The following is a 57,671-nucleotide window of genomic DNA, read 5'->3' as shown; positions in this document are numbered from 1 at the left end:
CCGTTAACGAGAATATCCGCGCCGCGCTCTCCCTTCACGCCGCAGAAATTCCACAAGGCCGACCAGAAGCTCTCCCGATCGGCGATCGACCAGGCATGCAGATCCTCAAAGCCTTTCAAGGCGAGACCGAAGTCTCCATTGCAGCGCTGCATAAAGGCATGGATCGGGCTATTTTCGATCCCATCTTCCGTGGGCTTCCAAAGCGGCTGATTTTCCTGCATTCAATCCTCCTCCCCAATGCGGAACTTATAGCATGCTGCATTGCATTATAAAGTGTGCAGCGACGCGATCCGCCGCGCGTGGGATTTGCATATGCCCGGTATTTCATATATCCGGCAAAATCAGAAAATAACGGGTAACCGGCTGAAGTTCCGGCGGAGCTCATGGGTACGTCAAGACAAGGCAGATGGCGAAAAAGGATCGGCCCCGTCTCACGCTGGCTGCCGGCATTTGCCCGTGTCTCCACCATCATATTGTTAATCGGGCTTGCCTTCTTCCTCGCGCTCAGGATCGCCGCTCCCTATCTTATTTCCACCGGCTTCGTGCGCTCCGGCATCGAGGATGCTCTGTCGAAATGGACGGGCTATCACGCCGAGATCAAGGGCAATCCGGTCCTCGAATTCTGGCCGACGCCACGCATTACGCTCAACAACGTCACCATCCGCCAGCCGCGTGAAAGCGGCGACAAACTGCTCGGCCGCATCGAGAGCCTTTCAGCCGATTTCAACCTGATCGATGCGCTGCGCGGCCGCACTCGCTTCCACGAATTTCATCTGCTGAGGCCCAGCCTCGCGCTGACGCGCGATGAGAACGGCCTGATCGACTGGAGCTATACCGGCCTTCTGGCGCGCGCCATCGGTGGCGTGCGGGATGACGGCGGCACCGAGGTTCTCGATCCGAAGCTCGACGCCGACATCGGTGCCGTGACGGTCGAGGACGGCACGCTGACCCTGACCGATACGCAGACAGGCAATGTCTACCACTTCGACAGCGTCGCAGCCGATATCGCCTGGCCGAAGCTGTCGAGAGCCATTTCGGCCGTCCTCATTGCCCGGTTCAACGGCGAGGACCTAAAGGTCGATTTTGCCTCTGCCGCGCCGCTGCTCGTCTTCGCCGGCAAGAATGCCGAGATGAAAGCCTCGATCGCTTCCAATCTGATGACCGCGCGTTTCCAGGGTGTCGGCAGCATGGTGAGCCTCTCGTCGGTCTCAGGCAACATCAACGCCAGCTTTCCTGATGTGCAGGCCCTCTTGAAATGGTCCGGCAGATCTATCCCGGGGATCGAGTCGCTGAAGAGCGCGTCGATGACCTCGGATGTGACGTCGGTATCCAACGGTTTCCGCTTCAACAATGTCAGTATGGCGCTGAACGATGCGAGCGCCACCGGTGTGATGGATTTCACCGTCGCGCCCGGCAAGCGGCCGAAAATCGGCGGGACACTTGCCTTCGATCAGATGAACCTCAAACCATTCCTCGATGCCTTCGCGCTCAGACTTGCCGCCGGCGGCCTTGGCGACTTGCTGCTACCGAGCCCTCTCGGACCGCTGCAACTTCTCGATCTCGATGTGCGGCTTTCCGCGCGACAGGCGCAGATGGGTATCTTCTCGCTTGCGGATGTCGGCGCCAGCGTGATCGTCGCCGGCGATGAAGCGAAGTTCGATATCGGTGACAGCCAGTTCGAGGGCGGCGAAATGACTGCCCATCTGGAGGCGACCCGCCGCGATTTCGATGGTGGCGGCAAGCTGCAGCTTTCAATCCGCGATGCGGATTTCAATGCACTTGCCGAAAAACTGCAGCTCAAGGGGCCGCTGCCGCATGCGACCGGCTCCCTCGATCTTTCGCTAGAGACGCCGAAGGCGATCTGGACGACGGGACTTGCCGATGTGACCGGCAAGCTCAGATTCTGGACGGCGGCGGGCTTCATCCCCGGCGTCGATGTCTATGCACTTCGCACGCAGGCAGCGCAAAAGCCGTTCTTCGCGCTGAGCTCCACTGGAAACGGATCCTTCGCCTTCAGCAAACTCGATCTTCGGGCCGACTTTGCCAATGGTACCGCGGAAATTCACGATGCGCGATTTGCCGGCTCCGATCAGATGCTGACGCTATCAGGCGTCATTACTTATGAGTCGAACGGGCTTGCGCTCTCCGGCGCGCTGGAAGCGATCGATCCGGCAAAAGCGGTCGATCTGCCGCGCCTGCCCTTCTTCATCGGCGGCTCCTGGCCGAACCCGGTCATTTCGCCGGTGCCGCTGTTCAACGTACCGACGAAAACTCAGCCTTAGAGCCTTTCCTGGTCAGTTCTAAAGCATTTCCGGACGCAAAACCGCTACAGGCTTTCGCCGGAATTGCTCTTAAGCTGTCGCCGCCGCAGCCCTCTCATCGCGCTCCCGCTGTACTTCGCGGCGCTTGGTGACGACAGATGCGCAGATGACGCCAACCGCCACGATGGCAATCAGAATGGTGCAGACCGCGTTGATCTCCGGCGTCACGCCGAGACGCACCTGGCTGTAGATCTTCATCGGCAGCGTGGTTGCGCCCGGTCCTGACGTGAAGCTCGCAATCACGAGGTCGTCTAGCGACAGGGTGAAAGCCAGAACCCAGCCGGAAAAGACGGCTGGCGAGATGATCGGCAGCGTCACCTCGAAGAAGGTCCTGACCGGCGGGGCGCCGAGATCCTGGGCGGCCTCCTCGATCGACTGGTCGAAGCTTAGAAGCCGTGACTGCACGACGACGGCGACGAAGCACATGGTCAGCGTCGTATGCGCCAGTGTGATGGTCCAGAAGCCGCGGTCAAGGCCGATTGCCACGAAGAGGAGCAACAGCGACAGGCCGGTGATGACTTCGGGCATGACAAGCGGCGCATAGACCAATCCTGAAAAGAGGATGCGGCCGCGGAAGCGCGTGAAGCGCACCAGGGTGATCGCCGCCATGGTGCCGAGGATCGTCGCGAATGTCGCCGACAGCAGGCCGACGCGGATCGTCACCCAGGCCGCATCGAGCAGGGCCTGATTGGAGAGCAGCGAGACATACCATTTGGTCGAAAAACCGCCCCAGACGGTGACGAGCTTCGATTCATTGAAGGAGAAGATCACCAGAAGCACGATCGGCAGATAGAGAAAGGCGAAGCCGAGCACGACGGAGGTGATGTTAAAGCGGGTCCATCTAAACATGGCTTATTTCCCTGCCTCATCGGCTTTCGCCTGAACATTCTGGAAGAAGACGATCGGGATCACGAGAATGAGAAGCAGGATCGTCGCCACCGCCGAAGAAACGGGCCAGTCGCGATTGGAATTGAATTCGTTCCAGATCGTCTTGCCGATCATCAGCGTCTGCGAGCCGCCAAGCAGGTCGGGGATAACGAATTCGCCGACGGCCGGGATGAAGACCAGCATGCAGCCGGCGATGACGCCCGGGATCGACAGCGGGAAGGTGACGCGCCAGAAAGCCTGGATCGGCGTGCAGCCGAGATCCTGTGCCGCCTCGATCAGCGTGCCGTCCATCTTTTCCAGCGCCGAGTAGAGCGGCAGCACCATGAAGGGCAGATAGGAATAGACGATGCCGATATAGACGGCTGTATTGGTATTGAGGATGATCAGCGGATTGTCTATGAGGTGCAGCGACGTCAGGAACTGGTTCAGCAGCCCTTCCGGCTTCAGGATGGCAATCCAGGCATAGACGCGGATCAGAAAGCTTGTCCAGAAGGGCAGGATCACCAGCATCAGGAGCGTCGGGCGAATGCTGCGGGGCGCCTGCGCCATGCCATAAGCAACCGGATAGGCGATCAAAAGCGTCAGGAAAGTGGAGATCCCGGCGATCACCACACTCGATATATAGGCATTGAAATAGAGCGGATCGTCGGTCAGGTAGCCGTAATTGTCGAGGGAGAAGCTCGAGACCTTGTCCCAGAAACCGCCCCAGCCATCAGCGAGAGCGAAGACCGGCTCATAAGGCGGCATGGCGATCGCCGTTGCCGACAGCGAGATGCGGAAGACGATGAAGAACGGCGCCAGGAAGAAGAGCAGCAGCCAAGCGTAGGGAATGATGATGACGAGGCGATTGTAGAAGCGTGAAGTCAAGGTTCCCATGATCTCAATCCTTCAGCAGCACGCCGCCGTCCTCATCAAAGGAGACCCAGACTTCCTGATCGTAGGTGAAGGGGTCATCGACGGCGCGCTGTGCGTTGAGGGAAGAAGCCTTGACGACATTGCCGTTCGGCAGTCTAACGTGGAAGACCGTCATGTCGCCGAGATAGCCGATGTCCCAGAGCTCGCCCTTGGCGGCATTGGTCGAGGCATTCCCAGGTGCCGCGCGGGTGACGCGGAGCTTTTCCGGGCGGATTGCGAAACCGAGCGTGCTACCAACGGTCGGGGCGTCGGTCGAGGCCGTGCGGACCGTGAAGCCGCTGTCGACGGCGATTTCGACCGCGCCATTTGAGGCCGTTGTCACCTTGCCGTCGAAAATGTTCACGTCGCCGATGAAATCAGCAACGAAGCGGCAATTCGGCGCTTCGTAGATTTCGGCCGGTGTTGCCACCTGCACCACCTTGCCGTGGCTCATGACTGCAATGCGGTCGGCCATTGTCATCGCCTCTTCCTGGTCGTGGGTGACGACGACGAAAGTGAGGCCGAGGCTCTGCTGCAGGTCCATCAGTTCGAACTGGGTTTCCTCGCGCAGCTTCTTGTCGAGCGCGCCGAGCGGCTCGTCGAGCAGCAGCACTTTCGGGCGCTTGGCGAGAGAACGGGCTAGCGCCACGCGCTGGCGCTGGCCGCCGGAAAGCTGGTTGGGCTTGCGGGAAGCGAACTGCTCGAGCTTCACGAGCTTCAGCATCTGCGAGACACGCTCGGCGATCTCGTCCTTCGGCATGCCATCCTGTTTGAGGCCGAAGGCAATGTTCTTCTCGACCGTCATGTGCGGGAAAAGAGCGTAGGACTGGAACATCATATTGACCGGCCGCTTGTAGGGCGGCGTGCCCGAAAGATCGGTGCCATCGAGAATAATTTCGCCCGATGTCGGCTGTTCGAAGCCGGCCAGCATGCGCAGCAGCGTGGACTTGCCGCAACCGGATGCGCCGAGCAGCGCGAAGAACTCGCGGTGATAGATATTCAGCGACAGATCGTTAACGGCGGTAAAATCGCCGAAGCGCTTGGTGACATTCTTGAAGGCAATGAACGGTTTTGCGGACGGATCGGTCCAAGGTGCGAATGCGCGGCGGATATTGCCAAGAGATTTCATACTATTCCCCGAAAATACAAGGTTTCAGCCGGCCTCCACCCGGGCCGGAAATGGAAAGGCCCGGACGTTTCCGTCCGGGCCGAAATCTCGGTTATTGGCCGGTGACGACCTTGGTCCAGATTCGCGTCACGACGCGCTGCGTCTTCGGATCAAGCGGCGGCACGGTGAAGAGCTTGGCCATGATCTCCGGCGTCGGATAGATCGCCGTGTCTTCGATCACGTCCTTGTCGAGAAACTGCTGCGAGGCCTTATTGCCGTTAGCGTAGAAGACAAAGTTCGATGCTTTGGCGACGACTTCAGGCTTCATCATGTAGTTGATGAATTCATGCGCCTCTTCGACATGCGGCGCATCCTTCGGAATGCCGAAGACATCGAAGAAGATCTGCGCACCCTGGCTCGGAACAGAATAGTCGACATTTACGCCGGCCTTTGCCTCGGCCGCGCGATCGCGCGCCTGGAAGACGTCGCCCGAAAAGCCGAGCGCGATGCAAATATCGCCGTTGGCGAGCGCGCTGATATATTCAGAGGAGTGGAACTTGCGAACGAAGGGACGAACGGCAAGCAGGACCTCCTGCGCCTTGTTCAGGTCTTCCGGCTTCTTGCTGTTCGGATCGAGGCCGAGATAGGCAAGAACGGACGGAATGACGTCTGTCGGCGAATCCAGCATATAGATGCCGCAATCCTTGAGCTTCGCAGCCTTGGCCGGATCGAAAAGTGCATCCCAGTTCGGCTTTTCATCCGTGCCGAGCGCAGCCTTCACCTTATCGACGTTATAGCCGATGCCGGTCGTGCCCCACATGTAGTCGACGGAGTATTCGTTGCCCGGATCGAAGGTGGCAACGCCCTTCGTCACGATGTCCCACATGTTCGACAGGTTCGGCAGCTTGGACTTGTCGAGCTTCTGATAGACGCCGGCCGCGATCTGGCGCTGCATGAAAGACACGGTCGGAACGACGACATCGTAACCCGTGCCGCCGGCAAGCAGCTTGGTTTCCAAAGTCTCGTTGGAATCGAAGGTGTCGTAGACGACCTTGATACCGGTTTCCTTGGTGAAGTCCTCGAGGATCGAGCTGTCGATATAATCGGACCAGTTGTAGACGTTGACCACACGCTCCTGGCCGAAGGCAGGCGCGGCGGCAAGGAGAGCGACAACGGCAACTGCCGTCAGGCTGGCGATTCTTGACCTCATGATATCTCCTGTTTTTTTAAAGGTATCGCGCCCCCGGACACCTCTTATTTCCCTCTGGTTTTGCTGCAGACTAGAAAGGATTTCCGGAGCCTACAAGCGCAAAATCCTGCGGTGTCAATGATTTCACAATCACTGAAAATCGAAGGTTCCAAGGCCAGCAGAGGTCTCGTCCAGAGCAAGTGGACGCGTCAGCGGCGGCTCGGCCCGGGAAAGGCATCCGCGCCTTTCACAAAGGCGGCAGGCGGGGCCGACCGCAACCGGCAAGGCGTCGCTTCTGCCGTAGACCAGACTGTCGTGCAGGGCGGCATCGCAGCCGATCAACAGAGCCGTGCGCCGCACCCGCTCGCCGAACTCCACCACCGGCCCTTCGAGCGTGCGTGCGATCGTCAAGAAAGCCGCACCATCGGGCATGATGACCGTCTCGGCCAACACCCTGCCCGGCTCAAGAAAGGCAGCGTGGACGTTGAGCTTCGGACAGTGGCCGCCAAAGCGCGCCTGCGGAAAGCCCTGGGCACCTGTCCGGCGAATGACATGGCCTGCAGCATCACTCTCCATCAGGAAGAAGGGAATGCCGGCAGCGCCAGGACGCTGCAGCATGACGAGGCGCGACGCAGCCTGGCCGAAGGAGACAGCGAAACGGGCGCGGATGAGATCGATGTCGTATCGGGTATTCTGTGCGGCAAGAAGAAAGGCCCCATAAGGCATCAGCAAGGCGAGCGCCGCACTGCGAGCCAGCTCGAAGCGGGCGATGCGCCGCGCCTCGTCGGATGACAGCGGCAGTTCCTCAAGCGCGGCCTCGATCTCGGACCGCAAGGCGAGCCTTGCCACTTCGATGGCTATTTCCTGTGCTTGATCGGCCCCCGAAAGGCGCTCGGACAGGAAAAGGCGCATCGAGTGACGGTCGAAGCGGCGACGCAGATCCGGCATGACATGAACGGGCAGGATGCGGGTGGCGATACCGCGCTCGTTCTTCAGCCAGTCCTTCAGGTTGCCGCCGGCAGCAAGTCCGTTGGCGAAACTTTCCGCCGCCGCCTCGATGTCAGCGAAATAGGCGGGGCGGCGTTCCAGCACCTCCCTCACCTCGTCCAGAGGCAGGCGGCCGGAAGCGACCGGCGCACGGCCCTCGCCCGCCATCAGGGCCGTCAGGTCGGAAAGGCGGGCAGCCTGCTCGCGATAGGCGCGGTAGAGCTTGATCATACCGCTCGCGGCATTGGGCGCGGCATCGGCCACTTCGACAAGCTCCTGATCGCCCGGCAGTTCACCCGACAACAACGGATCGGCGAACACCTCCTTCAACTGGCCAAGGCCGCCGGCGGTTTCGCCCTGCAGTTCCTCAAGATCGATGCGGTAGACGGAAGAGAGCTTGAGCAGCAGTTGCACCGTCAATGGGCGCTGATTGCGTTCGATCAGATTCAGGTAGGAGGGGGAGATTTCCAGCGCCTCGGCCATGGCAGTCTGCGTCAACGCCAGCGCATTGCGGATGCGTCTGACTTTCGGCCCCGCAAATATCTTCCGTTCCGCCATGTCACATCCTTTACACCTTTGGATTTACAAGTCTTTACAAAATTACAAAACAACCCTGTAAATTCTCGTCATCCTAACCTCTTTCTCTGTCTGAAATCAAAGGTTTTTCTGGATAATTCGCTCGTTCTTGTAAATTCTGTCATCAGCGCTCAGGCGTTGGAAGTCAAAGAGGAGATTGGCATGACAGATTTTTACAAACTCATTCGCAATGTACCTGATGGCCGTTTCGACGGTATCGAGCGGCCCTATTCCACCGCCGATGTCGAGCGTCTGCGCGGCTCCGTCGCGCTCCGCTACACGCTGGCCGAAATGGGGGCTGCACGTCTCTGGCGGCTTCTGCATGAGGATAATTTCGTCAATGCGCTCGGCGCGCTCTCCGGCAACCAGGCCATGCAGATGGTACGCGCCGGGCTGAAGGCGATCTATCTTTCCGGCTGGCAGGTCGCCGCCGACGCCAATACCGCATCATCAATGTATCCGGATCAATCGCTCTATCCCGCCAATGCCGGACCGGAGCTTGCCAAACGCATCAACCGCACGCTCCAGCGCGCCGATCAGATAGAGACGGCAGAAGGTGGGGAACTTTCAGTCGAGACTTGGTTTGCGCCCATCGTGGCCGACGCCGAGGCCGGTTTCGGCGGGCCGCTCAATGCTTTCGAGATCATGAAAGCCTATATCGAGGCGGGGGCGGCCGGCGTTCACTTCGAGGATCAGCTGGCCTCAGAGAAGAAATGCGGCCATCTCGGCGGCAAGGTGCTGATCCCCACCGCCGCTCATATCCGCAATCTCGACGCGGCGCGGCTTGCCGCCGATGTCATGGGAGTGCCGACACTCGTCATCGCCCGTACCGATGCTGAAGCGGCCAAGCTTCTGACCTCTGACATCGACGAGCGCGACCAGCCTTTCGTCGATTATGATGCCGGACGCACGGTCGAGGGCTTCTATCAGGTGCGCAACGGGCTGGAACCCTGCATTGCGCGTGCCGTCGCGTATGCATCGCATTGCGACCTCATCTGGTGCGAAACGTCGAAGCCGGATCTGGAGCAGGCGCGCCGCTTTGCCGAAGGCGTCCACAAGGTGCATCCCGGCAAGCTGCTTGCCTATAATTGCTCGCCGTCCTTCAACTGGAAGAAAAACCTCGACGATGCGACGATCGCCAGGTTCCAGCGCGAACTCGGCGCTATGGGCTACAAGTTCCAGTTCATTACACTCGCCGGGTTCCACCAGCTGAACTACGGCATGTATGAGCTCGCCAGCGGCTATCGCGAGCGGCAGATGGAGGCCTATTGCGAGCTTCAGCAGGCGGAATTCGCTGCCGAGGCGCGCGGCTATACTGCCACCAAACATCAGCGTGAAGTCGGCACCGGCTATTTCGACGCCGTGTCGCTGGCGATATCAGGCGGCCGTGCCTCGACGACGGCCATGGGGGAATCAACCGAACACGCCCAGTTCAAACCGGCTGCCGAGTAGAGGAGGAAACGACATGGCATCCATTGCGCGCGTCCGCGAACGGACGGAAGAGCAGGCAAGCAGCATGACGGACGACCAGCAAACGGTGATCCGTATGCTTGCCAATGATCTGCACAGGCTGAACCAGTCCGTGATGAAGGCGGTCGAGGCCGGTGTTTCGGTGGAACTGGTACGCTCCGCCCGGCATCATGGCGGCGACGGCAACTGGGGAGATCTGCTGATCCCCGTCATCGTCGCAAACAGAAATTAAGGGTAGGGTCCGGGGGGGTAAAGACCGCCGGACCTACGCTATTTGACGCAATTGTCAGCACAGCGGAGTCGCGGCATAATTGAGCATATCTTCGAACGGAACTGCATATGCCCGGTTCGCCGCACGCAAAACTCGAAGTTCTGACCGATCTGATCTATGGCGCGCTCTTCGGCGAGACGTCGTGGCAAGCCTTTCTCGATGCGCTGACCGCGACGATGCCGGATGCCAAATCGACGCTGTTTTTCCACGATGCCGTCACGCGCACCGGTGGCCTCTCCCTCTCCTCTGGTCTCGCGGAAAAGGAAACCGAGGCCTATAACCGCTATTATGCGGCCATCAATCCGTGGATGCCGCGAGCCGCCACCCGGCCGATCGGCCTTGGCGTGATCGCCGATCAGATGCTGCCGCGCGATCAGCTTCTGAAGACAGAATTCTACAGCGATTACCTTCGCTGGATCGGTTGCGAAAGCAGCGTCGGCGTGACGATCATGCGGGAACGCGGACGCTCCTTCAATCTTTCGACGCTGACCTCGTCTTCCGATGCGGATTTCAATCGCACGAATGCAGAACTGCTCAGCGACCTGGCACCGCATCTGCGCCGCGCCTTCGATTTCATTCGCCGCGAGCACAGCGATCCCCATAATAATGAAAACGGATTGGCGCTCTTCGACGCGATCGGCGTCGGTATCGTCCATATCGGCGAGGATCAGAATATCCGCTCGATCAACAGCGCGGCGGAGCGGATGATTGCCGAGGGCGAAGCGATCGGCGTGACCTCGACCGGGCGGATCATGATCAATGACAGCGAGCTTGCCTCCCGCCTGTCGGCTCTGCTGCGCCACCGCCTGCAGGCATTTTCGCCGGCAAGCACGCTGATCAGGATGAAGGACACCAGCTTTAAATGCACGTTGGTGAAGATGCAGTCGGATTTCATCACCGAATTTCTCGAGGGACCGACAGTGGCGATGATCATCGAGCGGACGAGCCTGCCGTTGCGCCCCGATCTCAATGACGCCCTGCTCCGTATCGACCAACTGACGGCGGCGGAAATGCGGATCGCTGCCGGCATCACCGCAGGCCTTTCGCTGCGCGAAGTCGCACGGACGAACGATGTCAGCTACGAGACCGCACGCTCGCATCTGAAGAACATCTATTCGAAGCTCGGGGTGAACAGCCAGGTGGGGCTCGTGCGCAGACTGATGCCGTAGAGCCAGATTATCCGCGACTGGCGCGCTTGCCGGCGAAGAGGTCGGTATAGCTTTTCAAAAGCTTCGTCATCCGGTCGGCAACCGTGCGGATTTCCGGGCGGTGGCGATCCTCGGCATTCATGACGATCCACTGGCGGTGACGCAGCTCCGGCAGCTCGCCGCCGCACCGTTCCAGTTCGGGATCGAGATCGCCGACGAAGCAGGGCAGCACCGTCTTTCCCGCGCCCGCACGCACCAGATCCGGCAGGGAGCGCGGGCGGTTGACGGTCGCGACGATGGCGGATGCAGCATTCTGATAGGGCCAGCGCAGATAGGCGGAGATCGCATCCTCTGCGCCGACGGCGATCCATCTGGTGTCGTCCCGGCTGGCGTTGCGTCTGATGTAGACGGCATAGGCGACTTCGCCCAGCAGGCGGGCGGCGAGATTGCTTTCCTCCGGTTCGAAGGCGCGGATGCCGATATCGCTTTCCCGGTAGTTCAGGTTCGCGCGGGCCTCGCCGATTGTCAGGGAAATGCCGAATGTGTCCCCCGGCACACGGATCGCCGAGAAATTCTCCGTCAGCAGCCAGGAGATCCATGTGCCGGCAGCGATCCTGACGGTGGCCCCACCCTCGGACGATTGCCGCCATGCTTCGACCTTGCGGGCAGCGGCCTCCATCTCCTGCAGATGATCGACGAGGGTCTGCCCATCTGATGTCAGGCGGTAGCCTGTCTGGCTCCGGTGAAAGAGTGTGCGGCCGAGTTCCTGCTCCAGATCGAGCATGCGCCGGCCGATCGTCGCTGGGCTGAGAGCTGTGGCAGTGCTTGCGCCCGTCAGGCCGCCGGTACGGGCGACCTGCAGGAAAAGTTGATAGGAATCCCAATTGCTATTTTTCATGAATGAAAAACATAGTGGGATTTCGCTCGTTCAAAAAGCGAATTTTGATGTGTAGATCAATTGATGTCCATAAACGAGAGGACATCACGATGATCGATAATCTCATAATCGCAGACATTGCCGGCCGAATGCAGCGAGCAAGCTTGCTGCAGCGAACAAGACGCGACCGGATAAAGGAAGAAGATGCCTTTTACGACCACGCAGGAAGCAGCTTCCTGGTGCGATTTGCAGCCTGGCTGACGCTGCCGGCAGACGAGGCCGCCGGTCGCACGAAGGTGCGGCCCGGCGAAGACGAATGCGGATGTCAGGCCGCCTGTCTCACGCGGCCATGACCGGCAGCGCCTTCAGCGAGGCGGAACTGCTCGATGAGCGCCATCAGCATGTCGGCCTCTTCTGCCAGCTGACGGCTTGCCTGCGTGGCTTCGGCAACCATGGAGGCATTCTTCTGCGTCATCTGGTCCATGGCATTGACGGAACTGTTGACGTCCTGAAGGGCGGCCGACTGGTCACGGCTTGCCGTGGCGATGGTCTCGACGTGGCCGCTGATTGCGATGATCTCGTGGCTGATCGAGGCGAGCACGCTGCCGGTCTTCTGCACGAGTTCGGAACCGGCATTCACCTCGCGGGTCGACTGCTCGATCAGCGCTTTGATCTCCTTGGCGGCATTGGCCGAGCGCTGGGCAAGCTCGCGCACTTCCTGAGCCACGACGGCAAAGCCCTTGCCGGCTTCACCGGCACGTGCCGCCTCGACACCGGCATTCAGCGCCAGCAGGTTGGTCTGGAAGGCGATGTCGTCGATGACGACGATGATCTGTTCGATGCGCTGCGAGGCATCTTCGATGCGGCCCATGGCGGCAACGGCATCACCGACGACGGTGCCGGAACTGTCGGCCGTCCGTTTGGTCGCGGCGACGACATTGTTCGCCTCATGGGCGCGTTCGGCCGACGAGCGGACCGTAACGGTGATCTCTTCGACGGCAGCGGCCGTTTCCTCAAGGCTGGCAGCCTGGGATTCCGTGCGCCTGGAGAGTTCGTCAGCCGAGGCGGAAACCGAACCGCTGTTGCGCTGGATGGAAGCGGCACTCGCGCGAATGCGCGTCAACGTATCCTGAAGGCGTTCGAGCGAAGTGTTGAAATCCATGCGGAGCTGTTCGAGCCGGCCGACAAAGGGTGTTTCGATGGTCTGCGAGACATCGCCTTGCGACAGGCGTCCAAGACCGGCGGCAAGCTGATTGACGGCAAAATCGATCTGGCCGTCGAGCGTCCGCTTCTCCGCATCGTTGCGGCTGCGCTCGGCATCGTTCAGGGCGCGCTGTTCGGCGGCCTGCGTTTCCAGTTCCTGGCGAGCGACCGCGCTATCGCGGAAGAGAGCGAGCGCACGGCCGATGTCGCCGAATTCGTTCTTCTTTTCGACGCAGGGGACGGCGCTAACGAGGTCGCCCGATGAAATGGCGCGCACGCTCGACGTCAGCGCCTGCATCGGCCTGACGGAACGGCGGATCGCATAGAAAGCGAGCACGCCGACGAGCAGCATCACCACGGCGCCGACGCTAAGAACCAGCGTCTGCAGTTCGTTCATACGCTGATAATAGACTTCCATGGGTATGCCGATGAAGAGGATGCCGATCGTGGCACCCGAGGGATTCTTGACCGGGAAATAGCCCGTCATGAATTTGCGGCTGAAGAGGTCTGCCGGACCGTAATAGGCGTTGCCCTGCGCCAGTACTGGCTGGGCGGGATGATCCGCGGCAAGCTTGGTGCCGACGGCACGGTCGCCATTTTCTTTCTTCACATTGGTGGAGACGCGGACGTAATCGCCTCCCTGCTTTTCGAAGATGGTGGCAACGCCGGCGATCGACTGGGCCGTGCGGTCGACCAGCGAATAATCTGCAAAGGCAGGGATCTTGTCTTCGGTGACGCCCGACAGCACGTTGTCTTTCACATCGATGCGGACATCAGCATCGCTGGCGCCGTAGAGAACCGCCATCGAGCGGCTTGCATCCTTCGCGTCGGATACTGCGCTGTCCATGACATAGCTGCCGAGATTGTAATAGGTCACGCCGACAATCGCTGCGGTGCTGACCGCCAGCAGAAGCAGCGTGATCGCAACGATCTGGCGCACGATGGATGTCGAAAAGAAACGCGGCATCTGGAACCTCTGGCGAGCACAACCTTTATGACGTTCATAAGAATGCGTTAGGGAAAATTTTCTCTTAACGCAGGGTTCGCGCTGACCATTTTACTTGTCTTTTTTCAAATCTAGTATGATTTGATGACTGCATCATCTGCCCTCAGGGCAGGAATTTTTCAATCTATCAGTCTATTAACAACCTTAACGTGATTTAATTTACGCATGAAAATGGCCCCGGAGACGGGGCCATTTGCGTTGCGGATGGGAAGGCTGAAATCAGGCGGCGCGGTACATCTGCATGTCGCTGTCGCCGTCGATCTTGAACTGCTGCACGAGATGCAGCAGCGCATCCGCCTCGTTTGCGAGCTCGCGGCTCGCGGCAGTGGTCTCTTCTACCATTGCAGCGTTCTGCTGGGTCATCTGATCCATCTGGTTGACGGTGGAGTTGACCTCCTGCAGCGCGCTCGACTGGTCGTGGCTTGCGCGGGCGATCATTTCGACATGCTGGCTGATCGTGACGATCTGGGCGCTGATCTTGGCGAGAACCGTGCCGGTTTCCTGGACGAACTGCGAACCGGAATTGACCTCGTTCGTCGACTTGTTGATGAGGCCCTTGATCTCCTGCGCGGCAGCGGCAGAGCGCTGGGCAAGCTCACGGACTTCCATGGCCACGACCGCAAAGCCCTTGCCGGCTTCACCGGCGCGGGCGGCTTCGATACCGGCGTTCAGAGCGAGCAGGTTGGTCTGGAAGGCGATTTCGTCGATGACGCCGATGATCTGCTCGATCTGGCGCGATGCATCCTCGATGCGGCCCATAGCGTCGATCGCATTGTTGACGACGACGGCGGAGTCGTCGGCGCTGCGCTTGGCCTGGCGGACGATCTGATCGGCATCCTTGGCGCGCTCGGCGGACGAGCGGACAGTGACGGTGATCTGGTCGACGGCGGCGGCGGTTTCTTCCAGCGATGCAGCCTGCTGCTCGGTGCGTTTGGCGAGATCCTCGGAGGACTGGGCCATCTGGTTGCCGTTGCCCTGGATCATCTGAACGTTGTCGCGGATCTGGCTCATCGTGGCCTGCAGGCGCATCATCGAACCGTTGAAATCCTGACGGAGCTGTTCGAGACGGCCGATGAAGGGTGTATCGATCGTCGTCGAGATATCGCCCTGCGACATGCGCTCGAGACCGGCAGCGAGCTCATTGACGGCATATTCGATCTGGCGGTCCATCTCGCGCTTTTCGGCATCGTTGCGCTGGCGCTCATGCTCGGCAGCCTGACGCTCTTCGTCGCTCTGTTCCTCGATACGGATCTTGGAGATGGCATTTTCCTTGAAGATGCCAAGTGCGCGGGCCATGTCGCCGATTTCGTCGGAGCGCTTCTCACCGGAGATGTTCGTGTCGAGCGCACCTTCGGCGATGCGGCGCATGGCGGCAGTGATCTGGGCGATCGGCCGCTGCAGCGTCAGCACCAGCGCGATGCCGCCGACGATGGAGACCAGGATGCCGAGTCCGGTCGTGCCGACGGAGATGCTGTTGGCCTGATCGCGCTCGGTGCCGGCAGTCTGCTTCTGCTCTTCCGCAAAGCTGGTCAGCTGGCCCCAGACGCCGTCGAGCTGCTGTCGCGCTGCGGCATAATCGGTCGTACGCTGATTGATCACATCGACGAGGCTCTGTGCGCCCTTGTCCATAGAGGCGAGAGCGGGCGTAATCGCGTCCACAATGTCGCCGGCGAAATTCATGCCTTTGGCGCTTGCCTGAAGAGTGTTCAGCATGGTGTTAAGCGTGGCGATTTCCTGGTTCAGGCGAACGCGGTTTTCCTTGCTCGGCTTGGCGTTGAAATCGGCGAGAACAAGCTGCAGCGAATAGATGGAGCTTTCAAGGCGCCGTGTATCCTCCAGCACGGAGTTGGTCTGGGCGATGCGGCTGTCGAGCTCCACGAAAGTCGTCGTTGCCTCGCGCATCATCTGCGTGGCGGTGAGCTGCGTGTAGGTCGACATCTGGCGGAAACGGGAAACGAGGCGACCAAGGTTGGCAACACCCTCATCCGTGCCGGCCTCCGGCGCCGTCGCCTGAGCCTTGAGGTCGCTGACGGTCTGCGCCATCGACTGCGTCATGCTCTTCTGGTTCTGCGGCACGGAGATTTCGATCATGCGCTGCGCCTTGGCGATCGCAGGCAGCGCATCGGTCACGACCTTCAGCTTGTCAGTAGACGTCTGCGCCTTGTTGAAATCGTTCATGACGGTTGCCAGCGTATCGCCGCCCTTAAGCAGACGGTCGGCTGCGCGCAGCGTCGACGTTGCATTGCCTTCATCGGTGCGGATGTTTTCTTCCAGCTGCTTGGCGTCGTAGCTGACGTTGAAGCGGTTGGTAATCATCACCTTCTGGGCGTCGTCGATCTGCTTGCGAAGGGAGACTTCCTGCTCGTGCAAGGTCCAGAGCTTGCCGACGGTATCCGAAATGCCGTTCGTGCCCTCGATGGCAGCCTGCAGGTTTTCATGACCGGCATTGTCGCCGATCTGCGCCATGGTGGCATTCAGCGTCTGCCCCTGGGTTTTGATATCTGTATGGAGTTTGTCGCGCGCCTGCTCGTTGGTCGTCTGCAGGAAGTCGTCCATCGAGGCGTAGAGATCCTTGAACCCGCTCAGCGACTGGAGAACGCTGTTGGAAATCTCCATCCGGCCCTGCAGCAGACCGGAGGCATAAAGACCGGTCAGACCGACGGCGGAAATGGTGATGACGAATGGCAGTACAAAAATCAGAACCTTGGTCTGAATCTTGAAACGAGAAAGAATCTTGTCAATGAACATGGCGCGCCGTGCCTTTCATACACCACTCCTCCCGCCGGCAGCCTTCTGGCGCCAGCCGGGTGCATATCGAGCTGATCTACTAACAGTTGGGAAAACCCTGGAGCGGGCGGCAATCATTGCCAGTTCATTTCCGGCGAGGCCGGAAACACCCAAATATTCGTCTACAATGTGTCAGATTAGATATTAATTTTCGGATAAGCGGTGAGAGGGCGTTAGCCGTGATCGCACAATAGTTGCAAATTGCACGCCGCGTAATCGCGATATATCAAGTCGCGAAACCGAAAACTTCCATTTCAAGCTGCGAAAAGATCAGATGAAGTGGGAAAGAAGAACAGCAATGCTGGCGGCGGTTGCGCCGGCTGCGAGCATCAGATAGCGCAGAGTTACGAGCTTCGTATCAGGCTTTGCCTGGGCAATTGCGATGGCGCGGGCGCGTCGAGTGTTTCTGTTCATTGCGAAACCTCACTTCTATCTAAGCATAACAATCCAACAAAATGGCTTGCCGGTAAAGCTTAATTTAGGAACGGCTTTGCCAACCTGCCATTGAGACAGGATGGCGCAGCCAATCTTAAGAAGTCTTGAATCGGCTAAAAAGGTTTCACGTCTATAAGTATTAGCGTTTATAATGCCTCACCGGCGGCAAAACCGGAGGCCCAGGCCCATTGGAAATTATAGCCGCCGAGCCAGCCGGTCACATCCACACATTCACCAATGAAATAGAGACCGGGAACGGCCTTGGCCTGCAGGCTGCGGGAATCGAGCGCCGTCGTATCAATGCCGCCGAGGGTGACTTCCGCCGTACGATAACCTTCGGAGCCGGAGGGTCTGACAGACCAGTTCTGCACCGCCTCGGCAAGTCGGGCCAGCAGTTTGTCGGAGAGGTCGGCCATGTTGCCGCTGACCGCTTCGCGTTCGACGATATATTGCGCCAAGCGCTTTGGCAGGATTTCACCAAGCGCCGTCTGTGCGGACTGGCGCCCGTTTACCTGTTTCGCCCTCTTCAGATGCGCGGCGATATCGACATCCGGCTCGATATCGATGGTGATCGCATCACCTTCCCGCCAGTAGGAGGAAATCTGCAGGATGGCGGGGCCGCTGAGGCCCCGGTGGGTGAAGAGCAACGCTTCGCGAAAGGCAGTCTTGCCGTGACGGATCTCTGCGGGCGCAGAGATGCCTGACAGAGGCGCGATGCTTTCGAGCAAGATCGGATCGAGCGTCAGAGGCACAAGGGCGGCGCGCGTTTCGGTAACGGCCAAGTCGAACTGCTCGGCAATGCGATAGGCAAAGCCGGTTGCTCCCATCTTCGGAATGGATTTTCCGCCCGTTGCGATGACCAGCGAGGCGGCGTCGAAGACACCTTCGGAGGTCGAGACACGGAAGCCGCTTTCGGTCTTTTCGACTCCTGATATTTCGACACCGAGATGCCAGGCAGCACCTGCCGCACGCATCTCGTCGAGCAGCATGAAGATGATGTCCTTGGCGCTGTTGTCGCAGAAAAGCTGGCCAAGCGTCTTCTCATGCCAGGCGATCCCATGCCGGTCCACCATGGCGATGAAATCGGCCGGCGTAAAACGGGCAAGCGCCGACTTGCAGAAATGCGGATTGGCGGAGAGGAAGTTCTTCGGGCCGGCATTGATATTGGTGAAGTTGCAGCGGCCGCCGCCGGAGATGCGGATCTTTTCCCCCGGCGCGCGGGCGTGATCCAGCACGGTGACGGAACGGCCGCGCTGTCCGGCGCGGATGGCGCACATCATGCCCGCGGCACCCGCTCCGATGACGATCACATCGCTCTTGTGCCGCAAAATCCGTTTTCCCTGCTGAAATCGCGTCTTCTTTTTCCATCAGAGGGCGAAAGTCAACGCCTTCCACCCCCTCGCCAATTGCCAAACTCCGGTTATGATGGCGTTACGATCAACGCAAACCGGTGTGTCATGTCCCCAAAAAAGACGACGCTGAAGCCTGCCAGAAACGTACCCGCCTCGAAGAAATCCCCCCCTGATCCCGGATCTCTGCGCGGAGTTGCGAACTGGAAGGAAGCGGCGCAGTGGCTGAGGGCACGCGGTATCGAAGACATCGAATGCATCACGCCGGACCTTGCCGGCGTGCCACGCGGCAAGATGATGCCGTCCTCCAAATTCACCTCCAACACATCGCTCGCACTGCCTTCGGCGATCTACCGCCACACGATATCAGGCGAATATCCCGAGGAGACCGAAAGCTTCCGCTACGAGCCGCGCGACAGCGACCTGAAGCTCGTGCCCGACCTTTCCACCCTGTCCGTGGTGCCTTGGGAAACCGACCCGACCGCGCAGGTCATCTGCGACATCGTCAATTCCGACGGACAGGAAGTTCCCTACACGCCGCGCAACGTATTGAAGCGCATTCTCAGCCTCTATGCCGAGCGCGGCTGGAAGCCGATCGTGGCGCCGGAAATCGAATTCTACCTGGTCGCCACGAATGACGACCCGGACTATCCGCTGCATCCGCCGAAGGGACGTTCGGGTCGTTCGATTCTCGGCGGCCAAGGCTATTCGATCGCCGGCATCAACGAGTTCGACGAACTGATCGACGACATCTACCACTTCTCGGAAAAACAGGGCCTCGAGATCGATACGCTGATCCACGAGGAAGGACCGGCGCAGCTCGAAATCAACCTCCGTCACGGCAATCCGATCGAACTTGCCGACCAGGTGTTTCTCTTCAAGCGCACGATCCGCGAGGCGGCGCTGAAGCACGATATCTACGCCACCTTCATGGCAAAGCCGATGCAGGGCCAGCCGGGTTCGGCAATGCATATCCACCAGTCCGTGGTGGACATCAACACCGGCAAGAACGTCTTCTCGAACAATGATGGTTCGGCCTCGAAGGAATTCTTCCACTTCATCGGCGGCATGCAGAAATACGTGCCGAGCGCGCTTGCCATGCTGGCGCCCTATGTGAATTCCTACAGGCGCCTGCAGCCGGACATGTCCTGCCCGGTCAATAATGCCTGGGGTTACGACAACCGCACGACGGCCTTCCGCGTGCCGGTCTCCGATCCGCAGGCACGGCGCGTGGAAAACCGCCTGCCGAGCTCGGATGCCAATCCCTATCTGGCGCTCGCCGCCTCGCTGGCATCCGGCCTACTCGGCATCCAGAAAGAGATCGAGCCGACGGCGCCGACCGAGGATTCGGCCAATGAAGGCTCTATCGATTTGCCGCGCGGCCTTCTGGAAGCCGTGGCGCTGCTTGAAGACGAACCGGCCTTCGAGGAAGTCTTCGGCAAGGAGTTCATCGGGCTTTATGCCGGCGTGAAGCGGGGCGAGTTCGAAACCTTCATGCAGGTGATCAGCCCCTGGGAGCGGGAATTCCTCCTTCTGAACGTGTGAGGGTTCGCCATGACGAAAGAGACATGGCAGAGCCCCATCGCGCCTGGTCTGTCCTGGTATCAGGCAACAGTCGGCGAGCGGCCGGATTATCCGGCGCTCGACGGCTCGAGGCAGTGTGACGTCGCCATTATCGGCGGCGGCTATACGGGCCTTCAGGCCGCCTATAATCTCGCCAGGGCCGGCGTCTCGGTGACGCTCATCGAGGGCAGCAGGCTCGGCGACGGCGCCTCCGGGCGCAACGGCGGCCAGCTCGGCACCGGCCAGCGCTGGTGGCCGGAAGAGATGGAGGAGAAGATCGGCTATGAGCGCTCCAAGGCGCTCTTCGACCTTGCCGAAGATGCCAAGCGGCATCTCATGGATTTTGCGACCGAGCACCAGATCGATATGGACTACGTATCCGGTCAGCTCAGCGTTGCCCACAAGGAAAGCTACAAGCGGTACTACTACGAGAATGCCGAAATCGCAGCCTTCCGCTACGACTATCCGCATCTGCGTTTCATGGACCGCGAGGAGACGCAGGAGCGGCTTGGCTCCAAACGCTTCTATTGCGGGGTACGCGACGTCGGCACTGGCCATATCCATCCGCTGAAACTGCTGATCGGCCTTGGCAGGGTGGCAGCCAATGCCGGGGCCGATATTTTCGAAATGACCAGGGCAAAGTCGATCGAAGAGCGCAGCGGCAAGGTCGTTATCGAAACCGAACGCGGCACGATCACTGCCAACAGGGCGCTGATTGCCTGTAACGGCCATATCGGCAATCTGGAGCCGATCACGGCAAGCCATGTGATGCCGATCCGTTCCTTCATCGGTGCCACGGTGCCTCTCGACCAGTTTCCCAATGTCATCCCCGGCGGCGAAGCGGTGGCGGATTCGCGTTTCGTCGTGCGCTATTTCCGCAAAATGAAGGACGGACGGCTGCTCTTCGGTGGACGCGAGGCCTATACGGCGGACAATCCGCGTGACATTTCGCAGCATATCCGCCGGCAGATCGCCGAAATCTATCCCGCATTGAAAGATATCGAGATCACTCATGCCTGGGGCGGCTCGGTCGGCATCACCATGCCCCGCCAGCCGTTCGTGCGCGAGGTCATGCCCGGCGTGACCTCGATCGGCGGTTATTCCGGCCACGGCGTCATGCTGTCAAATTACTGTGGCAAGCTTTACGCAGAAATGGTGCTGGGAAAATCGGCCGATCTCGATCTCTTCAAGGCGCTCGATATCCCTGCATTTCCGGGCGGCGCGCGCATGCGGGCGCCGCTGCTTTTCCTTGCCTTGTCGTGGTTCGCCCTCCGCGACAAGTTTTAGTTCGATTGCGGATTTCCTCTGCGGGTAATTCGCTTTAAAACCGATGACGGACAGATTCATTGCACCGCACACTGGCTTTTTTAAATCGATTAGATTAAAACGGCCACCAACCAAGCCTGATTGAGAGACAAGCTCATGAGCAGCCAGATCATTCCCGTTGAGCCTTTTGATTACGTCGTCTTTGGCGGCAGCGGCGACCTTGCCGAACGCAAGCTTCTGCCCGCGCTGTATCATCGCCAGATCGAGGGCCAGTTCTCCGAGCCGACCCGTGTCATCGGCGCTTCGCGCAGCCCGCTTTCGCATGAGGAATACCGCAAGTTCGCCAAGGACGCGCTCAAGGAACACCTGAAGAAGGGCGAATATGACGAGGCGGAAGTCGAAAAGTTCTGCTCCCGTCTCTTCTATGTTTCCGTCGATGCCCGCACGGACAGCGGCTGGGATCAGCTGAAGAAGCTGCTCGACGAGGGCAAGGACCGGGTTCGCGCCTTTTACCTCGCCGTTGCCCCAGGCATCTTTGGCGACATCTCGCAGAAGATCCACGACCACAAGCTGATCACCAAATCGACCCGCATCGTCGTCGAAAAGCCGATCGGCCGTGACCTCGCCTCGGCCTTGCAGCTCAACGACAGTATCGGCCGCGCCTTCAAGGAAGAGCAGATCTTCCGCATCGACCACTATCTCGGCAAGGAGACGGTGCAGAACCTGATGGCGCTGCGCTTTGCCAACGCGCTCTATGAGCCGCTGTGGAACGCCAACTATATCGACCACATCCAGATCACCGTTGCCGAAGCCGTCGGCCTCGAAGGCCGCGCCGGTTACTACGATACGGCCGGCGCACTGCGCGACATGGTGCAGAACCATATCCTGCAGCTCCTCTGCCTGACTGCGATGGAAGTTCCTTCCTCGATGGATTCGGAAGCTGTTCGCGACGAAAAGCTTAAAGTTCTGCGCGCGCTGAAGCCAATCAACGCCTCCAACGTCGAGCAGGCCACGGTTCGCGGCCAGTACCGCGCCGGCGCTTCCGGCAGCGGTCCGGTCAAGGGCTATCTCGAAGAGCTGGAAGGCGGCGTTTCCAATACGGAAACCTTCGTCGCCATCAAGGCCGAGATCAACAACTGGCGCTGGGCAGGCGTTCCCTTCTACATCCGCACCGGCAAGCGCCTTGCCGGGCGCATGTCGGAAATCGTCATCACCTTCAAGCCGATCCCGCATGCGATCTTCGATCAGGCCGCCGGCCGCATCAGCCAGAACCAGCTGATCATCCGCCTGCAGCCGGATGAAGGCGTCAAGCAGTCGCTGATGATCAAGGATCCTGGTCCGGGCGGCATGCGCCTGCGCAATGTCTCGCTCGACATGAGCTTCGCCCAAGCCTTCAACGTCCGCAATCCTGACGCCTACGAGCGTCTGCTGATGGACGTCATCCGTTCCAACCAGACGCTGTTCATGCGCCGCGACGAAGTCGAAGCCGCATGGCAGTGGGTCGATCCGATCCTCAAGGGTTGGGAATCGACCGGCCAGCAGGTGCAGGGCTACACGGCCGGCACCTGGGGTCCGAGCCAGGCCATCGCGCTCATCGAACGCGACGGCCGCACCTGGCACGACGACATCTAGTCCGAGGTCTGAAGATATGGCATCGACACTGCATTCCTTCGCAAACGCCGCCGAACTCGCCACCAACCTTGCAGACAAGGTTTCCAGAGCGCTTACGGCAGCCATCGCAGCCCGCGGAGAAGCGAGCATCGCCGTTTCCGGCGGTTCCACGCCGAAAGCCTTCTTCCAGGCGCTTTCGGCGCGCGATATCGACTGGGCCAAGGTGACGATCACACTCGTCGACGAACGCTTCGTGCCCGCCGACAATCCGCGCTCGAACCATCTACTGGTCGATGCCAATCTTCTCCAGAACAAGGCTAAAGCGGCGCGTTTCGTGCCGCTTTACCAGCCGGCCGCCTCCGTCGAGGAGGCAGCAAGGCTTGCAACGGCAAAGAGCGCCGAGATCGGCATCCCCTTCGATGTCGTCATTCTCGGCATGGGCGGCGACGGCCATACGGCCTCGTTCTTCCCGGGCGGCAACAATCTGAGCCTCGCGCTCGACGCAAAGACGCCACGCGGCATCATCACCATGGATGCAGAAGGGGCAGGCGAACCGCGCCTGACCTTCACCTTCTCCGCTCTTGAGGATGCCAAACTGCTCATTCTCCATATTGAGGGCGAAGGCAAAAAAGACGTTCTCGCCAAGGCGGAAGGCAACGGCGAAGAGGCAGAAATGCCGATCCGCGCCATTCTGCGCCGGGCCACTTCCCCGGTCGAGATCTACTGGGCTCCCTGATACGGCCTGAAGGGCCGCCGGAGCCGGCGAGCAGATAGAAACGAACAGAACAAGGCAGGGATTTTCCATGTCCGCTCACGCACGCATTGCTGCGATTACAAATCGCATTGTCGAACGCTCGAAGCCGACCCGCGAGCGCTATCTGGAACGCCTGCGCGCTGCCGCCTCAAAGGGCGTCAACCGTTCCGTTCTCGGCTGCGCCAACCTCGCCCACGGCTTTGCCGTCTGTTCCCCCGCCGAGAAGGATGCACTTGCGGGCGACCGCGTGCCCAATCTCGGCATCATCACCGCCTATAACGATATGCTCTCGGCTCATCAGCCGTTCGAGACCTATCCGGCGATCATCCGCGAGGCGGCAGCGCAGGCCGGCGGTATTGCCCAGGTCGCCGGCGGTGTACCGGCCATGTGCGACGGCGTCACTCAGGGCCAGCCGGGCATGGAGCTTTCGCTCTTTTCGCGCGATCTGATCGCCATGGCGGCCGGTGTGGGCCTGTCGCATAACATGTTCGATGCTGCGCTCTTCCTTGGCGTCTGCGACAAGATCGTACCCGGCCTCATGATCGCGGCCCTCTCCTTCGGCCACCTGCCGTCGATCTTCATTCCAGCCGGACCGATGACGACAGGCTTGGCGAACGACGAGAAGTCGCGCGTGCGCCAGCTCTTTGCCGAGGGCAAAGTCGGCCGCGCCGAGCTGCTGGAAGCCGAATCCAAGTCCTATCACGGCCCAGGCACCTGCACCTTCTACGGTACAGCCAATTCCAACCAGATGCTGATGGAGATCATGGGCTTCCATATGCCGGGCTCCTCCTTCATCAATCCCGGCACGCCGCTGCGCGAAGCGCTGACGCGCGAGGCCGCCAAGCGGGCGCTCGCCATTACCGCTCTCGGCAACGAGTTCACGCCAGCCGGCGAGATGATCGACGAACGCTCGATCGTCAACGGCGTCGTCGGCCTGCATGCGACGGGCGGCTCGACGAACCACACGATGCACCTCGTCGCCATGGCGCGCGCCGGCGGTATCGTGCTGACCTGGCAGGATATTGCCGAGCTTTCGGAATTGGTGCCGCTGCTTGCCCGCGTCTATCCAAACGGGCTTGCCGACGTGAACCACTTCCAGGCAGCCGGCGGAATGGGCTTCCTCATCAAGGAACTCTTGAAGCAGGGCCTGGTGCATGATGATGTGCGCACCGTCTTCGGTCACGGGCTGCAGGCCTATACGGTCGATGCCCAGCTTGGCGACAATGGCGCCGTCGTGCGCCAGCCTTCGCCGGAAAAGAGCCATGATCCGAAGGTGCTTGCCAGCATCGAGACGCCATTCCAGGCGAATGGCGGCTTGAAGATGCTGCGCGGCAATCTCGGCAAGGCGGTCATCAAGATTTCCGCCGTCAAGCCTGAGCGCCACATTATCGAAGCGCCGGCAGTCATCTTCCACAGCCAGCAGGAGCTGCAGGACGCTTTCAAGGAAGGCAAGCTCAACCGCGACTTCATTGCCGTTGTGCGCTTCCAGGGCCCGAAGGCCAATGGCATGCCTGAACTGCACAAGCTGACCCCACCACTCGGCGTGCTGCAGGATCGCGGCTTCCGCGTGGCGCTCTTGACCGACGGGCGCATGTCCGGCGCATCCGGCAAGGTGCCGGCGGCAATCCACGTCACACCGGAAGCGGTCGACGGCGGCCCGATCGCCCGCATCAAGAACGGCGATATCATCCGCCTAGACGCGATCAGGGGTACGCTCGAAGTACTCGTCGATGCCGCCGACATGGCCGAGCGCGAGCCTGTGACGATTGATCTTTCGGATAACGAATTCGGCATGGGCCGCGAGCTTTTCGCGCCGTTCCGCCACGCGGTCGGCCCGTCCGACCAGGGTGCCAGCGTGCTTTTCCACGCCCACTGACATCGTCATCGATATAAAAGAAAAACCCGCGGCCGGAACCGCGGGTTTTTCATATCCAGCGAGACGCGAAACTGTTACGCGCGGATATCGAGGACGTAATCCTTGTGAGCCGGGTGCGTGCTATAGACGAAGATCTTGTTCAGCTCCTTCTGCGTCAGCAGGCGCAGGAAGCGAACTTCGATCGTGTTGTTCGGGAAGGTCTTCATCAGCAGGCAGCCCACCTTGGTGATGCGGGCGTCCGGAATATCCAGATAGAATTGCTTCGGCAGGGTATACTGCGTGAGGATCGCGAGGATCGCGCTGCTCATGGATATACGGACGATATCGCAGCGGCGCGAGGCGGCATGCATGACGCCCTTTTCCGTATATTCGATGCGCGCGGCGTTCATCGTGTCTTCCATCTTGAACCGCGCTTCGCGGTCGTACATGAAAGATTCTTCCTTCGCCAGGAAGTGGGATTTCGGAGGTGTTGGATTCGATGCGGCCATAGCCTTGGTTCCCTCAGTCGTAATGGGAAAAAGGCTAGCACCGCATATTTAACAGAAAGTAAGAATCCTTCCCCTGCACAGCCTCAAGAAGAAGGATTCCACCAAAAATGGATGGTCATTTCCTATAGGTGTGGCCCGACGCATCGAAGAGGTGCAGCTTCTGCCAATCGGCGACGAAATGCATCTTCTGACCCCTCTTCACATCATAGATGCCGGGCAGCTTGACGATGATCGGCTCACCCTGAACCAGGCCTTCGATATAGAGCAGCGTCACTTCACCGAGCTGCTCGACAATCGAAACTTCGCCCTCGAAGAGATAGTCCTCATTAGGGCTTGCAATGCGCAGATCTTCGGGGCGAACACCAAAGCTAGCCTGCTTGCCCTTCTCGGATGCGGCCGTTGCGATATTGAGTGTCACCGATTTGCCGCCTGTCAGCGTCACCGTCGTGTTTCCGCCGGCGTCGGTGATCGTTGCAGGAATGATGTTCATGGCCGGAGAGCCGATGAACTTGGCAACGAAAAGGTTTGCCGGGCGCTCGTAGAGCTCCAGCGGCGCACCGACCTGCTCGATATTGCCGGCAGAGAGGACGACGATGCGGTCTGCCAGCGTCATCGCCTCGACCTGGTCGTGCGTGACATAGATCATCGTCGTATCGGCCATCTGTTCGTTCAGGCGGGCGATCTCGATACGGGTTGCGACGCGCAGTGCCGCATCGAGGTTCGACAGCGGCTCGTCGAAGAGGAAGACCTTCGGATTGCGGCAGATGGCGCGGCCGATCGCCACGCGCTGGCGCTGGCCGCCCGAGAGGGCCTTCGGCAGGCGGTCGAGATATTTGGTCAGTTGCAGGGTCTCGGCTGCCGCCCGCACACGGCGGTCGATCTCCTGCTTGCTTTCGCGGGCGATCTTCATGCCGAAGGCCATGTTGTCGAAGACCGTCATATGCGGATAGAGCGCGTAGGACTGGAACACCATGGCGATGCCGCGCCTGGAGGGCGGCACGTCATTGACGAGCATGCCGTCGATGTACATCTCCCCGCCGGTGATGTTTTCCAGGCCGGCGATCATGCGCAGAAGCGTGGACTTGCCGCAGCCGGAGGGGCCGACGAAAACGATGAATTCGCCCTGGTTGATCTCCAGGTCGATACCGTGGAGCACGTCCACGGAGCCATAGGATTTGCGGATATCCTTAAGCGTCAGTCCAGTCATTTTCCTCTCCCCTCCTGATCCTTAAGCGAGGCGGGCGAAATACGCCCCCCAGGCCGGAATATCGATCTTGTCGCCGTAATTGTTGCTGGTAAAGCCGTGGCCCGCCAGAGCCTGCCATTCGCCCGCCGGCAGGGTCACATTGGTTTCCGCCGGTCCCATGTTGAAGATGCAGAGCAGCGTCTCGTTGCCGAATTCGCGTGTGAAGATCAGTGCGTCATCCTGCGGATCCTCGAACTCGATCTCGCCCTTGGCGAAAGCCGGGTACTGCTTGCGGAAGGCGATGAAGCGGCGGTAGTGCTCCAGCACGGAATTCTCGGCGCCCTGCTGCACACTGACGGCGCGCAGGATGTGTTCGACCGGCACCGGCAGCCAGGGTTTCACCGTCGAGAAACCACCCTGGGCAACCTGGCTGTCCCAGACCATCGGCGTGCGGCAACCATCACGGCCCTTGAATTCGGGCCAGAACTGGATGCCGTAGGGATCCTGCAGGTCCTGATAGGCGAGATCGGCTTCGGTGAGGGCAAGCTCCTCGCCCTGATAGATGCAGACAGAACCGCGCAGCGTCATCAGCAACGAGGCATAGAGCTTGGCAAAGGCATCGTGATCGGCAACCAACGCGCCCCAGCGGCTGACATGGCGCATCACGTCATGGTTTGAGAAGGCCCAGCAGGCCCAGCCATCGGGAGCGGCCGCACCGAAATCCTTCATGACTTCCTCAACGCGCTCGGGCGAAAGCGGATCGGGCGCCAGGAATTCGAAGGCGTAGCACATGTGCATCTTGTCATTGCCGGACGTATATTCGCCAACGATTTCGAGACCGCGCTGGCTGTCGCCGACCTCACCGACAGCCGCTATTGCCGGGAACTCTTCCAGCACCGCACGGAAGCGCTTCAGGAATTCGAGGTTTTCCGGGCGGTTCTTGTCGTAAAGATGCTCCTGGAAATTATAGGGGTTCACGGCAGGCGCGGTGGAGGCATTGCGGCGTTCGGGAGCAAGCGCCGGGTTGTCGCGCAACAGCTTGTCGTGGAAGTAGAAGTTGATCGTGTCGAGACGGAAGCCGTCGACGCCGCGCTTCAGCCAGAAACGGACGACATCGAGCAGGCGGTCCTGCACCTCGGGATTGTGCAGGTTCATGTCCGGCTGCGAGGTCAGGAAGTTGTGCATGTAATATTGCATGCGCGTTGGATCCCACGCCCATGCAGAACCGCCGAAGATCGACAGCCAGTTGTTCGGCGGCGTGCCATCCGGCTTGGCATCGGCCCAGACATACCAGTCGGCCTTGGCATTGGTCTTGCTCGAGCGGCTCTCGGCGAACCAGGGATGCTGGTCGGACGAGTGCGAGATGACGAGGTCGATCATCACGCGGATACCGAGGCGGTGGGCCTCAGCAATCAGCGTGTCGAAATCGACGAGCGTTCCGAAGATTGCATCGACGTTTTCGTAGTCCGAAACGTCGTAGCCGAAATCGCGCATCGGTGAGGTGAAGAAGGGCGAAATCCAGATCGCATCGGCACCGAGGCTGGCGATATGCGGCAGGCGGGCGGTGATGCCTTTCAGGTCACCGATGCCGTCGCCATTCGAATCCTGGTAGGAGCGCGGATAGATCTGATAGATCACCGCGCCGCGCCACCAGTCCTTGTCGGCGGTCAGAATGGATTGGGAAGCCACACTCATGGAATATCCTGTTTGAAATTACGTCTTGGGATGGATCAGCCCCCCTTGACCGACCCTGCCAGCAGGCCGCGCACCAGATAACGCTGCAGCGAGAAGAAGACGAGCAGCGGTATGATGATGGTGACGAAGGCGGACGCCGTCAGGATTTCCCAGTTGCCGCCGCGCGAGCCGAGCAGCGCATTCAGCGCTCCGGTCAGCACGAGATGATCCTTGTCGGTGCCGAGGAAGACCATGGCCACAAGCAGGTCGTTCCACACCCACAGGAACTGGAAGATCGCGAAGGACGCGAGCGCGGGGAAGGAGAGAGGCAATACGATGCGGGTGAAGATCTCGAAGTCGCTCGCGCCATCGACGCGGGCGGATTCGATGATCTCCTTGGGCAGGCCGGAAATATAGGCCCGCAGCAGATATATGGCGAGCGGCATGCCGAAGGCGGTATGCGCCATCCAGATGCCGGGATAGGTCTTCGACGGCTGGCCGATCAAAGTGCCGATCTCGTTATAAAGGCGCAGCAGCGGGATGAGAGACATCTGCAGCGGCACGACGATGAGGCCGACGACGAGCGCGATCAGCAACGCCCGGCCGGGGAACTCCATCCAGCTCAGCGCGTAGGCGGCGAAGGCGGCAATCAGGATCGGGATGATGGTCGCCGGAATGGTCACCGTCAGCGAGTTGATGAAGGACTGGCCGATGCCCTCGCTTGTCAGAACGGACTTATAGTTCGCCATCGTAAATTCGGGCGGGGCTGATGCCGCGACATAGATACGGCGCGGACGCTCGTCGGAAGCGAAGGCGGCGTTCTTCATATAGCGATAGCTGCCATCGCTGTTGATGACCAGGCTCTCGCCGTCGCCGAGATCTGCGGTCTGGCCGGCCTCGAAGGCCGAAGGCTGCTGGACGCGCACACCGAAGGCCTTGACCGAGCGGCCGGGCTGGTCGGCCAGGACATTGCCGGTGATGACGTAGATATCGCCTTCCTGCTTCTGCTGGTCGGGCGTGCCGAGGCGCACGGCGACCGTCTGCGTGGAGCCGGCAAAGGCGGTCCACCAGCCGGAAACGGTGATCTGGTCCTTGTCGCGGAGCGCACTGACGAAGATGCCGAGTGTGGGCACCAGCCAGATGATGACGATGACGAGAACGCAGAAGTGGACGAAAAGACGGGCGGGGCCGATCTTGAAGTAGCTTGCAGCTCTCGTCATCTCAGCGTCCCCTCAGTTCGGCGTTGGCGCGGCGCACGTTCCACACCATGATCGGCGTGACGGCAAGCATGATGATGATGGCGATGACGGCACTTCGGCCGGAATCGCCGCCGCCGCGGAACAACCAGTTGAACATCAGGTTCGCCAATACCATGGTCTGCCACTGGCCGTTGGTCATGGTGAGCACGATATCGAAGACCTTGAGAACGAGGATGGTGATCGTCGTCCAGACGACGGCGATCGTGCCCCAGATCTGCGGCACCATGATGCGCCAGAAGATCTGCCAGCCATTGGCGCCGTCGATGACAGCAGCCTCGATCGTCTCTTCCGGAATGCCGCGAAGGGCTGCCGAGAGGATGACCATGGCAAAACCGGTCTGGATCCAGACCAGGATCACCATCAGGAAGAAATTGTTCCAGAAGGGAACGGAAATCCAAACCTCCGGCGTGCCGCCGAATGTCTGCACGATGGCGTTCAGGAGGCCGATCTGCACATCGTTGCCGCCGCGATACTCATAGATGAACTTCCAGATGACGGAAGCGCCGACGAAGGAGATCGCCATTGGCATGAAGACGATGCTCTTGGCGATATTGCCCCACCAGATACGGTCGGTCATGACGGCGATGACGAGGCCGAAGAAGGTGCAGGCGGCGGGCACGACGGCGAGCCACAGGATGTTGTTGAAGATCGACTGGCGAAATTCGCGGTCGTTCAGCGCCCACAGGTAATTCGCTGCGCCGACGAACTGGTCACCCGAGCGATCATAGAAGGACAGGATGAAGGTCGCGATGACAGGATAGACGAGGTAGACGATCAGCAGGAAGAGTGCCGGACCAATGAACAGCCAGGGGCGGATCATCGCGCGCCGGTTCAGATTGGTCGAGGCCTGACGGATATCACCGTCCCTGACCGGCAAGGCGAGATCGAGAATCTTGTTCGAGAAAAAGAAATAGGCCGAGCATGCGAAAACGGCGACGACCACGACGCCCAAAGCGGACACTATCTGCAACAGCATTCGTCCCTCCCCTGCTTCCCTGTCTTATTTTGAAGGGTTATCGCCGGATACCGTCAATAGAGCTTGTGTGTTTGACCACAGGATCCGGTACGACCGGGCTCCCCCTCTGGAACCCGGCCGCTCATTCCGGTAATGCCGCCGGCTACCCGGCGGCATGAACTGGTGGGAAATTACTTGATACCGTCCCAGGCGCTCTGGATTTCGGCTGCAGCGTCCTGAGCGGACTTGCCGCCGACGAAATCCACCATGCCGGTCCAGAAGGCGCCGGCGCCGATCTTGCCAGGCATCAGGTCAGAACCGTCGAAACGGAAGGTGGTGGCCGAGGTCAGGATCTCGCCTTCCTTCTTCATCTGCGGGTTGGCGTAAGCATCGACGTTGACGCCCTTGTACGGGGTCAGGAAGCTCGACTGCGCCATCCAGAGCTCATGGGCGACCGGCGTCTTCAGGAAGTCGACGAAGGCGCGGGCCGTCGGAGAATCCTTGGCGATGGTGACGAGCGTGCCCGCACCCAGAACCGGCTTGCCGAGATCGGCATGTGCGGCATAGGTCGGCATGTAGAAGAAATCGGCATCGGTGCCGAGCTTCGTGCCTTCAGGGAAGAAGGACGGGATGAACGAAGCCTGGTGGTGCAGGTAGCACTTCGGCGGAACGGCGAAGAGGCCCTTCGGGCTGTCGCGGAAGTCGGTCGAAGCAACGGCTGCAACACCGCCGTCGACATACTTCTCGTTCTTGGCAAACTTGCCGAATTCGTCGATCGCGGCAACGACGGCCGGATCGGTGAACTTCACTTCGTTGGTGGTCCACTTGTCGTAGACGTCAGGCTTCTGCGTGCGCAGCATGATGTCTTCGACCCAGTCGGTCGCCGGCCAGCCGGTCGCACCGCCAGAACCGAGACCTATGCACCAGGGAACGCCGCCGTCCTTGACGATCTGATCGGTCAGAGCGTGCAGCTCTTCCATGGTCGTCGGAACTTTGTAGCCGGCTTCCTGGAAGTTTTCCGGCACATACCAGACGAGCGACTTCACGTCGGCCTTGTAGGGGAAAGCATAGAAGGCTTCCTTGCCATCCTTGCCCTTGTAGGTGCCGTAGCCGACCCAGCTGTCGCCGGCACCGTAATTATCCTTGACCCACTTGGACGTATCGTCGCCGAGCGGCGTCAGATAGCCCTTGCCAGCGAGATCGGCGAGAAGGCCCGGCTGCGGCAGGATGGCGATATTCGGCGGGGAGCCTGCCTGCGTATCGATGACGATCTGCTGCTCGTAGTTTTCAGAGGAGGAATACTTGGCGTCGATGCCGGTCGCTTCGACGAAATAGGCAAGAATGCTCTGGAAGAAGGCTTCGTCTTCGCCGCGCCAAGGGCCGAAGATCGTCAGCTGCTGACCCTTCAGGTCGGCATGGGCAGCCTTGAAGTCATCATAGCTCTTCCAGTTGAACTTGGAATCCTGGCCGGGCGGGAATTTCAGATCCGCGGCCGACGCAGCGCCGGCAAAAAGCGCCGCAACTGCAACACCCATCAAGAATGACTTTTTCATGTGATCAACCTCCCATCACAATCCGATAGCGCAGAATTTCATTCAAAGGAAATCTCAAAGCGCTTTGACAACGCAACTCATTCACTTTCAGCAGAATGAAGTCAAGCCATTTCGCGAAAACAGCGGGAATAGCGCCGCTTTATCGCGTTGCAGCAAGGCTTAATGGGGAATATGGAGCGATTTTTCTTGAGTCAAGCGCAGCAGATGCTACATATTTGAAAGCGCTTTGGAAGCCATTGGGAGGCGGCGGCCACTATTTGACGGCCACAGGGCAGGCCGGGAGGAAGCATAGCAGGTGAATCTCAAACAGCTATCGGAATTGCTGGGGCTTTCACAGACAACTGTGAGCCGCGCGCTTAACGGCTATCCCGAGGTCAACGAGGATACCCGGGAACGCGTGCTCCGGGCAGTCAAGGAAACCGGATACCGGCCGAACAAGGCGGCCCAGCGGCTTGCGACCGGCAAGGCCGGTTCGATTGGCCTTGTCATGCCGACGGCACCCGGCCATCAGTCGGATGTGCATTTCGGCGAATTCCTGACCGGCCTCGGCGAGGAAGCGGTGCGCCACGACTTTCACTTCGTCATCATGCCGGCGGACCCGGATGATGAGGTCGCAGCGCTGCGGCGCCTCGCGATCAGCGGCAATGTAGATGCGCTCTTCGTGGCCTATATGCGCGGCCACGACCCGCGGCTCGCCATGCTGAAATCGCTTTCCATGCCCTTCGTGGTGCATGGGCGCTCCTTTGGTTCAGAGCCGGACTATCCCTATCTCGACATCGACAACGAGGCGGCTTTTTACGATGCGGCGAGGCTTCTCCTGCAGCTCGGCCATACGCGCTTTGCGCTGATGAACGGGCCGGCGCATCTCGACTTCGCCATTCGCCGCAGGAACGGCCTCATTGCAGCGCTCGGCGAACGCGGGCTGGAGCTTGCGGAGGACTGCATGAGCCATACGGTCATGACGGATGAGGAAGGACTGATCGCCATGGAGCGCTTCCTGCAGCTTCCGGATCGACCAACCGCTATTTTATGCTCCAGCACGGTGCTTGCACTCGGCGCGATCCGGGCCGTCAATCAAGCCGGGCTGAAACTCGGCGAGGAAATATCGCTGATCGCCCATGACGATGTGCTGCCGCTCTTGAAGCCGGAGAATTTCTCCGTGCCGCTGACGACTACACGCTCGTCGCTGCGGGCGGCCGGCGTGCGCATCGCACAGCGGCTCATCGGTACGGTCAAGCAGGCGGGTCCCTTCCCCGAGCAGGAACTCTGGAAGACCGAGCTGATCGTCAGGGCCTCGACAGGCCCTGCCCCGCAAATCTAATCAGCCGCTTATTTTAGCGCAATTCCGGACGCAARACTGCTGCACACTTTTGCTGGAATTGCTCTTATCAGAATATCGGCGGCGTCAGCCCTGCCGAGCGATGGGCGGCAATCACGGTATTGGCCATCAGCATGGCGATCGTCATCGGACCGACGCCACCGGGAACCGGGGTGATGACGGCGGCAACCGGCGAAACTTCCGCAAAGGCGACATCACCGACGAGGCGGGTCTTGCCCTCGCCGCGCTCGGGTGCCGCGATGCGGTTGATGCCGACGTCGATGACGGTGGCACCGGGCTTGACCCAATCGGCCCTGACCATTTCCGGACGGCCGACGGCGGCCACCAGAATATCGGCGTTGCGGCAGATTTCGGCGAGGTTCTTCGTGCGCGAATGGGCGATGGTGACCGTCGCATTGGCATTCAGCAGAAGCTGCGCCATCGGCTTGCCGAACAGGTTGGAGCGGCCAATGACGACGGCATTGAGGCCGGARAGATCCTCACCATGGGTGCGGCGGACGAAAACCATGGCGCCGGCCGGCGTACAGGAGACGAGRCCGGTCTTCAGATCGCCGGTSGCAAGCTTGCCGGCATTGACGACGCTCAAGCCATCGACATCCTTTTGCGGCAGGATCGACTGGATGATCGGCTCGCTGTCGAGATGTTTCGGCAATGGCAGCTGTACGAGAATGCCGTGGATCGACGGATCGGCATTGAGCGAGGCGACGAGTGCTGCAAGTTCCTCCTGCCTGGTCTCGGCTGGCAGCGTGTGCTGGACGGATTTAAAGCCGCATTCCTTGGCCATGCGGCTCTTGGAGCTGACATAGGTGTGGCTCGCCGGATCGTCGCCGACAATGACGACGGCAAGGCCCGTCTGGACGCCTTTGGCGGCTTCGAGCGCAGTATTTGCCGATTTCACGGTTTCGATTACGGAAGCGGCAACCTGCTTGCCGTCGATTACTGTCGTCACGCGTCTTCTCCGCCCAATTTCGCGCCAGTCTATCCGCCCGCGGCGGGAATGATTTCCCGATAACGCCCTATCCCGTTTAAAAACGGCAAATGCAAGAGCAATCTGCGGTCGGGCTTTCGCTTACCGTGAGACCTGGTAGGCGTGCAAGCGATCGCGCAGGCTGGCGATTTGCGAGCGCAGCGCATCGACTTCCTCAGCCGCCTGCGGGACCAGTGCCGGCTCTGGTGTCTCCGTCAACGCCGAGACCGGCGCAAGTTCGGGCACAGGGGCGAGGATTGGAGCCTCGACGGAAACTTGGACCCGCACCTGTTCGGGCTGTCGGCGGAAGAAACGCGGCACGAAGGCGAAGCCGAGGCCCATCGCCAAACCAGCAACGCCGCCAACCAAGGCGCTGAAACCGAAATTACCGTCGCCGGAAACCGGCAGCACGAGAGCGGGCTTGCGAACCGTTACCCGGCCATCACCGATAGCGCCTGTCGTGGAGACCTCCTCTTCCAGGCGCGAGCGGGCGGCAGACGCCTTTTCCCGCAGTTCGGTCAGCTTGGCGAGATCGACGCCAGTATCGCGGCTCTGGGCAATCAGCGCGTTGCGGCGATCGCTGAGCTGTCTGCGCGCATCGATTGCAGCCTTGGCTGCTGCATTTGCGTTCTGGGCGAGGCGCGCCAATTCCTTGCCGATGTTATCTTTCAGACCATCGACCTCGGACTGCTGTTGGAGCAGGCGCGGATGGCGCGGTCCGAGGTCTGCCGAAAGCTGTGCCAATGCGGTCTTGGCAATCGCGTATCTATCGCGCAGATCCGACAGGGCGGGCGAGATCATATCCGGAGCGAGCGAGCCTTCCAGCACGTCCGCCAACTTGGCGGCCTTCAGCTTGTCGGCCTGTTCCTTGGCGGTCAGGATATTGTCGTCGGCATTCTTCAGATCGGCATCGAGCCCGGCGATCTGGCGCTGCAGCTGGGTCGCGACCTTGACATTGCCCTCGCCGTTCTTCTGACCGAAGGCCGTGAGCTCTGCTTGAGCCTGATCATTTTCCTTCCTCAAGGCAGTGGCCGTCTCGGCCGCTTTGCCTATGGCGCTGCCACCGGTCACCGCATCGGACAGTCGCATGGCGATACGCGTCGATTTGTCGCCGTCGCCTGTCGTTACCATCAGACGGATCGTGCCAGTGCGGTCATCGGGAATAATCGCCACGGCAGATTTCAGCGCGGCCTCGGCGCGCGATGCCGGATCGGCGGCTGCACCGCTGCCGGAGAGAAGATCGAAGGCGACACCAAGTGCATTGGCGCTGTTACCGGCAAATTCCGGATCCCGGTCCAGCTTCAGTGCCGCAACGGCAGAGGTGATGACAGGTACCGAAGACAGTCTTTTGACGGTATCCCCGACGAGGGCAGCCCGGTTACCTGCGCCCGCATCCACGGCAAGCGTCGTTTCCGCGGTGTAAAGCGCAGGTGAGGATGGCATCAGGATAGGGGTGGCGGCGCCGCCAAACGAGAGGGCAGCCATGATGAGAGCGCTCCTGATCCAGTTCGGGCGCCGTATTTCGTGCAAAACCGTCGAAATGGGCGCTCTTTCAACGGGAGCAACGCGGTGAACCTGGACGAATTGCGTCGTCGGCTCTGGCGCAGGACGAGAGGGTTCAGGTGCGGAAGCGGAGGCGATATCGTTCGCAGCCTGAAGACGCGAACCGAGGATCGTTTCGATCCGGTCCACCAGCGGTTCGGTCTGCCGCGCTTTCGCACGCTGTTCGTCGAGCAGCCGGCCTATGGCGCGCAGCAGTTCAGCTTCGGAAGGAAGAATCTCCGGCGGATGGGTGCTCTTTTCGGCATGACTTTGCCGCTGGCCGCGCGAGGAGGTGGTTGCGCGATCATGGAAACTGTTTTTCGCCCTGGAATCGTGCATTGGCGTCACATCTCATGCGCATGATGGCCGAGTTCGCTCAACCGCGCTGACGCGGAGGATTAAGCTACTCTAAATATACATGGCAAAGAAATGGTTAACCGGAACCTGCAGAAATCTGTAATCAGCCGGCTTTCTTCATCTGCTCGATTCTCTTCTGTTCGCCTGCAGTGTGCGCCCGTTCATCCGGCTGACTGAGGATGCGCGCACGCCGGCTGAAGCGATACTGGAAGACCCGGAAGAGGAATACCGGAATACCGAGGATATAGCGGCGCCAGAGGCGCGTCGGCTCCTGTACCAGGCGGTAGGCCCATTCCAGACGCATCATGCGCACGGTCTTCGGGGCGCGTGGCACAGTGCCCGAAACGAAATCGAAAAGTGCACCGACCGTCAGAACGAGACGTGCGTGGTCGGCGCGGATATTCTGATAGACCCATTTCTCCTGCAGTGGCGTGCCCATGCCGACGATCAGGATATCGAGCTTCTGGTGCTCCACCTCGTCGATAACGGATTCGGGATTGGCCTTGTCGAAAAAGCCGTCGGAGATCACGAAGAACTCGTGCCAAGGCGCGTGCCTGGAAAAGTTCTCGGCCGCCTTCTCAACGACCGCACGCGCGCCACCGATCAGGCCGATACGACGCGGCGTTTCCATGAAAGTCAGGAAGGCCGGTACGAAATCGGTACCGTTCAGATTGGCGGGAAACGGSGAACCATGCGTGACCTGGGATGCGATATTGAGACCGATACCGTCAGGCAGAACGAGGTTATGCGACATGATCTGATAGTACTCATCGTCGTGCAGTGCCGTCAGCATGTTGTGGGCGTTGACGAAGCAAACCACCGTCTGCCCGACGGGGATGGAAGCCAGTTCGTTGATGAAAACCAGCGCGTCGTCCCAACCGAGATCGCAGACCGGCAGATCGAAAATCGTCCGCCGCGATGCAAGCACCGCGAAGTTTGCAATCAGATTCATTCCAACCTCCTGCCGAGGGTGCGTCATGCGCCCGACATCCCGGAAAATAAGCCTACGTTTCCGCAGCAAAGGTCTTGTGAGGACCAGCAGCGTCCTGCTTGAAGCGATCTCCCCCAACCCCGTGGTGGCCATCCTCCCAAGCTTGTGCCGCGTTTATACCAACTCGGTTTCAAACAACCCTTAGGAAAAAACCTTGGATTTTCCTGCGCGCATAAGTAGTTAATTAACCAAGGCGTAAACGCAGAAACGGCGCCTTTCGGCGCCGTTTTTAACTGGTCGGTCGATCGTGATCAGTGACCGGCGGATGGAGCCGGCGTTTCGGATGCAGGCGCAGTCTCGATGATCTTGACCGGCGCGCCAACCTTCTGCGGCTTGCCGCCGGAATTTTCCTTCACGTCTTCCTTCGAAAGGTAGTCGAGCTGTTCCAGCATGACTTCGGCGACATATTCACCGCCGAGACGCTCGTTCATGCCCTTCTTGATCTCTTCGCGGAAAGCCCCGGGGTCGAAGGCCTTGACGTTGGAAACATCGATCATCTTGTTGCCGACGAGCAGGCTGAAGAGCTCGTCGGTCGTCATCTCCGTGATCGGCAGGTTGAGGCCCGCAATCATATCCTTGTGCATCATGAAGGAGATGCGGCCGAGGAAGTAACCGTTGACCGCACCGTTGCCGATGACGGGCACAGTGATCGTCTCGCCCTTCACAAGTTCAAGTGCGCTTTGCTTGGTATTCGATTCAACCGGCGCCGGCGCAGTCGCCATGTTCACCGAGAAATAGACCGATGCCAAGGTGACGGCGCAGACCCAGACGCCTGTGAGCACGAGCTTGATCATCAGGCATCCCGCGCGACAAACTGTTCCTGGGAATAGGTGCCGTCAGCATCAGCATCCTGCACGGCATTCTTCAGAAGATCGGCAACGGCGCGAACCGCCTCCAGATGCGCTTCGACGCGACGGGCGTTCAGCGTAAGCTTCTTCTTCAGACCGTGAAGCTGGTCCAGATGCGAAGCGGCAAGTTCGGCCGGATCGGTGTCGCGGAAAAGCATCGAGAGCTCGTACAGGCACCGGCTCTTATGCGCGTTGGAGACCTTGAGATCGAACTGCGGATCGCTGCCGATCCGGGTGTTCTCATTGTCGATTATCATTTCGAGGCGTCCGAGAACGGATTTGATCCTGTATTCGTTCGAAACTATTTCCATTTTATCCTCGATTATGCGTCGCTTGTTGCGGACTTATTGTCGGCAGTCGGAGTGCCGAAGGTCTTGCGCTGAAATTCGTCGATCATGCTCATCGCGGTCTTGCGATCGTCTTCATCCGTGGAGGCGTTGACGATCTTGCCTTCCTGGCGATGGAGCTGCTCGGCATACATCTGCTTGGCGATGCCGATGCCGTCACCCTTGGCCATGACGTTGCCGAGCTGCTCGGCCATCATGCCCTTCCAGATGTCGCCCGTTGCGCCTTTGCCGAAGACATTCTCGGCATCGCTCGGCAGCATGGACTTCACGAAGTTCTGCAGAACCATCGCCTCGAACTTCCGGTAGGTTTCCGGTACTTCCTCGGTCTTGGTACGGTTCTGAATGTTGTTCAGGCCACTCTTCTGCTTGACGTGGTCGAGAATGTCGACTGCGGAAGAAAAGCCGTTACCACTGTCGGCCAGGCTTGTCGCAGCAAAGGCTGCGCGGTTGGCCTTCAGCTTTTCCTGGGCAGCCTGAACCTCCATGGGGTCGGCCGCCTTGACGACGTCCATCACCAGATCGCTGGGGGGTGAAATAGCCACGTTACAATCCTCTAATGTAAGATCGTGGCGATTATTATTTTTGAAGCTTGCTGGAGGCTGGCGTTGCGAATTGCTGATCGATTACGTCATAGACCGCATTGTCATCTGCCTCGCGACGCTCTGCCTGGAGGGCATCGAGCATGTTTTCTTCAAGCCGGTCACCTTTGGCACGCTCGCGCGTCAGGCGCATTTCGTGCACCTGCTGCATGCCGGTCAACTGCTGGTCCTTGATGCTCAGCCGGCCGAATCGGTCGGCATAACTCTGCGAAAAAGCACGATGGATAGGGTCCAGCGAACCGAGCGCAAGAATGGCGACATCCATGGAGGCATTGACTTCGGCGCGCTGGCGGCTGGTTTCCGCGAGATCGTATTCCGCCATCTTTTCAAGATGCCGTTGCACCGCGACCAGGCGCTTGAGCTTGTCGGAACGCTTCTTCTCGATCATCGCCCCTCACCTTCCCACGTATATTGCGGCGAAGGATTGGCCGAATTGGCTGATCATTGCCGCGATCGAGAAATAGAGCAGGAAGAGGCCGCCCATCAGCAGATAAGGCGTGGAGATGAAGTAGACCGGGATCTGCGGCGCGAGCTTGTTGATGAAGCCGATCGAGATGTTGAAGATCAGCCCGTAAATCAGATAGGGGCTCGCCAGCCGCAGCATGATGTAGGTGGTCTGCTCCAGCGTATCAGTGAAGGTGATGAGCGTGGAACGCATCTGCATCAACCCGCCGAATGGCATGGTCGTATAGGAATCGATCAGCGCGCGGAAGACGATGTGATGGAAGTCCATGATGAAGAGAACCATCAGACCGGTCATTGTGATGAAGGCCGTCAAGCTGATTTCGGCCGAGTCTTCGACGACATCGCTCGTGCTCGGCTGCGTGTAGCCAACCATCATGGAGACGATCGAGGCGGCGAATTGCAGGCCGAGCGTATAGAGCCGGGCGAGCATGCCGTACATGACGCCGATCAGCGATTCGCTGAAAATCAGGCCGATATAGGTGCCGGAACTGGTGTGAACGGACGGATAAACCGTGTCCCAGAGCACCGGCAGCACCGCAAGCGAAAGTCCGCCGGCGATGAAGACGCGCAATTGCTCCGGAACACGGGCGGAAGAGAAACCCGGAAGGGTCAGCACACAGCCACCGATCCGGCAGAAAACCAGAAACAGCGCCAGAACTGTCCCTTGCGGGTCTGAAATCATGAAATCGAGCCCAAAATCTTGATTTCGATGCCCTTGGCCAGTTCCACATGCGAGAGGACGGGAAGCGTTGCGAAGAGTCGCTCGATGATCATGCGCACATAGGAGCGTGTTTCCGGCGACGTGACAAGGGCGAATGGCAGGCCTCTATCCATGAATTCACGGATAACCTTCGTCGCCTGTTCGCTGAACTCTTCCAGAGTGCGCGGGTCGATGTCGAATTCGACGACTTCGCCCTTGGCATCGCGCTTGAGCGCCTGGTGGAAGGCGAGATCCCATTTGCTGCCGAGTCGCAGCACGCGCAGCACGCCATTGTCCGCCAAGTCGCCGCAGAGCTGCTGGGCCATGCGGATGCGGACATGCTCGACGATCTGCTCCGTCTTTCTGACATGCGGGGCAAGTTCGGCAACCGCTTCCAGAATGAGGTGCAGGTTGCGGATCGAGACGCGCTCGGCAAGAAGCAGCTTCAGCACGGCCTGCAGGCCCGAATAGGACATGTGCGACGAGCAGATCTCGTCTGCGAGCTTCTTATATTCGGGGTCGAGACGATCGATCAGGATCTTCACGTCCTTGTAGGAGAGAAGCTGCGGCAGGTTGTTTCTGATAACCTCGCTCATATGCGTCAACACGACCGAGACGTTGTCGATCGGCTGGAAGCCTTCACGCTTCAAATCTTCGGCGAAGTTTTCGAGGATCGAAACCGCCGGCATGCCGAATGCGGGTTCGCGGATTTCATCACCCGGAATGCTCGGCTTCCGGCCCGCGCCGGTGACGACGAGAACTTCGCCGACACGCAGAAGGTTCGAAGCAACGGTCGTGCCGTGGATGCGGATCTGATACGACTTTTCGGGGATGCCGATATCGTCCGTCACCTTGATTTCCGGCACGACGAAACCGTACTGGGTCGCAAATTTCTTGCGCATCTTGCCGACGCGGAAGGCGAGTTCCTGATGGGCGCCAAGCAGGCGGGTTGAGACCATCTTGCCGAGAGCAAGCTCGATTTCGGACGTGCGAAGAACCGACTTGACCGAGTCCTTTTCGAGCTCCTTGCTCTGGACGACCTTCTTTTCCTCAGCATCGCGGCGGATCTTGTTTTCCGCTTCGACCTGACGCGGAATGAACCAGGCGCCGAAGGCGAGAAGACTGCCGAGGATCACGAAGGGGACAAACGGCAGGCCCGGCATCAGGGCCAGGATGAACATCAGCACGGCCGAGACGGAGAGCGCGCGGGGATAGCCGCTCAGCTGATTGACGACCGCCTGGTCGGTGGAGCCGGTGGTGCCGCCGCGCGAAACGAGAAGGCCGGCGGCGAGCGAGACGATGAGAGCCGGCATCTGCGAGACGAGGCCGTCACCAACCGACAGCTTGACGAAGACGTCGGCCGCTTCGCCGATCGGCATGCCGTGGCGGAAATAACCGATGATGATGCCGCCGAAGACGTTGATAGCGGTAATGAGAAGACCCGCGACCGCGTCACCGCGAACGAATTTCGACGCACCGTCCATCGCACCGAAGAAGGAGCTTTCTTCTTCCAGTTCCTTGCGGCGGCGCTGGGCTTCCTTCTCGTCGATGATACCAGCCGAAAGGTCGGCATCGATCGACATCTGCTTGCCGGGGATGGCGTCCAGGGTGAAACGCGCGCCGACTTCCGCGATACGCGTCGCACCCTTGGTGATGACGATGAAGTTGATGGTGATGAGGATCAGGAAGACGATCAGACCGATGACGAAGTCACCGGACATGACCAGGCTTGCAAAGCCGGCGATGACGCCGCCCGCAGCATCGTGCCCCTCGTTGCCGTGCGAAAGGATGACACGCGTCGTCGCAATGTTCAGCGCCAGTCGCGTCATCGTCGCGATCAGAAGGATGGTCGGGAAGGACGAGAAATCGAGAGGTTTCTGGATCCACAGCGCGACCATGAGGATCAGCACCGAGAAGGCGATCGAGAACGCCAGTCCCATGTCGATCAGGAACGGCGGGATCGGCAGAAAGAGGATGCAGATGATGCCGATGATGCCCATGGCAAAGCCGACATCACGTAGGCTCGGAGCGACTTTCGGAAGGGGTAGTGCAGGTGGTTGCGCCATAACGATTCCGTCTCTTCATGAGAGGAGGCGGACATCAGAGTCCGCCCAGTTCGGATCGACAGTTAAATGGCGAAGCTTGTGCGAAGTTGGCTCAGAAGCCGGACTGGATTCGCGAGAAGACCAGATTGGTAAAAATGGAAATCTGGGAGCCCACGAAAGGGGCAGAAATACCGACCGTCACCAGAACGGCAACGATCTTCGGGACGAAGGTGAGTGTCGCTTCCTGCACCTGTGTGAGCGCCTGGATCAGCGCGATCACGAGACCGACGACCATTGCCGCAATGACCGCAGGACCCGCGGCAATGAGAACGGTCCAGATCGCAGCCTGGAACAGGTCGAGTGCATCAGCTTCATTCATCGTCAGGCAACCTCATATCGCCTTGAAAGCAGCCAGCCCGGCTTTAACCGGACTGGTATTTTTGGCATCATCCAAACGAACGAGCGTCAGGCCCTTTCGTCGGCGCCGTCGTCACTTCAGGTATTATCCGAACCGCTATCATCGCCCGAAGCTTTGGGCGGCGCCGAATCAGAAACGGAGATGCCAGCCTGGATGAGGATTTTACCGCCATTGTCCAGCGTTGCAATGAGGCCGTCGGAATAAACCTTGACGGATTCGACCGTGCCCTTGGTCTTACCGTCGGCGCTTTCCATGTACTTGCCGACATAGCCGCTTGCCTGGGTCAGGCTGGAGCTCGTCAGCAGCGTGTCGAGCTTCGAGTTCGTCTGGATCGTCTGCTCGACCTGCGAGAAGCTCGCGAGCTGCGACATCTGCTCGCTGGCATCCATCGGATCGGTCGGATCCTGGTTCTTCATCTGCGCTACAAGCAACTGAAGGAAGTTGTCGTAATTCAGCGTCGCCTTCTGCTGCGCGGTCTTGGACGAGCCATTCGCGTTGCTGCCTCCACCTACGTTCTGGGTAGCGTCTACCGCCATGGTGCGATCTCCCTGCGAATCTGCTCGACCATTGTCGGGGGCAGTTCGTGATTGTTGAGAATGCCGTCTTCGATCGCGTAGAGACCGCGGATCGCCTTCAGCGCGTCGAAGGCGCGGCCAGTCGAAACGAGTGCATCGATACGCTTCAGCTCAGCGAGGATCTCCTCGTTCTTGAAGCATGTGAGCAGCATCGTGACCGACTTGCGGAACATCGCCGTCGAATGTTCCTTGCCCTCGGGATTGATGAGGATCATCTGGGCAATGAAATAGAGCTGGCGAAGCGGCGTGGTCGCGCCTTCCGGCTGAAGCACGTGGTTTTCGAGAAGGAACGTCACATCATTCAGGAATTCCAGTGCGACCTTACGGTCGACACGCAGGACAGCACCGTTGATGAAGATTCTTTCTCCGGCTTTCAGAGAAATGCGAAGTGTACTTTTCATTTAAGTCCATCCCTGATGATGGTGGTAACGTCGATGATGCCCTGGTAGTTATTCGACTGACGTTTTCTAATTCTGTCGCATTCTTTCAATATCCAGATCGCAATCGAGATGAGGTTCGCCCTGAGCTCGACCTCCAACTGGTTGTCGGGATGCTTCAAATCCTCAATGAAGCTGATCCACACCCTTCGCGTATAAAAGAGAGCTTCAATAGACTCCCGGCTGTACTTCTCTTTGTCGCGCGCCACCGAAAGCAGTTCGATCGAACGTTCGAGAACCTGCCATTCCCGCTCTTTCGCGTCGGCAACCGAGTCCTGCATGACCTCGGCATAAGAGAACTGATACATTCATGCATCCTTCTTTGTATTGCGCGCCTTTGCTCATCAAAGGTAGTTCACGAGACTCAACTGCTGGATCTTCGATACGATCGTGTAGGCGGTTTCGAGCTGGGTTTCCAAAGTCTTGACAAGGGTCGAGGCCTCATAGGGATCGACGCCCTGGATATCGACGAGCTTGGTCTGCATGATATTTGCCTGGGCATCGAGGGCGTCATTCGCCTTCTCGACGCGCTCCTGTGACAGACCGAGCTGACTACCCTGAGTGACGATACCCGTGGTGGCTCTGGTCGTATAGGTGATCGCCTTTGAAGAGACCGCGCTCATAGCGTCGGTGCTGAGGCTCTGCCCCATCAGGGCAGAGGTCACCACCGTCGCCAGAGCGAAGTAACGCATGCCTTCGGAATTGGCGTTGGTCGAGGATTCAACGACTTCCGAATTGCTGATACGGCTCGTCATGTTCTGGCTGGACGCCTTGGACCAGCCGGTTGTCGGGTCCGTCCAGGCCGCTTCGCTGAACATCGGCTCGACCTTGGTCTCGATGAAGGTCTTCATCTCGTCGCCGGTGAGTTGGTTAACCGGCTTCGGTGTCGGCAGGCCTGCCGCATAGGCATTCAAAGCTGTAACGATCGCCGCCGAAGTCGCAGTGGTTTTATCCGTTAGCGGCTGGATGTCGGTGTTGATGCCGGCAAAAAGATATTCGCCATTCACCATCGAGTTCGACGTGTCCATCATCGTGGAAAGCGCGCTCGTGGCCGACTGGATTGCGACCGTGATGCTGCCCGGATCGTGGCTGCTCTGAAGTGCGGTCAGCTTGGAAAGGAAGCTGTCGCCCGCCTTCTTCATCTTATCGAGCCCGGTTTGAGCCGATTCCATACGGGCGTCGACGAGAGCGTTGCTCAGCTTGATCGATTTGATGCGGTCGACTTCGCGCGTGAAGTCGATGCTCTTGGCTGCGTAACCGCCAAGCGACACACCGATATCTGCATAGGTGCCGGTGGTCGCTTCCATCGTCGCCTTCGTCATCTGGTTCTGCGCCTGACGGATCGTCAATCGCATGGCGTTTTGGATGGCCGAACTTGAAATAAATGAGCTCTTCATGGCTTAACTCGCAATATCCAGCAATGCTTTCAACATTTCGTCAACGGCGTTCAAAATTTTGGTCGCCGCCTTATAGGACTGCTCTATATCGAGAAGGAGCGTCAGTTCCTCATCGAGGTTGACACCTGTTTCATTGGAATAAGCTTCATCGGTTCGTGCTGCGGCAGCCTGGGTATTTTCCGCCGCCGTCGTCGCGTTGCTGCGGTTCTGCTCGAGCCAGCCGATAGAATTGGTGGCAAAGGTCAGGATGCCGACATTCGAGTCGAGACCGGTCTTCGGATCGAATGCAATCCCCGAATCCATCGACGTATAGAGACGGTCGAGCTCCGCGGTATAACCGCTCGAGCCGGTCGGGTTCGCAGCCGTGCTGGTCGCGTTGATGTTCCCGTCACGCAACCGCATCGGATCACCTCCCTTGGAGGTGACGACACGGTCGTTGATCGCGATCGTTCCGGCGATGCCTTTGATGATGGTACCAGCCGGCGGAACCCCGCCTGCGGTGCCAGTCGTCGGGTTTGTCCAGACGAAGAGGCCAGGATTGCCATCCTCCTGGTAAAGGTTCACAAGGCCGCGAGCGACTTCATCGAGCTGGTTCTGGAAAGTCGGTGCGATATCGTCGCGGATCTGCAGCAGCGAAGCCAGGCTGCCCTGCGCATTGGTCGTCGAGCCCGAGCCCATATTGACGGCCACACCATCGACATAGACCTTGTTGCCTGTTGTGTCAGCCGCATAGGACTGCGTCGGCTCGAAGCTGACCGCGCGTGGGATCGTCTCGAACAGCGTCGTGCCGTCAGCCGTATAGAGCACCATGTCGTTGTTGGCGCGTGTCGCTGTCGACACGCCAACGATCTGGTTGATCTGCTTGAGGACCTTTTCCCGCTCATCGAGAGCGCTCGAAGGATCCTCGTTGGATGATGTCGCCTTCTTGACGGCATTGTTGGCCGTTTCGAACTGCTTCAGCAGGCTGTTCAGCGAGTCGACCTGATTCTTGATCTGCTTGTCGGCATCGGCACGCTGCTGCTGCACTGCCTTGGAGGCATTGTTCAGCGAAGTCACAACGTCCTGCGCCGCCGTAATCGCACCCTGGGCGGCAATAAGGTCGCCCGGGGTGGCGCGGAAAGTGCCGAGCTTGTCGCGGAAGGTGCGCAGGGCAACTTCAGGCGACGTCTCGTTATCGTTGCCGCCCATGATCGACTTCAGATCTTCGAGGCCGCTCAGCAGAGTTTGCTGGGCGCTGTCCTGTGAGGACGCCTTGAGATACTGTTTCAGCAGCGCATCTTCTTGTGCGCGGCTGATCTTGACCACCTGGGCGCCGTTCAGCGAAGTGGTGAGCATCGCCTGCCGGCGCACATAGTCCTTGTTGCCGGCGTTCGAGATATTGTTCGATACGATGCTGCTCTGCGCGCCCGTATTGTTGAATATGCTCTGCGCGGTGTTAAGTGCTGAAGTGAGCGACATGGCTTACCCGTTACCCTTATTAACGCTTGAGGTTGACGAGAACGTCCATGAGATCGGAACCCGTCTGGAACACCTTGGAGTTGGCGGTGTAGCTGCGCTGGGATTCGATCATTTCCGTCAGCTCGCCGGCGAGGTCGACGTTCGAGCCTTCGAGGGCGCCCGACTGGATCTTGCCCAAGCCGCTGGTCTGCGGGAAGCCGGTAACAGTCACGCCCGACTTGCCGTTGGCCGAGTAGACGTTGCCGGACATCAGCGTCAGCAGGTCCGGGCTCGGCACATTGGCGAGCGGGATCTGGAAGACGGGCTTGGTGCTGCCGTCATCGTACTTCGAGTAGACGATACCGTCGGAGTCGATGGTGATATCGACCGGCGAATTCGCGCCCTGACCGTCGACGTTGCCAGTGCCCGAGAAGTTGTCGCCAACCTGGGAGAGGTCGAGCGTCATCTTGATGGTGAGGCCCGTCTTGGGGTCGACGATGTTTGTCGTCGACGGAGCCGCCGGCACCGTCATCTCGCCCTTGTCGTTGAACTCGATAGTGGTGGTGTTCACCGGACCCGACGTATAGGGAAAGGAACTCGTGCCGGTCGTTGCCTTGTCAGCATTGCGGTAGACCGCCATTTCCCACTGCGTCGTACCAGCGGCTGCCGGCGGAGATGCAGGGTTTGGAACCTTGGTGTAGTAGATGTCGTACATCACCTTACTGCCGAGCTTGTCGTAGGTGACCATCGAGTACTTCTGCGTGTCCGTGGTCGCCGTAGCGGCGTTTGCGCTCGGCAGGTTGGCCGGAACCGTTACAATCTTCGCGCCGGGCTTCAGATTGCCGTTCCATGTACCGTTTGCGGTCGGAACGGCTTGCAGCTTCTGGTCGCCGAGTACGTTGATCGGAACGAGGCCATCGAAACCGTTGACGACGACGGCTGGAGCCGAGGCGCCCCATGGATAACCCATGAGCGTGAAGCCGGCCGAGTTGACGAGGTTGCCGCTGTCGTCCTTCGTAAAGTCGCCGGCGCGGGTCAGGACAGGAACGCCGTCAGCGCCCTGGACGATGAAGAAGCCGTCGCCGGAAATTGCGAGGTCGTAACCGGAGGTCGTGTAGGAAATATCGCCCTGGTCGGAGACAGCCTGACGAACCGTCGTCGTCACGCCGCCCGAGTTGTAGTTGCCGGAGCCCGACGGCAGGACCAGCGACGAGAACGCGGTCGAAACTGCCTTGTAGCCGCTGGTGTTAACGTTCGCGATGTTATCGGAGACGGTGCTGAGGCGGTTTGCCTGCGCATTCATCCCCGATACTGCCGTCTTCATGCTGCCGAAAATGCTCATCTGAAAACCTCGTTTTACCTGCTAATTGCAACAGTATTTGGCGGGCCTTGCGTGAAGCTGTCTGTTGTGCCGGGTCGCCGATCGAAATATTCGGGACTTCCCGCGCGGCATGGCCCGCGCCGAAAAATCAATTCCAATCAATGCAATAGCCAAGAAAGCGCTTGGAATCGACCGGGTCGACACCGAGCTTCTTACGCAGCTTCTTGCGCAGCTTGGAGATGTGGCTTTCGACGACGTTTTCTTCGACTTCCTCGTCGAAAATGCCGTAGATCGCATTGAAGATCTGGGTCTTGGAGACGCGACGGCCGCGATTGGCAATCAAGTATTCGAGAATGCGGCGCTCGCGGCGCGGCAAAGCGAAGGTTTCGCCGTTGATTTCCGGATCGCGGCCATCGGAGAAGACGCGGATGGCACCGATGTCAGTGTGGTTGGCGATCGCCTTCAGGCGACGACGGATTGCAGCGGCACGCGCGAGAATCTCACGCGGATGCACCGGTTTGCGTACAACGTCGTCGACGCCGCAGTCGAAAAGAGCAAGTGTGTTTTCGAGCGATGGCTGGTCGCTGACCGCGATCACGGGCGCCATCGAGCGATCCCTGATCGCACGCGGCAACTCCATGGCGCGCTGCCCCTGGCCGATCAGGAATGCCTCGACCGCAGCGATATCAGAATCAGCCGCCGTCTGCACCCATTCGCCGAATTCATTGGGATCAAAGCCGGTTGAGGGAATTCCCTCCCGACCAAACAAAGAAGTGTAACCATCCTTCACGAGCTCACGCTCATCAACCACTACGATCATTCGTCCGCCTCCGAATCAGTGTGGCACATCGATGATCTATGGATACGAATCGCGCGAATCAGCGGCTACTCGTGAAAGTTAATGGCGGAAATTAATAATTGATTAAGAATTGGGTACCGATTTGATCTACATATAGTAGGTCAATAACGTTATGCACACAAAAATTTCGTGGAAAAGTTAACGCCCGCTTAATTACGTCTTGCAAGCAGGAATCGCGCCGGATTCTTGCCACACTTTGACACAGTTCGGTCATAATTGGTGAATTCAATTATTAATTGAATTAATTTCCGCAGAAATTACTCGCATTGGGAGTCCACTTGCCGTAGCCGGTGGCGACCAGATTTGCGATGACGCGGCAGACATACTGCTTCTGCGCCGGATTGTTGTTCGGTCCTGCATGGTATCTGGCTACCGCCATGGTCCACGTTTCGTGACGGTCGTGCAGGTTGCGCAGGAACTTTGCTGCATATTCCACGTTGCGGTGAGGGTCGAACATTTCCTCCACGGAGCTGAAGTTCTCGCCGTGGAAATAGTGATTGATCTGCATACATCCGATATCGATGAGCTTCGCGCCGCCCCTGCTCGCGGTGTCGAATTGCAACAACGCGGCCTGCTCGGAGGCTGGAAACAGAGCCTTCCCCTCGACGTTCATCGCATAGGGATAGAGCGATCCCTTGCGCCCGGTTTCCGTCAGCCCAACCGAATAGAGAATTCCCTCAGGGATCCCATATTTGGCGGCAGCAGACTGAATCTCCCGCTCACAGGCGCCGGTGGAAGCGGATGCGCTAGAGGTAAACGCTGCCAGAGCGGCTGCCGCCAGCGTCGACAGCAGAAGCGTTCTCAACACCGTTCCCACCCGCACCATTGAAGCCTCCATCCGTCTGCCGCGCTGTCTGGTTCTGGCGCTCGCGCGCCTCGCCGCCCTGGCCCTGCTGGGCGAGCGACTGTTGCTGCTGGGAAGTCTGTCCCTGGCTGTTTGCCTGGTTACCGGCATCAGCTCGCTCCACAGGGGCCATGCTGATGGTCACGTTGTCTATCGCGTAGCCCTGGCTGCGCAGCGCCTCGAGGATCTTGCCGTGATCTTCCTTGAGCTGGCGATAGGCCGCGCCGGTCTCGACCTTGAGATCGACGTTCAGCGTGTCGCCGGACAGACGCATCGTAGCCGTGACGAGGCCAAGATCGATCGGGCTCATCTGGATCTTGAGGGTGTTCACCACCTTGCCGGTGCTTGTCCATTCAGCGGCGTTCGACAAGGCGGAGCTCGGCTGCATGGCCTGCGCCCATTCCTTGTCACCCGAAAGCGCCGCTGTCACGTTCGCAGAATTCGGGTTCTGAACCAGGCCGAGATAGCGGCGTGATTCCAGAACGGAGACATTTTCGACGCTCGACTTTGCCGACTTCTCGGAGCCCGGCTGTTCGGCGCCGATCTGCATGTCCATCGTCTGGCCACGGCCATCGGCGCGGCTGATCCTGAACGTCTTGCCTTCGACACCTTCAGCATTCTCTGTTCCCGGCACATGCGCGTCGTTGCCATGCGGGGCAACGGCTGCCAATGCATCCGACACATGCGCATCAGCCTTGGCACCGTTTACGCCTTCGGCCTTGGCGTCTTCCTTGCCGGCCGCAGCGTCGTCCGCCTTCGCGACGGCATGATGAGCGGAAGCCTGCAGGACGGCCGCGGCATCACCGGGCTCCTTTTTCAGCAGGCCAAGAACGTCGGTGACATCGCCGTCGCCGGCTTCCGCGTCCGCATCGACAGCGGTATCGCCGTCGAGCGTGCCGGTCTTGATCTGCTTGGCAGGCTTGCCCACTGCCTGAGCAGCAGTCTCGGCTGCCTGATCCTTGGCGCCCGGCTTGCCCAGTCCGAAGACAGCAGTGTTCTTGCCCTGGTCCTTTTCGGACTTCACAGGCATCTTGCCAGCGTTTGCGATGGTTTCAGACTGCGCGTCCACCTGCCCCTTGAGCGAGGCATCGTTCAGATCGATCAATGGCTTCGGATGGCGGCCGCGCAGGTTGCGCGCTGCGGCCTCCGCGCTGTCGTTGGCGTCCGGCTGGTCGGACGTATCGACGGTATCGGCATCCTGATCGTTATTGCCGGCCTTGGAGAGGACATCCGAGAAGCCACCGTTCTGATCCGCGGCCTCGCCTTTGCCGGCCCCCCGACCGGATCTTACGGACGCAGACGCATCCGTGCCGGGCGCTCCGCCCGAGACGCTGATATCCATCATCATCTTACTTGCTTTCTTGGGCCAGGAGACCGTCGATTTCGTCGAGTTTGGATCGATTGGTCGTCACGAAAGAGGTGAATGAAGGGTCGACATCCTGGCTTCTCGTGCCAGCAGAAGCCGCGCCTTCGACAACAGGTCCCGGAGCAGCAGTTGGCGCTCCTTCCGGTTGCGCAGCCGTGGCGGCTGCAGCCTGTTCAGAAGTGATTTCTTGATTAGTATTATTAGGGGTCGAGCCTTGTGTCAGGCTTGCCGGATCCGGAGCCCGCAATATCTGCTCGGCGACGGATCTTGCGGCAGCTTGCAGCGCCTGGTCCTGTGGCGAGAGCGATGCGCCGGAGATATTGGCGATATATTTGGCAGCCTGGTCAATATCGTCGGTGGGGACGTTCGCCATGCCGTTATAGAAATCGGCGAGCGGTCCAAAAGGATTGTCCGTCCCCTCGCCCAGCGACTGAACGCGCTGGGCAGCCATACGGGCGAGATCGGGCTTTCCGGCGATCGCAGCAGCACGCGCGACACGCAGATAGACCTCGCGCTGCCGCGGCGCATCCATGAAGGACAGGATATCGACGACCGTCTGCGGACTGACATCGTGATCGTGGCTGACGATCAGCTTGACGAAGAGATCGGCGAACTGGCTGGCATAGGGCGAATGGAGGAAGCGGCGGATATAGCGTTGCGAATAGGCGACCCCCTTGTCGACCTGCCCGGTTTCGACGCAGATGGCGACCGAGCGGCGTAGCGCCGCCTCCTCCACGATGGTGCCGGGTGCATTGAGCCGCGCTCTGTCATACAGCGTAAGGGCATCCACTGGCTTCGTGGCGATCAACACATTGCCACCGATCAGCGCGAGATACGGGCCGATCTTCTTGCCTTCATACTCCTTGGYGGTTTCTTCCAGCGTCCTAGAGACAAGCAGGCCCTTGCCGCTCAGATATTTCCGCAACACGTCGGTGACGCGATTGTCGAAGTAGCCATTGACGTCATGGGCGACGAGATATTCCAGCGTCTGAGGATTGCCGCCGCTCATAACGTAGATCAGCGCGGCATCGACATTGCGATCGTCGTCGTAGACGGACGGATCGACGTTGCGCAGGCGCTGATCGATCTTGCCGAGCATGAAGCGCTGCATTTCACCGGCGGAATGATCGCCTGCTACAACCGAGTCCTGAACGAACTGCAGAGAGCGCAGCATCTTGTATGGCGCGAGATCGTCCGCATCCGCGGTATGACCGACGGCGGGCGACATCATCGCCAGGCCAAAGACCGCATATCTGAAATAGCGATGCTGCCTGCGCGTCATGCGACTATCCTTGATCTGCCTGCACGAGTATCTCGATCCGGCGGTTTGACGCGTTGAAGGGGTCCTCGGGCAGCTTCAGGCGACGGTCAGCGAAGCCGGAAACCTGGGAAAYGCGCTTCTCATCGAGGCCGCCGCGAACGAGCATGTAGTAAGCGCTCTGGGCACGGTCCATCGAGAGACGCCAGTTCTCGTTGAGATCGCCCTTGAACTTCCGGCCGTCCGTATGGCCACGGACGGCGACGGCTCCGCCCCTCTGCTTCAGGATCGCGCCGATCTTCTGCATCGCGAGCACCATCTCCTGGCGCGGCACTGCAGAGCCGATGTTGAACATGGAGTCGTCGTTCTGGTCGGAAATGCTCACCAGCAGGCCACCTTCGGACGCCGTCACCGTCAGGCCCTCGGCGAGCTTGCCGGCGACGCCCGCGATCTGCTGGGCAATCTCTTGCTGCAGTTCCTCGGCCTGCTGCTTGTCTTCGGCTTGCTTGGCCTCTTCCTTTTTGTCGGCGTCCTTGGTCTTGTCCGCCTGCTTGTCTTTGGTCTTATCCGCTTTCTTGTCCGCCTGCTTCTCAGTCGAAGCGGCGACGGCAGCGCTGTTGGGGTCCTTGCTCAGCAGAGCGGAGGGCTGGGTATTTTCGGCCTTGGCGAGTTCATTCGGTTCGGCCTGCGAATCGAGCGGCGAAGGCTGCTGCGGCTTGCCGGCGGTGGTAACTTCGACCTGCTTGGTCCAGAAATCCGGATCGAAGGGGTCGCGGTAGGCTTCGCCGCCATCGGCACCAGTAGCCGGGCCTGAATCCGCCGCACCGCCGTCACCCTTGGCGCTGACGTTCGCCTGCTGGCCAACTTCCTGGGCAATCTCGGCGAGAACCGAATAGGGGTTCTCGAAGAAATCGGCTTCCGAATAATTGGTCTTGTCACCGGAGGTCGAGGTCTGGTCCTCACCGTCAGCGGCAGACTTACCCTGGTTCGGATTCTCTTCCTTATTCTTCGACTTTTCCTGGTTCTGCTCGCCCTCGGCCTGGTCGACTGGCTTCTTCAAGCCTTTTTCGGTCGGCTTTTCGTCGGAAAGCTTGATCGGATTAAAATAGGTCGCGATCGAGGCTTTGGTTTCTTCGTTGGCGGCGTTGACGAGCCACATGACGAGGAAGAAGGCCATCATTGCCGTCATGAAGTCAGCATAAGCAATTTTCCACGCACCGCCATGAGCGCCGTCGTGATCGCCACCGCCATGTTTCTTGACGATGATGATCTCGTTCTTGCCGTGGTGATGGTTTTCGCCGTCGCTCATTCGGAAACTTTCTTCAAGCTAGCCGCCCAGGCGGAGATACGGGTAACGAGGACAGTTTCGCCAATCTCGGCAGCAAGGTCGATGTCATCAGCCTCATGATGGCGGACCAATGCGGCATGCTCTGCGAGTTCATCCTTGAGGATATCGAAAAGCTTGGCCGGACCACGCACGACGATCGGCGCCACCGCGCCGTCGAGGATCGCCTCGCGCAGCAGGACGGCGAGATTTTCGGTCGCTTTTTTTGCGAGCGCTTCGGTCATGATCGGTGTGATGGCTGCTGCAGTCACTTCGCTGACGAGCGTGGCAATCTCTTCGGCCATATCGCGGATACGGGAAGCGATCACCGCAGCCGCTTCGATCTCGTAGCGGAGTTTCAGCTCCTCGAGTTCACGCACATGCGCTTCGGCCGCGGCCTGGGCTTCGCCTTCGTATTTTTCGGTCAGTTCCACGGTTGCTGCCGCGAAACCTTCGGAATAGGCCTCGCGCCGCTCCGCCTCGACGTCGATTTCGGGCTCCTGCGGCAGATCCGCAAATGCGGAGGCGGTTTCGGCAGCGAAATCATCAACATCGATGATCGGTGCCGAGGGACTCGGCTCACCGAAATCCTTCAAATACCGGGAAAGCATAATGCTCATGAAAAACCGTCCAGTATTCGGGAGGCACGCGGCATGCCCCCGCTTGAAAAATGACCATCGTCCTTGCCTGCATGCCGTTCCGGAGCGGAGAGAGGCCCAGGGCCTGTCGCCGGCATGGATTCGGACGCTGCCTTCATGCCGGAAACTAGAAACCCAAACTTGCGCGAGGATGAATGGTGCCGCCCCCGCGCCGATCATTATTCGAGCAGGATGAGAATCTTGCTGGCTGATGCATTCAGAATGGAGATCGCTTCAACGGCCATCTGCTTCTGGGTTTCGATGGCCTTTTGGCGGGTCGAGGCCTCGTCCATATCGGTGTCGACGAGGGCGCCGACGCTCTTGTCAACAGCGTCGGACAGGTCTGCGGTGTAATCGATCTGATCGTCGATGCGGGCCTTCATGATACCAATCCCTGCTGCCGAATTCGTAAGCTGCTTGAGCATGGCGTCCGTGGCCGTCAGCATATCCGTGAGCTGCGAGTCGGTGGTCGACTTGCTGATGGAGATTTCCGTGCCGGCCGCCGGCGTCGCGGAGTTCACGTTCAGGAGATAGTAATTGCGGACCGGCGTGCCGTCAGCATTGCCATTGACCGCCTTGGTGAACAGGCCGCCATTCGCATTGTTCCTGTCTATCAGGATGGTCTGAGACGACGGAAAATCGATGGTCTGCGCCTGATACTCGCCTGTTGGGGCACGCACGAAGCTGCCGATGATCTTCCACTGCGGGGGTGCTGCAGGCTCGCCATTCAAAAGCCAGTTCTCGCCGGCGAAGGACGTTCCTTCGACCATTGTCTGGAGCTGGTTCTTGTATTCGGTGATTTCCGCATTGATCTTGTCCTTGTCGGCGCCGGGCTCACGCGCAGCAACCAGCTTGGCTCTGAGATCGCCGAGGAGATCGATGGCGGAGTTCATCGCCGTATAGGTCGAATCAACCTTTGCGGCGCCAAGGCCAAGGGCATCGCCAATGGTGCCCAGATTGGTACTGTCGCCGCGCATGACGCTCGCGATCGACCAATAGGTCGCATCGTCGGCGGCAGTCGCGACGCGCTTCCCCGTAGAAATCTGCTGCTGTACGTCTGTTGATTCTTTAGTGATGCTGCGCAGCACTGCCAGCGCACTCACCGCGGCCGCGTTGGTAATCTTAACGGTCATCGACATGGTCTCGGAAAGGTGAAGGGGCAGGCCGGTTTTGCCGGCAGCGACTGAACTGGCTTCATGCCGCCGGCGGGTCCCCCACACCGGTGCGTCGCAAAACAAATCAACTACCGGCAACGTTAACCCGATATCAACCACTTCCGCAAGAGCGGAAACGGGGATTGAAACAGAAACGCCGGTGCCTTACAAATTATTGAAATAAAAGAAAAACCGCGCCGTTTCGGCGCGGTTTCCAGGCTGCCGCAAATTGGCAGCACAAGGTTTGGTCCAGCTTCAACCGTTGGCTTAGCTGCGGAAGAGCGTGAGGACGTTCTGAGCGCTGGAGTTTGCAATCGAGAGCGACTGGATCGCCAGCTGCTGCTGTGTCTGCAGTGCCGTGAGCCTGCTCGATTCCTCTTCCATATCGGCGTCCACGAGACGGCCGACACCGGAGTCGATCGAGTCGCCGAGGGCCGCGACGAAGTTTTCCTGCAACTCGATGCGGTTGGAGATGGAGCCGAGCTGAGAAGCTGCCTTCGTCATTGCCTCCAGGCCCGCTTCGATTGCCGTCAGTGCCATAGCAATTTCCGGCTGACCAAAGGAGGTGATGTTCATGGTGTAGATCGAGCCGATCGTGCCGTTGGAGCTGCCGATAATGCCAGTGCTCGAATCGATGATGCCGGTCGAGGTCATGCCGAACAGGACGTTACCATTGGAAGCCGCATCCAGGACGTAGTCAGTCGTCTTGACCGAGACATTGCCGTTGCCATCGCGGACGAAGGTGGAAACGACGCTCTTGGTCGCGTTGCCTGCAACCCAGTTTTCGCCGGAGAAAGAAGCCGACTGGGAGATGCTCATGAGCTGCGCTTGGAGCTGGCTGATTTCTTCCTGGACCTTGGTCTTGTCGACACCCTTTTCAGTTGCGGCGACGATCTTGGACTTGATTTCGCTGACGACATCGATGGCGTTGTCCATGGCGGTGTAGGCGGTATCGACCTTTGCAGCGCCGAGGCCGAGGGCGTCGGAAACGGCCGAGAGGGCCTTGTTGTCCGAACGCATGGTCGTTGCGATCGACCAATAGGCTGCGTTGTCTGCTGCCTTTTCAACGCGATAGCCGGAAGATACGCGAGCTTGAGTATCCTGAAGATTGTTGCTGATACCGCGGAGGGTCTGGAGGGCGGCCATAGCCGCGACGTTCGTCAAAATGCTTGTCATGAAATGATTGCCCCTTGCTGGCAGGCGTTAATAAAAGGGACATTCCGGAATAGCGCCCGGGAACGACGATCAGCCTTCATGCCTGTTAACCTGTTCTTAAATTTGGTTAACTCGCCGTCTCGTTGAGACGCAGATGACAGCAATATGGTTAATCAATCGTTAACGGAAATTAAAAAAGCCGCGCTCCATCGAAGCGCGGCTCGATTTCCATGGGACCCGCCGGTCACCCGGCGGGTTATGTTTCGCGATCCTATTAGCCGCGGAAGAGCGACAGGATGTTCTGCGAAGAAGAGTTGGCGATCGAGAGAGACTGGATCGCGAGCTGCTGCTGCGTCTGGAGAGCAGAGAGCTTGGAGGATTCTTCTTCCATGTTGGCGTCGACCAGGCGGCCGACACCGGAGTCGATCGAGTCGCTCAGAGCGTTGACGAAGTCGTCCTGCATGTTGATGCGAGTGGTGATCGAACCGAGCTTTGCACCGGCAGAGGTCATGGCCTTCAGTGCGTTTTCGACGTTGGTCAGAGCGAGACCGAGGTCACCGATGGTCATGCTGGTGATGTCGAGCGAGTAGACCG

51 protein-coding genes and 1 pseudogene (1 of these 52 running past the window's edge) are annotated in these 57,671 nt (G+C 59.5%); 10 read left to right on the top strand and 42 right to left on the bottom strand.

From position 1 onward, the window contains the following. Positions 1–221: the beginning of an acetoacetate--CoA ligase gene (locus tag AC1DM5_RS28125; RefSeq protein WP_477823345.1), read on the bottom strand. Its footprint begins 1,732 nt before the window's first position; only the first 221 of its 1,953 coding nucleotides appear in the window; it begins with the start codon at positions 219–221; its stop codon lies beyond the left edge, outside the window. Between the two features lie 162 nt (positions 222–383). On the opposite strand from AC1DM5_RS28125, the gene AC1DM5_RS28120 reads away from it, so the two are divergent. Then, positions 384–2,282: an AsmA family protein gene (locus tag AC1DM5_RS28120; protein WP_477823346.1), complete on the top strand. Its 1,899-nt coding sequence runs from the start codon at positions 384–386 to the stop codon at positions 2,280–2,282. Between the two features lie 69 nt (positions 2,283–2,351). On the opposite strand, the gene AC1DM5_RS28115 is transcribed toward AC1DM5_RS28120, so the two are convergent. From AC1DM5_RS28115 to AC1DM5_RS28095, 5 genes are all read right to left on the bottom strand, one after another. Further along, a complete protein-coding gene (locus tag AC1DM5_RS28115; protein WP_113324876.1) occupies positions 2,352–3,170 on the bottom strand; it encodes an ABC transporter permease in 819 nt (272 codons plus the stop codon). Between the two features lie 3 nt (positions 3,171–3,173). Then, positions 3,174–4,085 (bottom strand): ABC transporter permease subunit, encoded by a 912-nt coding sequence (locus AC1DM5_RS28110; RefSeq protein WP_477823347.1) that lies wholly within the window; start codon positions 4,083–4,085, stop codon positions 3,174–3,176. 4 nt (positions 4,086–4,089) lie between these two features. Further along, positions 4,090–5,232, bottom strand: coding sequence for an ABC transporter ATP-binding protein (locus AC1DM5_RS28105; protein ID WP_477823348.1), 1,143 nt, complete (start codon positions 5,230–5,232; stop codon positions 4,090–4,092). A 91-nt stretch (positions 5,233–5,323) separates the two neighbouring features. Beyond that, positions 5,324–6,421: a polyamine ABC transporter substrate-binding protein gene (locus AC1DM5_RS28100; protein ID WP_477823349.1), complete on the bottom strand. Its 1,098-nt coding sequence runs from the start codon at positions 6,419–6,421 to the stop codon at positions 5,324–5,326. A gap of 129 nt (positions 6,422–6,550) precedes the next feature. Next, positions 6,551–7,945: a helix-turn-helix domain-containing protein gene (locus AC1DM5_RS28095; protein WP_477823350.1), complete on the bottom strand. Its 1,395-nt coding sequence runs from the start codon at positions 7,943–7,945 to the stop codon at positions 6,551–6,553. Between the two features lie 180 nt (positions 7,946–8,125). On the opposite strand from AC1DM5_RS28095, the gene aceA reads away from it, so the two are divergent. The 3 genes from aceA to AC1DM5_RS28080 all read left to right on the top strand — a co-directional run bounded on the left by aceA (position 8,126) and on the right by AC1DM5_RS28080 (position 10,873). Then, positions 8,126–9,415 carry an isocitrate lyase gene (gene aceA / locus AC1DM5_RS28090; protein ID WP_477976254.1) on the top strand — a complete coding sequence of 430 codons (1,290 nt, stop codon included), beginning with the start codon at positions 8,126–8,128 and terminating at the stop codon, positions 9,413–9,415. A 13-nt stretch (positions 9,416–9,428) separates the two neighbouring features. Next, entirely contained in the window at positions 9,429–9,665 is a 237-nt protein-coding gene (locus tag AC1DM5_RS28085) for an SMc00767 family acetate metabolism repressor (RefSeq protein ID WP_113323861.1), read from the top strand. Positions 9,666–9,772: 107 nt separating this feature from the next. Continuing rightward, positions 9,773–10,873 (top strand): helix-turn-helix transcriptional regulator, encoded by a 1,101-nt coding sequence (locus tag AC1DM5_RS28080; RefSeq protein WP_477823352.1) that lies wholly within the window; start codon positions 9,773–9,775, stop codon positions 10,871–10,873. Positions 10,874–10,880: 7 nt separating this feature from the next. On the opposite strand, the gene AC1DM5_RS28075 is transcribed toward AC1DM5_RS28080, so the two are convergent. The 5 genes and pseudogenes from AC1DM5_RS28075 to AC1DM5_RS28055 form a co-directional block, all read right to left on the bottom strand. Continuing rightward, positions 10,881–11,750 (bottom strand): LysR family transcriptional regulator, encoded by an 870-nt coding sequence (locus AC1DM5_RS28075; RefSeq protein WP_477823353.1) that lies wholly within the window; start codon positions 11,748–11,750, stop codon positions 10,881–10,883. Positions 11,751–12,054: 304 nt separating this feature from the next. Beyond that, on the bottom strand, positions 12,055–13,899 hold the full coding sequence (locus tag AC1DM5_RS28070) for a methyl-accepting chemotaxis protein (protein WP_477976252.1): 1,845 nt from the start codon (positions 13,897–13,899) through the stop codon (positions 12,055–12,057). 258 nt (positions 13,900–14,157) lie between these two features. Further along, positions 14,158–16,686: a methyl-accepting chemotaxis protein gene (locus AC1DM5_RS28065; protein ID WP_477823355.1), complete on the bottom strand. Its 2,529-nt coding sequence runs from the start codon at positions 16,684–16,686 to the stop codon at positions 14,158–14,160. Positions 16,687–16,995: 309 nt separating this feature from the next. Continuing rightward, positions 16,996–17,139 (bottom strand): hypothetical protein, encoded by a 144-nt coding sequence (locus tag AC1DM5_RS28060; RefSeq protein ID WP_007819333.1) that lies wholly within the window; start codon positions 17,137–17,139, stop codon positions 16,996–16,998. 167 nt (positions 17,140–17,306) lie between these two features. Further along, positions 17,307–18,528: pseudogene (locus AC1DM5_RS28055) on the bottom strand (BaiN/RdsA family NAD(P)/FAD-dependent oxidoreductase). Positions 18,529–18,617: 89 nt separating this feature from the next. On the opposite strand from AC1DM5_RS28055, the gene AC1DM5_RS28050 reads away from it, so the two are divergent. The 5 genes from AC1DM5_RS28050 to edd all read left to right on the top strand — a co-directional run bounded on the left by AC1DM5_RS28050 (position 18,618) and on the right by edd (position 25,579). Then, positions 18,618–20,054, top strand: a complete 1,437-nt coding sequence (locus AC1DM5_RS28050) for a glutamine synthetase family protein (protein WP_477823356.1) — start codon at positions 18,618–18,620, stop codon at positions 20,052–20,054. A 9-nt stretch (positions 20,055–20,063) separates the two neighbouring features. Further along, positions 20,064–21,359, top strand: coding sequence for an NAD(P)/FAD-dependent oxidoreductase (locus AC1DM5_RS28045; RefSeq protein WP_477823357.1), 1,296 nt, complete (start codon positions 20,064–20,066; stop codon positions 21,357–21,359). A gap of 135 nt (positions 21,360–21,494) precedes the next feature. After that, positions 21,495–22,970, top strand: a complete 1,476-nt coding sequence (gene zwf / locus AC1DM5_RS28040) for a glucose-6-phosphate dehydrogenase (protein ID WP_007819337.1) — start codon at positions 21,495–21,497, stop codon at positions 22,968–22,970. Between the two features lie 16 nt (positions 22,971–22,986). Then, positions 22,987–23,685, top strand: a complete 699-nt coding sequence (gene pgl / locus AC1DM5_RS28035; RefSeq protein WP_477823358.1) for a 6-phosphogluconolactonase — start codon at positions 22,987–22,989, stop codon at positions 23,683–23,685. 67 nt (positions 23,686–23,752) lie between these two features. Then, positions 23,753–25,579, top strand: a complete 1,827-nt coding sequence (gene edd, locus AC1DM5_RS28030) for a phosphogluconate dehydratase (RefSeq protein ID WP_477823359.1) — start codon at positions 23,753–23,755, stop codon at positions 25,577–25,579. A gap of 74 nt (positions 25,580–25,653) precedes the next feature. Here the strand turns inward: edd and AC1DM5_RS28025 are convergent, their stop codons facing one another. The 6 genes from AC1DM5_RS28025 to AC1DM5_RS28000 form a co-directional block, all read right to left on the bottom strand. Continuing rightward, complete coding sequence (locus AC1DM5_RS28025; protein ID WP_310378783.1) at positions 25,654–26,067, bottom strand: hypothetical protein; 414 nt, start codon at positions 26,065–26,067, stop codon at positions 25,654–25,656. A 115-nt stretch (positions 26,068–26,182) separates the two neighbouring features. Next, positions 26,183–27,274 carry an ABC transporter ATP-binding protein gene (locus AC1DM5_RS28020; RefSeq protein WP_477976250.1) on the bottom strand — a complete coding sequence of 364 codons (1,092 nt, stop codon included), beginning with the start codon at positions 27,272–27,274 and terminating at the stop codon, positions 26,183–26,185. 21 nt (positions 27,275–27,295) lie between these two features. Continuing rightward, on the bottom strand, positions 27,296–28,948 hold the full coding sequence (gene bglA, locus AC1DM5_RS28015; protein ID WP_477976248.1) for a beta-galactosidase BglA: 1,653 nt from the start codon (positions 28,946–28,948) through the stop codon (positions 27,296–27,298). 35 nt (positions 28,949–28,983) lie between these two features. Beyond that, positions 28,984–30,147, bottom strand: coding sequence for a carbohydrate ABC transporter permease (locus AC1DM5_RS28010; RefSeq protein ID WP_477824358.1), 1,164 nt, complete (start codon positions 30,145–30,147; stop codon positions 28,984–28,986). 1 nt (position 30,148) lies between these two features. Continuing rightward, the gene (locus tag AC1DM5_RS28005; protein ID WP_477824359.1) at positions 30,149–31,162 is read right to left on the bottom strand and encodes a carbohydrate ABC transporter permease; all 1,014 of its coding nucleotides are present in this window, start codon (positions 31,160–31,162) and stop codon (positions 30,149–30,151) included. 170 nt (positions 31,163–31,332) lie between these two features. After that, a complete protein-coding gene (locus AC1DM5_RS28000; RefSeq protein WP_477824360.1) occupies positions 31,333–32,694 on the bottom strand; it encodes an ABC transporter substrate-binding protein in 1,362 nt (453 codons plus the stop codon). A gap of 295 nt (positions 32,695–32,989) precedes the next feature. On the opposite strand from AC1DM5_RS28000, the gene AC1DM5_RS27995 reads away from it, so the two are divergent. Then, complete coding sequence (locus tag AC1DM5_RS27995) at positions 32,990–34,015, top strand: LacI family DNA-binding transcriptional regulator (protein WP_477824361.1); 1,026 nt, start codon at positions 32,990–32,992, stop codon at positions 34,013–34,015. A 67-nt stretch (positions 34,016–34,082) separates the two neighbouring features. Here AC1DM5_RS27995 and folD read toward each other — a convergent pair whose 3' ends face one another. The 25 genes from folD to AC1DM5_RS27870 all read right to left on the bottom strand — a co-directional run. After that, positions 34,083–34,982 carry a bifunctional methylenetetrahydrofolate dehydrogenase/methenyltetrahydrofolate cyclohydrolase FolD gene (gene folD / locus AC1DM5_RS27990; RefSeq protein WP_477819564.1) on the bottom strand — a complete coding sequence of 300 codons (900 nt, stop codon included), beginning with the start codon at positions 34,980–34,982 and terminating at the stop codon, positions 34,083–34,085. A gap of 120 nt (positions 34,983–35,102) precedes the next feature. After that, positions 35,103–36,881 carry a GumC domain-containing protein gene (locus AC1DM5_RS27985; protein ID WP_477819563.1) on the bottom strand — a complete coding sequence of 593 codons (1,779 nt, stop codon included), beginning with the start codon at positions 36,879–36,881 and terminating at the stop codon, positions 35,103–35,105. A 121-nt stretch (positions 36,882–37,002) separates the two neighbouring features. After that, positions 37,003–37,851, bottom strand: coding sequence for a WecB/TagA/CpsF family glycosyltransferase (locus AC1DM5_RS27980; RefSeq protein ID WP_477976246.1), 849 nt, complete (start codon positions 37,849–37,851; stop codon positions 37,003–37,005). A gap of 290 nt (positions 37,852–38,141) precedes the next feature. Further along, on the bottom strand, positions 38,142–38,684 hold the full coding sequence (locus AC1DM5_RS27975; RefSeq protein WP_477819561.1) for a hypothetical protein: 543 nt from the start codon (positions 38,682–38,684) through the stop codon (positions 38,142–38,144). Next, positions 38,684–39,049: a hypothetical protein gene (locus tag AC1DM5_RS27970; RefSeq protein ID WP_113300728.1), complete on the bottom strand. Its 366-nt coding sequence runs from the start codon at positions 39,047–39,049 to the stop codon at positions 38,684–38,686. The genes AC1DM5_RS27975 and AC1DM5_RS27970 overlap by 1 nt, the downstream gene beginning before the upstream one ends. Positions 39,050–39,060: 11 nt before the next feature. Beyond that, positions 39,061–39,627: a rod-binding protein gene (locus AC1DM5_RS27965; RefSeq protein WP_007825009.1), complete on the bottom strand. Its 567-nt coding sequence runs from the start codon at positions 39,625–39,627 to the stop codon at positions 39,061–39,063. A 34-nt stretch (positions 39,628–39,661) separates the two neighbouring features. Continuing rightward, the gene (locus AC1DM5_RS27960) at positions 39,662–40,072 is read right to left on the bottom strand and encodes a hypothetical protein (protein WP_007825010.1); all 411 of its coding nucleotides are present in this window, start codon (positions 40,070–40,072) and stop codon (positions 39,662–39,664) included. 6 nt (positions 40,073–40,078) lie between these two features. Then, entirely contained in the window at positions 40,079–40,831 is a 753-nt protein-coding gene (gene fliR, locus AC1DM5_RS27955) for a flagellar biosynthetic protein FliR (RefSeq protein WP_477819560.1), read from the bottom strand. Next, on the bottom strand, positions 40,828–42,915 hold the full coding sequence (gene flhA, locus AC1DM5_RS27950) for a flagellar biosynthesis protein FlhA (RefSeq protein ID WP_477976244.1): 2,088 nt from the start codon (positions 42,913–42,915) through the stop codon (positions 40,828–40,830). Before flhA ends, fliR begins: the two co-directional genes overlap by 4 nt. 91 nt (positions 42,916–43,006) lie before the next feature. Then, the gene (fliQ, locus tag AC1DM5_RS27945; protein WP_112541504.1) at positions 43,007–43,273 is read right to left on the bottom strand and encodes a flagellar biosynthesis protein FliQ; all 267 of its coding nucleotides are present in this window, start codon (positions 43,271–43,273) and stop codon (positions 43,007–43,009) included. A gap of 116 nt (positions 43,274–43,389) precedes the next feature. Next, positions 43,390–43,848 carry a flagellar hook assembly protein FlgD gene (gene flgD, locus AC1DM5_RS27940; protein ID WP_477819558.1) on the bottom strand — a complete coding sequence of 153 codons (459 nt, stop codon included), beginning with the start codon at positions 43,846–43,848 and terminating at the stop codon, positions 43,390–43,392. Next, positions 43,839–44,288 (bottom strand): flagellar biosynthesis repressor FlbT, encoded by a 450-nt coding sequence (flbT, locus tag AC1DM5_RS27935; RefSeq protein WP_029868529.1) that lies wholly within the window; start codon positions 44,286–44,288, stop codon positions 43,839–43,841. The genes flgD and flbT overlap by 10 nt, the downstream gene beginning before the upstream one ends. Beyond that, the gene (flaF, locus tag AC1DM5_RS27930; protein WP_029868528.1) at positions 44,285–44,632 is read right to left on the bottom strand and encodes a flagellar biosynthesis regulator FlaF; all 348 of its coding nucleotides are present in this window, start codon (positions 44,630–44,632) and stop codon (positions 44,285–44,287) included. Before flaF ends, flbT begins: the two co-directional genes overlap by 4 nt. A gap of 36 nt (positions 44,633–44,668) precedes the next feature. Further along, complete coding sequence (locus tag AC1DM5_RS27925; RefSeq protein WP_477819557.1) at positions 44,669–45,721, bottom strand: flagellar hook-associated family protein; 1,053 nt, start codon at positions 45,719–45,721, stop codon at positions 44,669–44,671. Positions 45,722–45,724: 3 nt separating this feature from the next. Beyond that, complete coding sequence (flgK, locus tag AC1DM5_RS27920; protein ID WP_477819556.1) at positions 45,725–47,179, bottom strand: flagellar hook-associated protein FlgK; 1,455 nt, start codon at positions 47,177–47,179, stop codon at positions 45,725–45,727. A 19-nt stretch (positions 47,180–47,198) separates the two neighbouring features. After that, positions 47,199–48,500: a flagellar hook protein FlgE gene (locus tag AC1DM5_RS27915; RefSeq protein ID WP_477819555.1), complete on the bottom strand. Its 1,302-nt coding sequence runs from the start codon at positions 48,498–48,500 to the stop codon at positions 47,199–47,201. A gap of 127 nt (positions 48,501–48,627) precedes the next feature. Beyond that, on the bottom strand, positions 48,628–49,299 hold the full coding sequence (gene rem, locus AC1DM5_RS27910; protein ID WP_477976242.1) for a transcriptional activator Rem: 672 nt from the start codon (positions 49,297–49,299) through the stop codon (positions 48,628–48,630). 280 nt (positions 49,300–49,579) lie between these two features. Next, a complete protein-coding gene (locus AC1DM5_RS27905; RefSeq protein ID WP_037072501.1) occupies positions 49,580–50,143 on the bottom strand; it encodes a lytic transglycosylase domain-containing protein in 564 nt (187 codons plus the stop codon). Then, the gene (gene fliK, locus AC1DM5_RS27900; RefSeq protein WP_477819690.1) at positions 50,085–51,527 is read right to left on the bottom strand and encodes a flagellar hook-length control protein FliK; all 1,443 of its coding nucleotides are present in this window, start codon (positions 51,525–51,527) and stop codon (positions 50,085–50,087) included. The genes AC1DM5_RS27905 and fliK overlap by 59 nt, the downstream gene beginning before the upstream one ends. Positions 51,528–51,531: 4 nt before the next feature. Next, positions 51,532–52,830 (bottom strand): chemotaxis protein MotC, encoded by a 1,299-nt coding sequence (gene motC / locus AC1DM5_RS27895; RefSeq protein ID WP_477976240.1) that lies wholly within the window; start codon positions 52,828–52,830, stop codon positions 51,532–51,534. Positions 52,831–52,834: 4 nt separating this feature from the next. Further along, positions 52,835–54,115, bottom strand: a complete 1,281-nt coding sequence (locus tag AC1DM5_RS27890) for a MotB family protein (RefSeq protein WP_477976238.1) — start codon at positions 54,113–54,115, stop codon at positions 52,835–52,837. Then, positions 54,112–54,750, bottom strand: a complete 639-nt coding sequence (locus AC1DM5_RS27885) for a hypothetical protein (protein ID WP_477819552.1) — start codon at positions 54,748–54,750, stop codon at positions 54,112–54,114. The genes AC1DM5_RS27890 and AC1DM5_RS27885 overlap by 4 nt, the downstream gene beginning before the upstream one ends. 197 nt (positions 54,751–54,947) lie before the next feature. Further along, a complete protein-coding gene (locus tag AC1DM5_RS27880) occupies positions 54,948–55,901 on the bottom strand; it encodes a flagellin N-terminal helical domain-containing protein (RefSeq protein WP_477819689.1) in 954 nt (317 codons plus the stop codon). Between the two features lie 288 nt (positions 55,902–56,189). After that, positions 56,190–57,098 carry a flagellin N-terminal helical domain-containing protein gene (locus tag AC1DM5_RS27875; protein ID WP_477819551.1) on the bottom strand — a complete coding sequence of 303 codons (909 nt, stop codon included), beginning with the start codon at positions 57,096–57,098 and terminating at the stop codon, positions 56,190–56,192. Between the two features lie 253 nt (positions 57,099–57,351). Continuing rightward, positions 57,352–57,671, bottom strand: a 320-nt coding sequence (locus tag AC1DM5_RS27870; RefSeq protein ID WP_477976236.1) for a flagellin, incomplete at its 5' end; no start/stop codon positions are given.

This window comes from Rhizobium sp. 01T437 (assembly GCF_056398505.1).
Note: the sequence above shows the minus strand (reverse complement) of the source record. Positions and strands in the feature narration are given on the sequence as shown.

Excerpts from the sequence above, each read along its gene's own strand:
- AC1DM5_RS28025 (WP_310378783.1), bottom strand. The coding sequence starts at position 26,067 with ATGGCCGCATCGAATCCAACACCTCCGAAATCCCACTTCCTGGCGAAG.
- AC1DM5_RS28095 (WP_477823350.1), bottom strand. The coding sequence starts at position 7,945 with ATGGCGGAACGGAAGATATTTGCGGGGCCGAAAGTCAGACGCATCCGC.
- zwf (WP_007819337.1), top strand. The coding sequence starts at position 21,495 with ATGAGCAGCCAGATCATTCCCGTTGAGCCTTTTGATTACGTCGTCTTT.
- AC1DM5_RS28075 (WP_477823353.1), bottom strand. The coding sequence starts at position 11,750 with ATGAAAAATAGCAATTGGGATTCCTATCAACTTTTCCTGCAGGTCGCC.
- flbT (WP_029868529.1), bottom strand. The coding sequence starts at position 44,288 with ATGAAAAGTACACTTCGCATTTCTCTGAAAGCCGGAGAAAGAATCTTC.
- AC1DM5_RS28005 (WP_477824359.1), bottom strand. The coding sequence starts at position 31,162 with ATGCTGTTGCAGATAGTGTCCGCTTTGGGCGTCGTGGTCGTCGCCGTT.
- AC1DM5_RS28000 (WP_477824360.1), bottom strand. The coding sequence starts at position 32,694 with ATGAAAAAGTCATTCTTGATGGGTGTTGCAGTTGCGGCGCTTTTTGCC.
- AC1DM5_RS27875 (WP_477819551.1), bottom strand. The coding sequence starts at position 57,098 with ATGACAAGCATTTTGACGAACGTCGCGGCTATGGCCGCCCTCCAGACC.
- AC1DM5_RS28100 (WP_477823349.1), bottom strand. The coding sequence starts at position 6,421 with ATGAGGTCAAGAATCGCCAGCCTGACGGCAGTTGCCGTTGTCGCTCTC.
- AC1DM5_RS28045 (WP_477823357.1), top strand. The coding sequence starts at position 20,064 with ATGACGAAAGAGACATGGCAGAGCCCCATCGCGCCTGGTCTGTCCTGG.
- AC1DM5_RS28050 (WP_477823356.1), top strand. The coding sequence starts at position 18,618 with ATGTCCCCAAAAAAGACGACGCTGAAGCCTGCCAGAAACGTACCCGCC.
- AC1DM5_RS27970 (WP_113300728.1), bottom strand. The coding sequence starts at position 39,049 with ATGGAAATAGTTTCGAACGAATACAGGATCAAATCCGTTCTCGGACGC.
- edd (WP_477823359.1), top strand. The coding sequence starts at position 23,753 with ATGTCCGCTCACGCACGCATTGCTGCGATTACAAATCGCATTGTCGAA.
- aceA (WP_477976254.1), top strand. The coding sequence starts at position 8,126 with ATGACAGATTTTTACAAACTCATTCGCAATGTACCTGATGGCCGTTTC.
- AC1DM5_RS28105 (WP_477823348.1), bottom strand. The coding sequence starts at position 5,232 with ATGAAATCTCTTGGCAATATCCGCCGCGCATTCGCACCTTGGACCGAT.
- flgK (WP_477819556.1), bottom strand. The coding sequence starts at position 47,179 with ATGTCGCTCACTTCAGCACTTAACACCGCGCAGAGCATATTCAACAAT.
- AC1DM5_RS28060 (WP_007819333.1), bottom strand. The coding sequence starts at position 17,139 with ATGAACAGAAACACTCGACGCGCCCGCGCCATCGCAATTGCCCAGGCA.
- AC1DM5_RS28020 (WP_477976250.1), bottom strand. The coding sequence starts at position 27,274 with ATGACTGGACTGACGCTTAAGGATATCCGCAAATCCTATGGCTCCGTG.
- AC1DM5_RS28085 (WP_113323861.1), top strand. The coding sequence starts at position 9,429 with ATGGCATCCATTGCGCGCGTCCGCGAACGGACGGAAGAGCAGGCAAGC.
- AC1DM5_RS28065 (WP_477823355.1), bottom strand. The coding sequence starts at position 16,686 with ATGTTCATTGACAAGATTCTTTCTCGTTTCAAGATTCAGACCAAGGTT.
- flgD (WP_477819558.1), bottom strand. The coding sequence starts at position 43,848 with ATGGCGGTAGACGCTACCCAGAACGTAGGTGGAGGCAGCAACGCGAAT.
- bglA (WP_477976248.1), bottom strand. The coding sequence starts at position 28,948 with ATGAGTGTGGCTTCCCAATCCATTCTGACCGCCGACAAGGACTGGTGG.
- AC1DM5_RS27960 (WP_007825010.1), bottom strand. The coding sequence starts at position 40,072 with ATGATCGAGAAGAAGCGTTCCGACAAGCTCAAGCGCCTGGTCGCGGTG.
- AC1DM5_RS28080 (WP_477823352.1), top strand. The coding sequence starts at position 9,773 with ATGCCCGGTTCGCCGCACGCAAAACTCGAAGTTCTGACCGATCTGATC.
- AC1DM5_RS28120 (WP_477823346.1), top strand. The coding sequence starts at position 384 with ATGGGTACGTCAAGACAAGGCAGATGGCGAAAAAGGATCGGCCCCGTC.
- fliQ (WP_112541504.1), bottom strand. The coding sequence starts at position 43,273 with ATGAATGAAGCTGATGCACTCGACCTGTTCCAGGCTGCGATCTGGACC.
- AC1DM5_RS27985 (WP_477819563.1), bottom strand. The coding sequence starts at position 36,881 with ATGCACGATTCCAGGGCGAAAAACAGTTTCCATGATCGCGCAACCACC.
- flaF (WP_029868528.1), bottom strand. The coding sequence starts at position 44,632 with ATGTATCAGTTCTCTTATGCCGAGGTCATGCAGGACTCGGTTGCCGAC.
- AC1DM5_RS27880 (WP_477819689.1), bottom strand. The coding sequence starts at position 55,901 with ATGACCGTTAAGATTACCAACGCGGCCGCGGTGAGTGCGCTGGCAGTG.
- AC1DM5_RS28010 (WP_477824358.1), bottom strand. The coding sequence starts at position 30,147 with ATGACGAGAGCTGCAAGCTACTTCAAGATCGGCCCCGCCCGTCTTTTC.
- AC1DM5_RS28070 (WP_477976252.1), bottom strand. The coding sequence starts at position 13,899 with ATGCCGCGTTTCTTTTCGACATCCATCGTGCGCCAGATCGTTGCGATC.
- fliK (WP_477819690.1), bottom strand. The coding sequence starts at position 51,527 with ATGATGGATATCAGCGTCTCGGGCGGAGCGCCCGGCACGGATGCGTCT.
- fliR (WP_477819560.1), bottom strand. The coding sequence starts at position 40,831 with ATGATTTCAGACCCGCAAGGGACAGTTCTGGCGCTGTTTCTGGTTTTC.
- rem (WP_477976242.1), bottom strand. The coding sequence starts at position 49,299 with ATGATCGTAGTGGTTGATGAGCGTGAGCTCGTGAAGGATGGTTACACT.
- AC1DM5_RS28110 (WP_477823347.1), bottom strand. The coding sequence starts at position 4,085 with ATGGGAACCTTGACTTCACGCTTCTACAATCGCCTCGTCATCATCATT.
- AC1DM5_RS27885 (WP_477819552.1), bottom strand. The coding sequence starts at position 54,750 with ATGAGCATTATGCTTTCCCGGTATTTGAAGGATTTCGGTGAGCCGAGT.
- AC1DM5_RS28115 (WP_113324876.1), bottom strand. The coding sequence starts at position 3,170 with ATGTTTAGATGGACCCGCTTTAACATCACCTCCGTCGTGCTCGGCTTC.
- AC1DM5_RS27925 (WP_477819557.1), bottom strand. The coding sequence starts at position 45,721 with ATGAAGAGCTCATTTATTTCAAGTTCGGCCATCCAAAACGCCATGCGA.
- AC1DM5_RS27975 (WP_477819561.1), bottom strand. The coding sequence starts at position 38,684 with ATGATCAAGCTCGTGCTCACAGGCGTCTGGGTCTGCGCCGTCACCTTG.
- flhA (WP_477976244.1), bottom strand. The coding sequence starts at position 42,915 with ATGGCGCAACCACCTGCACTACCCCTTCCGAAAGTCGCTCCGAGCCTA.
- pgl (WP_477823358.1), top strand. The coding sequence starts at position 22,987 with ATGGCATCGACACTGCATTCCTTCGCAAACGCCGCCGAACTCGCCACC.
- AC1DM5_RS27915 (WP_477819555.1), bottom strand. The coding sequence starts at position 48,500 with ATGAGCATTTTCGGCAGCATGAAGACGGCAGTATCGGGGATGAATGCG.